At 71.0% G+C, this 56,749-nt stretch carries 50 protein-coding genes, 1 tRNA gene and 1 pseudogene; 29 read left to right on the top strand and 23 right to left on the bottom strand.

What is annotated here, in order from left to right:
* Positions 1-569 precede the first annotated feature (569 nt).
* The gene (locus ACIP82_RS31450; protein ID WP_363603866.1) at positions 570-1,160 is read right to left on the bottom strand and encodes a hypothetical protein; all 591 of its coding nucleotides are present in this window, start codon (positions 1,158-1,160) and stop codon (positions 570-572) included.
* Positions 1,161-1,708: 548 nt separating this feature from the next.
* Here ACIP82_RS31450 and ACIP82_RS31445 point away from each other — a divergent pair.
* Positions 1,709-2,389: a hypothetical protein gene (locus ACIP82_RS31445; RefSeq protein WP_363603864.1), complete on the top strand. Its 681-nt coding sequence runs from the start codon at positions 1,709-1,711 to the stop codon at positions 2,387-2,389.
* Between the two features lie 593 nt (positions 2,390-2,982).
* On the opposite strand, the gene ACIP82_RS31440 is transcribed toward ACIP82_RS31445, so the two are convergent.
* Positions 2,983-3,381: a hypothetical protein gene (locus tag ACIP82_RS31440; RefSeq protein ID WP_400658366.1), complete on the bottom strand. Its 399-nt coding sequence runs from the start codon at positions 3,379-3,381 to the stop codon at positions 2,983-2,985.
* On the bottom strand, positions 3,378-4,604 hold the full coding sequence (locus ACIP82_RS31435; RefSeq protein WP_400658364.1) for a hypothetical protein: 1,227 nt from the start codon (positions 4,602-4,604) through the stop codon (positions 3,378-3,380). Before ACIP82_RS31435 ends, ACIP82_RS31440 begins: the two co-directional genes overlap by 4 nt.
* Before the next feature lie 627 nt (positions 4,605-5,231).
* Here ACIP82_RS31435 and ACIP82_RS31430 point away from each other — a divergent pair.
* The 5 genes from ACIP82_RS31430 (at position 5,232) to ACIP82_RS31410 (ending at position 9,369) form a co-directional block, all read left to right on the top strand.
* Positions 5,232-5,900: a hypothetical protein gene (locus ACIP82_RS31430; RefSeq protein ID WP_400658362.1), complete on the top strand. Its 669-nt coding sequence runs from the start codon at positions 5,232-5,234 to the stop codon at positions 5,898-5,900.
* A 249-nt stretch (positions 5,901-6,149) separates the two neighbouring features.
* The gene (locus ACIP82_RS31425) at positions 6,150-6,785 is read left to right on the top strand and encodes a hypothetical protein (protein ID WP_400658360.1); all 636 of its coding nucleotides are present in this window, start codon (positions 6,150-6,152) and stop codon (positions 6,783-6,785) included.
* A 54-nt stretch (positions 6,786-6,839) separates the two neighbouring features.
* Positions 6,840-7,457 carry a hypothetical protein gene (locus tag ACIP82_RS31420; RefSeq protein WP_400658358.1) on the top strand — a complete coding sequence of 206 codons (618 nt, stop codon included), beginning with the start codon at positions 6,840-6,842 and terminating at the stop codon, positions 7,455-7,457.
* Positions 7,458-7,646: 189 nt separating this feature from the next.
* Complete coding sequence (locus ACIP82_RS31415) at positions 7,647-8,708, top strand: phosphotransferase (protein ID WP_400658356.1); 1,062 nt, start codon at positions 7,647-7,649, stop codon at positions 8,706-8,708.
* Positions 8,709-8,811: 103 nt separating this feature from the next.
* Positions 8,812-9,369: a GNAT family N-acetyltransferase gene (locus ACIP82_RS31410; RefSeq protein WP_400658354.1), complete on the top strand. Its 558-nt coding sequence runs from the start codon at positions 8,812-8,814 to the stop codon at positions 9,367-9,369.
* A 61-nt stretch (positions 9,370-9,430) separates the two neighbouring features.
* On the opposite strand, the gene alaS is transcribed toward ACIP82_RS31410, so the two are convergent.
* From alaS to ACIP82_RS31380, 6 genes are all read right to left on the bottom strand, one after another.
* On the bottom strand, positions 9,431-12,091 hold the full coding sequence (gene alaS / locus ACIP82_RS31405; protein ID WP_400658352.1) for an alanine--tRNA ligase: 2,661 nt from the start codon (positions 12,089-12,091) through the stop codon (positions 9,431-9,433).
* Between the two features lie 225 nt (positions 12,092-12,316).
* On the bottom strand, positions 12,317-12,985 hold the full coding sequence (locus ACIP82_RS31400; RefSeq protein ID WP_400658350.1) for an HAD family hydrolase: 669 nt from the start codon (positions 12,983-12,985) through the stop codon (positions 12,317-12,319).
* Positions 12,982-13,533 carry an orotate phosphoribosyltransferase gene (locus ACIP82_RS31395; protein WP_400658348.1) on the bottom strand — a complete coding sequence of 184 codons (552 nt, stop codon included), beginning with the start codon at positions 13,531-13,533 and terminating at the stop codon, positions 12,982-12,984. Before ACIP82_RS31395 ends, ACIP82_RS31400 begins: the two co-directional genes overlap by 4 nt.
* Complete coding sequence (locus ACIP82_RS31390; protein ID WP_400658346.1) at positions 13,530-14,129, bottom strand: LOG family protein; 600 nt, start codon at positions 14,127-14,129, stop codon at positions 13,530-13,532. The genes ACIP82_RS31395 and ACIP82_RS31390 overlap by 4 nt, the downstream gene beginning before the upstream one ends.
* The gene (locus tag ACIP82_RS31385) at positions 14,126-14,998 is read right to left on the bottom strand and encodes a hypothetical protein (protein ID WP_400658344.1); all 873 of its coding nucleotides are present in this window, start codon (positions 14,996-14,998) and stop codon (positions 14,126-14,128) included. Before ACIP82_RS31385 ends, ACIP82_RS31390 begins: the two co-directional genes overlap by 4 nt.
* Positions 14,999-15,034: 36 nt before the next feature.
* The gene (locus ACIP82_RS31380; protein ID WP_400658342.1) at positions 15,035-15,868 is read right to left on the bottom strand and encodes an aspartyl/asparaginyl beta-hydroxylase domain-containing protein; all 834 of its coding nucleotides are present in this window, start codon (positions 15,866-15,868) and stop codon (positions 15,035-15,037) included.
* Positions 15,869-16,239: 371 nt separating this feature from the next.
* Between ACIP82_RS31380 and ACIP82_RS31375 the strand changes: the two genes are divergently transcribed.
* From ACIP82_RS31375 to ACIP82_RS31365, 3 genes are read left to right on the top strand one after another with little or no spacing between them, the layout of a single operon-like run.
* Positions 16,240-17,643 carry a hypothetical protein gene (locus ACIP82_RS31375; protein WP_400658340.1) on the top strand — a complete coding sequence of 468 codons (1,404 nt, stop codon included), beginning with the start codon at positions 16,240-16,242 and terminating at the stop codon, positions 17,641-17,643.
* Between the two features lie 23 nt (positions 17,644-17,666).
* Entirely contained in the window at positions 17,667-18,266 is a 600-nt protein-coding gene (locus ACIP82_RS31370) for a GNAT family N-acetyltransferase (protein ID WP_400658338.1), read from the top strand.
* Positions 18,267-18,270: 4 nt separating this feature from the next.
* On the top strand, positions 18,271-18,633 hold the full coding sequence (locus ACIP82_RS31365) for a hypothetical protein (RefSeq protein WP_400658336.1): 363 nt from the start codon (positions 18,271-18,273) through the stop codon (positions 18,631-18,633).
* Positions 18,634-18,658: 25 nt separating this feature from the next.
* Here the strand turns inward: ACIP82_RS31365 and ACIP82_RS31360 are convergent, their stop codons facing one another.
* Positions 18,659-19,612 carry a hypothetical protein gene (locus ACIP82_RS31360; RefSeq protein ID WP_400658334.1) on the bottom strand — a complete coding sequence of 318 codons (954 nt, stop codon included), beginning with the start codon at positions 19,610-19,612 and terminating at the stop codon, positions 18,659-18,661.
* Positions 19,613-19,973: 361 nt separating this feature from the next.
* Here ACIP82_RS31360 and ACIP82_RS31355 point away from each other — a divergent pair, with 361 nt between their 5' ends.
* Complete coding sequence (locus ACIP82_RS31355; RefSeq protein WP_400658332.1) at positions 19,974-20,963, top strand: restriction endonuclease; 990 nt, start codon at positions 19,974-19,976, stop codon at positions 20,961-20,963.
* A 206-nt stretch (positions 20,964-21,169) separates the two neighbouring features.
* On the opposite strand, the gene ACIP82_RS31350 is transcribed toward ACIP82_RS31355, so the two are convergent.
* The 4 genes from ACIP82_RS31350 to ACIP82_RS31335 all read right to left on the bottom strand — a co-directional run bounded on the left by ACIP82_RS31350 (position 21,170) and on the right by ACIP82_RS31335 (position 24,139).
* Positions 21,170-22,222 (bottom strand): hypothetical protein, encoded by a 1,053-nt coding sequence (locus ACIP82_RS31350; protein WP_400658330.1) that lies wholly within the window; start codon positions 22,220-22,222, stop codon positions 21,170-21,172.
* Positions 22,219-22,944: a relaxase/mobilization nuclease domain-containing protein gene (locus ACIP82_RS31345; RefSeq protein ID WP_400658328.1), complete on the bottom strand. Its 726-nt coding sequence runs from the start codon at positions 22,942-22,944 to the stop codon at positions 22,219-22,221. Before ACIP82_RS31345 ends, ACIP82_RS31350 begins: the two co-directional genes overlap by 4 nt.
* The gene (locus ACIP82_RS31340; protein WP_400658326.1) at positions 22,941-23,645 is read right to left on the bottom strand and encodes a plasmid mobilization protein; all 705 of its coding nucleotides are present in this window, start codon (positions 23,643-23,645) and stop codon (positions 22,941-22,943) included. The genes ACIP82_RS31345 and ACIP82_RS31340 overlap by 4 nt, the downstream gene beginning before the upstream one ends.
* Positions 23,646-23,950: 305 nt before the next feature.
* Positions 23,951-24,139, bottom strand: a complete 189-nt coding sequence (locus ACIP82_RS31335) for a hypothetical protein (RefSeq protein ID WP_400658324.1) — start codon at positions 24,137-24,139, stop codon at positions 23,951-23,953.
* A gap of 254 nt (positions 24,140-24,393) precedes the next feature.
* Between ACIP82_RS31335 and xerC the strand changes: the two genes are divergently transcribed.
* The 3 genes from xerC (at position 24,394) to ACIP82_RS31320 (ending at position 26,950) form a co-directional block, all read left to right on the top strand.
* Entirely contained in the window at positions 24,394-25,446 is a 1,053-nt protein-coding gene (gene xerC, locus ACIP82_RS31330) for a tyrosine recombinase XerC (protein ID WP_400658409.1), read from the top strand.
* Between the two features lie 173 nt (positions 25,447-25,619).
* Positions 25,620-25,967: a hypothetical protein gene (locus tag ACIP82_RS31325; protein WP_400658322.1), complete on the top strand. Its 348-nt coding sequence runs from the start codon at positions 25,620-25,622 to the stop codon at positions 25,965-25,967.
* Positions 25,968-26,026: 59 nt separating this feature from the next.
* Positions 26,027-26,950 (top strand): DUF3825 domain-containing protein, encoded by a 924-nt coding sequence (locus ACIP82_RS31320; RefSeq protein WP_400658320.1) that lies wholly within the window; start codon positions 26,027-26,029, stop codon positions 26,948-26,950.
* A 319-nt stretch (positions 26,951-27,269) separates the two neighbouring features.
* On the opposite strand, the gene ACIP82_RS31315 is transcribed toward ACIP82_RS31320, so the two are convergent.
* Positions 27,270-27,343 (bottom strand) — tRNA-Gly (locus tag ACIP82_RS31315).
* A gap of 279 nt (positions 27,344-27,622) precedes the next feature.
* On the opposite strand from ACIP82_RS31315, the gene ACIP82_RS31310 reads away from it, so the two are divergent.
* Positions 27,623-27,844 (top strand): hypothetical protein, encoded by a 222-nt coding sequence (locus ACIP82_RS31310; protein WP_363603827.1) that lies wholly within the window; start codon positions 27,623-27,625, stop codon positions 27,842-27,844.
* Positions 27,845-27,915: 71 nt separating this feature from the next.
* Positions 27,916-28,491, top strand: a complete 576-nt coding sequence (dcd, locus tag ACIP82_RS31305; RefSeq protein WP_363603826.1) for a dCTP deaminase — start codon at positions 27,916-27,918, stop codon at positions 28,489-28,491.
* A gap of 76 nt (positions 28,492-28,567) precedes the next feature.
* On the opposite strand, the gene ACIP82_RS31300 is transcribed toward dcd, so the two are convergent.
* The 4 genes and pseudogenes from ACIP82_RS31300 to ACIP82_RS31285 all read right to left on the bottom strand — a co-directional run bounded on the left by ACIP82_RS31300 (position 28,568) and on the right by ACIP82_RS31285 (position 34,399).
* Complete coding sequence (locus tag ACIP82_RS31300; RefSeq protein WP_363603825.1) at positions 28,568-29,458, bottom strand: metal-dependent hydrolase; 891 nt, start codon at positions 29,456-29,458, stop codon at positions 28,568-28,570.
* A gap of 124 nt (positions 29,459-29,582) precedes the next feature.
* On the bottom strand, positions 29,583-30,587 hold the full coding sequence (locus ACIP82_RS31295) for a YIP1 family protein (RefSeq protein ID WP_400658316.1): 1,005 nt from the start codon (positions 30,585-30,587) through the stop codon (positions 29,583-29,585).
* A gap of 192 nt (positions 30,588-30,779) precedes the next feature.
* Positions 30,780-31,853, bottom strand: a pseudogene (locus ACIP82_RS31290) (sugar phosphate nucleotidyltransferase); the annotation flags it as partial.
* A 326-nt stretch (positions 31,854-32,179) separates the two neighbouring features.
* Complete coding sequence (locus ACIP82_RS31285) at positions 32,180-34,399, bottom strand: (Fe-S)-binding protein (RefSeq protein WP_363603822.1); 2,220 nt, start codon at positions 34,397-34,399, stop codon at positions 32,180-32,182.
* 298 nt (positions 34,400-34,697) lie between these two features.
* On the opposite strand from ACIP82_RS31285, the gene dnaK reads away from it, so the two are divergent.
* The 6 genes from dnaK to ACIP82_RS31255 all read left to right on the top strand — a co-directional run bounded on the left by dnaK (position 34,698) and on the right by ACIP82_RS31255 (position 41,307).
* A complete protein-coding gene (dnaK, locus tag ACIP82_RS31280) occupies positions 34,698-36,536 on the top strand; it encodes a molecular chaperone DnaK (RefSeq protein ID WP_363603821.1) in 1,839 nt (612 codons plus the stop codon).
* On the top strand, positions 36,533-37,159 hold the full coding sequence (gene grpE, locus ACIP82_RS31275; RefSeq protein ID WP_363603820.1) for a nucleotide exchange factor GrpE: 627 nt from the start codon (positions 36,533-36,535) through the stop codon (positions 37,157-37,159). Before dnaK ends, grpE begins: the two co-directional genes overlap by 4 nt.
* Before the next feature lie 141 nt (positions 37,160-37,300).
* The gene (gene dnaJ / locus ACIP82_RS31270; RefSeq protein ID WP_400658313.1) at positions 37,301-38,455 is read left to right on the top strand and encodes a molecular chaperone DnaJ; all 1,155 of its coding nucleotides are present in this window, start codon (positions 37,301-37,303) and stop codon (positions 38,453-38,455) included.
* A gap of 7 nt (positions 38,456-38,462) precedes the next feature.
* The gene (locus ACIP82_RS31265; protein WP_363603817.1) at positions 38,463-38,969 is read left to right on the top strand and encodes a heat shock protein transcriptional repressor HspR; all 507 of its coding nucleotides are present in this window, start codon (positions 38,463-38,465) and stop codon (positions 38,967-38,969) included.
* Between the two features lie 205 nt (positions 38,970-39,174).
* A complete protein-coding gene (locus ACIP82_RS31260; RefSeq protein WP_363603815.1) occupies positions 39,175-40,179 on the top strand; it encodes a hypothetical protein in 1,005 nt (334 codons plus the stop codon).
* 501 nt (positions 40,180-40,680) lie between these two features.
* On the top strand, positions 40,681-41,307 hold the full coding sequence (locus ACIP82_RS31255) for a hypothetical protein (RefSeq protein WP_363603814.1): 627 nt from the start codon (positions 40,681-40,683) through the stop codon (positions 41,305-41,307).
* A 13-nt stretch (positions 41,308-41,320) separates the two neighbouring features.
* Here the strand turns inward: ACIP82_RS31255 and ACIP82_RS31250 are convergent, their stop codons facing one another.
* From ACIP82_RS31250 to ACIP82_RS31240, 3 genes are all read right to left on the bottom strand, one after another.
* On the bottom strand, positions 41,321-42,319 hold the full coding sequence (locus ACIP82_RS31250) for a LuxR C-terminal-related transcriptional regulator (protein ID WP_400658310.1): 999 nt from the start codon (positions 42,317-42,319) through the stop codon (positions 41,321-41,323).
* A complete protein-coding gene (locus ACIP82_RS31245) occupies positions 42,312-43,301 on the bottom strand; it encodes a LuxR C-terminal-related transcriptional regulator (protein WP_363603811.1) in 990 nt (329 codons plus the stop codon). The genes ACIP82_RS31250 and ACIP82_RS31245 overlap by 8 nt, the downstream gene beginning before the upstream one ends.
* 686 nt (positions 43,302-43,987) lie before the next feature.
* The gene (locus tag ACIP82_RS31240) at positions 43,988-45,088 is read right to left on the bottom strand and encodes a TDT family transporter (protein WP_363603810.1); all 1,101 of its coding nucleotides are present in this window, start codon (positions 45,086-45,088) and stop codon (positions 43,988-43,990) included.
* A 71-nt stretch (positions 45,089-45,159) separates the two neighbouring features.
* On the opposite strand from ACIP82_RS31240, the gene ACIP82_RS31235 reads away from it, so the two are divergent.
* From ACIP82_RS31235 to ACIP82_RS31220, 4 genes are all read left to right on the top strand, one after another.
* Positions 45,160-46,158, top strand: a complete 999-nt coding sequence (locus ACIP82_RS31235; RefSeq protein WP_400658307.1) for a LysR family transcriptional regulator — start codon at positions 45,160-45,162, stop codon at positions 46,156-46,158.
* A 150-nt stretch (positions 46,159-46,308) separates the two neighbouring features.
* Positions 46,309-48,915: an ATP-dependent chaperone ClpB gene (gene clpB / locus ACIP82_RS31230; RefSeq protein ID WP_400658305.1), complete on the top strand. Its 2,607-nt coding sequence runs from the start codon at positions 46,309-46,311 to the stop codon at positions 48,913-48,915.
* Positions 48,916-49,134: 219 nt separating this feature from the next.
* On the top strand, positions 49,135-49,695 hold the full coding sequence (locus ACIP82_RS31225; protein WP_363603806.1) for a YbjN domain-containing protein: 561 nt from the start codon (positions 49,135-49,137) through the stop codon (positions 49,693-49,695).
* Positions 49,696-49,818: 123 nt separating this feature from the next.
* Entirely contained in the window at positions 49,819-50,979 is a 1,161-nt protein-coding gene (locus tag ACIP82_RS31220) for a pyridoxal phosphate-dependent aminotransferase (protein ID WP_400658302.1), read from the top strand.
* Between the two features lie 354 nt (positions 50,980-51,333).
* Here ACIP82_RS31220 and ACIP82_RS31215 read toward each other — a convergent pair whose 3' ends face one another.
* Entirely contained in the window at positions 51,334-51,765 is a 432-nt protein-coding gene (locus ACIP82_RS31215; protein WP_400658300.1) for an NUDIX domain-containing protein, read from the bottom strand.
* 757 nt (positions 51,766-52,522) lie between these two features.
* On the opposite strand from ACIP82_RS31215, the gene ACIP82_RS31210 reads away from it, so the two are divergent.
* The 4 genes from ACIP82_RS31210 (at position 52,523) to pyrE (ending at position 56,615) form a co-directional block, all read left to right on the top strand.
* Entirely contained in the window at positions 52,523-53,053 is a 531-nt protein-coding gene (locus ACIP82_RS31210) for a DUF2617 family protein (RefSeq protein WP_363603802.1), read from the top strand.
* A 128-nt stretch (positions 53,054-53,181) separates the two neighbouring features.
* Positions 53,182-54,816 (top strand): polyamine aminopropyltransferase, encoded by a 1,635-nt coding sequence (locus ACIP82_RS31205; protein ID WP_363603801.1) that lies wholly within the window; start codon positions 53,182-53,184, stop codon positions 54,814-54,816.
* 105 nt (positions 54,817-54,921) lie between these two features.
* Positions 54,922-56,022: a hypothetical protein gene (locus ACIP82_RS31200; protein ID WP_400658298.1), complete on the top strand. Its 1,101-nt coding sequence runs from the start codon at positions 54,922-54,924 to the stop codon at positions 56,020-56,022.
* Between the two features lie 56 nt (positions 56,023-56,078).
* On the top strand, positions 56,079-56,615 hold the full coding sequence (gene pyrE, locus ACIP82_RS31195; RefSeq protein WP_363603798.1) for an orotate phosphoribosyltransferase: 537 nt from the start codon (positions 56,079-56,081) through the stop codon (positions 56,613-56,615).
* Positions 56,616-56,749 lie beyond the last annotated feature (134 nt).

Raw genomic sequence — 56,749 nt, 5'->3', positions numbered from 1 at the left:
GTTGATGCACCGGCCCCGGGCCGGGCCGATCGATGACGGCCGGCCACCCACTCACACCCCGCCCGCGAACCCACTCCAGGGATGTGGATATTTCGTGGATCCCCGTATTGACAAACCAACCACGCGGTTTGTTAGCGTGGAGATCAACGACACCCCGGGGGAGGGGATCGCCGGGGTCTGTGCGGACCGCCCTCGCCGGAGGGTGCTGCCAGGGGGGGCGGCGAGACCTTGGGAGTCGGGGGGAGCGGTGCGCCAAGGCCGTGCGACGAGGCGGTGGGGGGGGGGGGCGGGGGGGGGCCCGCCGCCCCCCCCCCCCCCCCCCCCCCCCCCCCCCCCCCCCCCCCCCAACCCCCCCCAACCCCCCCCCCCCCCCCCCCCCCCCCCCGCCGGGGGGGGGGGGGCCCCCCCCCCCCCCCCCCAACCTACGGGGGGGGGGGGGGGGGGGGGGGGGGGGGGGGGGGGGGGGGGGGGGGGGCCCCCCGGGGGGGGGGGGGGGGGGGGGGGGGGGGGGGGGGGGGGCCCCCCCCCCCCCACCTCCCCCGCCCCGCGCCGTCTCCCGCCCGCCCGCGCTATCCCGCTCCCATGGCACTCCAGAACGGGCAGCACACGTCGGGCAATGGCGCCCCGCCCGGGGCCACGGGCACGCCGTGCGGGTACGGCACCCACTCCGAACGGGCCACCCCCGGCGAACCGGCCGTCAGCCCGGCCTGGCCCAGATCGCCGAAGACCAACGCGAGTTGGTAGCCGTCCGGGGTGACCGCGGCGACCCCGGGCAGCTCCCGGCCGACGTTCACCGAGGTGACGGTCCAGCCGCAGCGCCGCCAGTGCCGCTCCACCATGCCGACCAGCGCGCCCCGCCGGGCCGCCGAGACGATCGTGACGATGTCCCGGCTGCGGGTGACGTACCAGTGGACGTCCGCGTCGTCCGGGCCGGCCCCGGGCATCGGCAGCCGCGCACCCGCCCGGGCCACCCCGTGCCGCCAGGCCGGCTCCGGCCGGACGCCGTCCAGCGTGTCCCGCAGCAGCGCCTCGCACCGCTCGGCGGCGGCCGCCTGGTCGGCGGTCACGCCGGGCGCGGAGCGGGCGCCGGGCACCGCCGGAACCCGGTCGGGGCGGCCACCCGAGAGCCAGACGTTCAGTTCGGCACCACCTGGCTGCACAGAGCCCTCCGTAGTCCTCCCGGCGTTCGACCCGGGCAGGGATTCCGTCACCTCTTGGACGACGCGCCGGGCACCGCAGTTCCACGCCCCTCCGGCCCGCCCGCCCCGGGCGACCTGCGCCACATTCACCCCCTGTGCCGTCACATTCCCGCCGCCCGATCCGCTCAGGGGACGTCCGACCCACCGCCGCCGACCCGCACTGACCTATCGCCACCCCCGACACCACCGCACGGCAGGCGGAGCCCCACAACGGAAGGCGACGCGCCCCGATGAACGAACACGACTCCCTGGCCCGGCCGTTCGAGCAGCACCGCCCCCATCCGCGGTCCGCGGCCTACCGGATGCTCGGCCCGCCTCGTCACCGCCCCCAACGGCCAGGTCTTCTCCGTCATGGCCCTCGCCATCGCCAACGACCGCATCACCGAGATCAACCTCCTCGCCGCCCCGACCGCCTCCGTACTCTCCCTCTCCCACCCCTCTGGCCACACCGAGCGCGGCACCGAGCAGCGCCGCCGATGCCGTCCCAAGGGGTACGAAAGAATGGGCCCATGGCTACGGAGCTCGGGGATGCATACGCAAGCTGGCACGGGGCGCTCAAGATCCTGACTCGCGGCGCGCCGGAGCTCGAGGAGTGGCAGGACCAGCGCTACAGGTTCGCCCATCGCATCGGCGAGTTGCTCGTCACCGAAACGTCAGGACAGCCGGCCATAACCGGACCTGTCCTCTACGGCGTGTACCTGGCGGGAACGGGGCCAACCTACGTGGGCCAGACCGAGCAGGGCGACCGCCGCCTGCGCGATCTCCCCGTGGGTGAGAGCCACCATCTTGCGAACACCGTCCCTCCCGAGATCTGGGAACGTGTGATCGTCGTGCAGTGGCCGAACCTGCTCGGCCAACTGCCACCCAGAGAACAGGAACAGGCGGAAGAGCTCGGTCCCAGGGTCTGCGGTCTGGTACTCGAACACCAGACACAGCTTCTGATGCGTCCACCTCTCAACAGCCGGCGGCGGCAACGGGACGGCCAGTGGAGACACAGAGAACTGGCAGCAAGCCGCTCCCTCGGCGCGATACACGCCGACCGCCTGCCGACTCTCCACGAACGCACCCGAGCTGCATGGGACGAGCTGGCCGCCATCAACCACTCGGACAGCGCCTCAGGCCTCGCCGTGTCGCCGTTCGGCCGCGTGGTCTTTCCGGCGGCCATGGTGACCCCCGCCGGTGAGCGGTAGAGGCCTGGCAGCGTTCGGCTCCGTCTCCGACAAGAAGGCGGGACAACCGCAACCGCATCCGGTCAAGGGAAGCTCCCGGGGTGCCGCCCCGATCACCCTCCGCCATCCTGCCGCGCTGCGGGCCGGGAACCTTTCCCGAAAGAAATGCCATTCGATTTCACAGGGACCATCACGCGAAGTCATGGGCCGAAGCAGACCTCACTCCCACGACAGTGGGCGCACTTACACGCATCCGCTCGCCGAAACGGTCGGCTCACGCAGGTGGCACGGCAGCCCTGATTGGTCCAGACAACATGAAAGCCCTAGGTCGTTGACCTGGGGCTTTCGGTATGGAGCGGGCGACGAGAATCGAACTCGCGCTATAAGCTTGGGAATCTTTGGTCCTTCGACTCAAAAAATGCCCCTGACCTGCACTGTTGCTCACACACTCAACCCTTCAAACGCCCGGCGCAGACCCCTGCCGACCGCCGTTTACCACCCCTTCTGGCACGGATCTGGCACAGCTCCAAGGCATGCGTCACGCCGGGCCCCCGACTTGGCGGCGCACTCGCAAGCCTTCCGCACTTGGAGCGTCAGCAGCCTCCGGTCTCGGTTCAGCCAAGCGCGGCAACCGTCTGCTGTGCCAACGCCGCGATGGCAACCAGCCCGGGTACGCCACCGCAGTGCTGGTACACCGAGTTCATGAGGACGCGGAGTCCGACAGGGTCTTCTCCGGCTCGGTGAAGGCGTTGCTCCACCGCCGAGATCTCTTCGAGGCAGGCTTGCGGCTGTGCCAGCTGCACGGAGTGCTGTTCCACAGCTTCGCGCAGCTGCTGCAGTTGCCGCCGTGCTTCTTCGAGTGCCTCGTCGGCGGTGCCGGCCACGTGCTGGCTCTGGGTGGTGTTCTGGGCGCCTGGCGCGTTCTGGATGTTGCCCGTGATGTTCCCCCCGGCGCTGACGCCGCCGTGGGCGGGGGGCGGGTTCGAGCGGGGCTCGCGGCGGAAGGGCATCATGCCTCCTGGCTCTGGGAGGTGCCTGAGGCACCAGGTGCGTTTTGGATGTTGCCGGTGATGTCGCCGCCGGCCATGACGCCGAAGTTGTAGATGGCCGTGGCCTGCGCTTGGTAGGACCGGGTATCGATCTGATGGTTTCCGAGGAACGCCTCGACCGTGTCGAAGACCCTGCGCTGCATCATCTGCACGTAGCGGCGAGCGTCCTCGTACATGTGCATCTCGTCGATGTACCGCGTTGAGTATGTCTCGCGAAGGCTCACTGGGCCGCCCTGATCCAGCGCCGGCTTCGGCGGCGCGACACGCGCGGAGATGAGGCGGTTTGCTGCGGTGAACAGGTCGCCCAGGGCTTGGAGCCAGGCGGTCCGCTGCCACCGCCACGACAGCGGAGGGAGCGGGCTCGCCGAGGCCGCGAGTGTGCTGTTGAGCGGGGCCATGAGATGCGGGCGGACGGTGACCCTGAGGAAACCGCTCTCATAGGCGAAGTTGACCAGGATCGAGGCAGCCATCTCACCGCCCCACGAGACAATGCGTGTCCAGAGATAGCGGCGAGCGACATACGGTCCAGGCCCGCCGTCGGGGCGTCCGGCGGCGAGGGACTCCATGCTCTGCCAGGTCGGGTCGTCGAGTGCACCCCACCGGTTGGAGGAGACGGCGGCGACGCCCAGCACCTCGATGTTGGCGAACGGGTGCCCAGGTGCGTGCGACGGAGCAGGGTCGATGAGGCGACCAGCCACGAAATCGTGTAGCTCCTCCACCGTGAAGTTCCTGAAGGCGGTGGCAGTGCCCTGCTGGCCCGATTCGGCCAGCTTCTCCATCTGCACCGGGATGCGAGTCGTCTCGGTTCCCTCGTCTTGCTCAGGCTGCTCCGGTGGACGTTTCGGCGCCGGCTCGACATCGATACCGATCGACGCGGTGGACCAGATCAAGCGGCCAGCCCCGATGAAGTGCTCCTTCGGAACACTCTTGCCCCGCCACTCCCGGTTGTAGGGCAAGGCCCAGGACTGGAGTCGTCTCCCCATGAAGTGAGTCGCTCCGGCGGGCCGTGGGCTGCGGCCGGCCATGAACTCCGAAGGCCGCATCCGGTAGAGCAGTTGTTGGGCAGCGAGTCGGTCGAGGTAGAAGGCCAGCCACATGCCAGCGACGGCAAGCCCAATGGCCCACTCCACTGACACCAAGCGCAGCAGGCCGACGGCGATACCTGGGGTCGCCAGAAGCGCGATCACGGGCCGTCTCAAGTAGCGGAGGCGCTGTGCGCGAAGACAATGGCCGAGCACCAGGGCCTCGTCGCATCCGAAGGACGGCAGGGGACGGCCGCTCACAACACGTCGACGGACCCAGCTGACGTAGTCCTCGCCGACCAGTACTTTCGGCTCTCCCTGCTCCTCGCCGCTGACCGAGGACGCTCCGCCTGAGCCGCCCTTCCCTCGTCCTCCACTGATCTTCGCGACCAGGCGAGCAGCGAGACCGGTCAGGTGGTCAGGTCGCGCATACGCAATCGCCGAGAGCCTACGCGTCACCTCCGAGAGTCCCGGAGCAAACGTGTGCGTGGCTGCCGACCCGACTGGGACACCTGGTCCGTCGCTCAGATCGTCAGCGCCGTCCCCTGCCCCTGCCCCGCGGAATCGCCTGGCGGAAGCGGTTGTTGCCGCCCATCCCCCCGACGCCATCCGGTCACCCCCCGAAGCCAGATGATCACAGAAAATATCGCGGGACGACCGTACCAAGCAGTGGTAGATCGTAGCCGCCGAACGAGTAAACAGTCCGCTCTCGTGCTGTTGCAGCGGCTGATCAATCGGTAGATGTCCCGCGACTCGGCGGTACAGGCCGATAGGCCGTCATACCTTCTGCCCATGGAGGAGCGAAGCAGGGTCAGTAACGAGGTGCGTGGCAACCAGATCGATGGCTCCGTGGTTCAAGTGGGAGTCGTCCAAGGCGGCGTACGGGTGGAATCCCCCGTGCGCGTTGTGACCAAAGTGATCAGAGAGGTGAGATCGCTGAACGCGTTCTCACTGCTCTACCGGACCGTGGCATCGCTTGCTGCGTGCGCCGCCGCGTACGGGATGGAGCATGGCGGAACTCCGCTCGCGGGGCTGACCGCTGCATGCGATGCCCTTGGGATCCCGTCGACGTGGACACTGCCCGTTGAAGGGTGGATTGCTGCACGTTCGACCGTAATCAGCGGTGTTGCCGCAATCATGGTCACCGTCGGATTGCTCACCATGCCTCGGCCACGCAAGACCGATTTCGACGTCGGCGAATGCCTGGAATGGCGCGGAGCACCAACCACAGTGCTGGCTACCTCGATCGTGATGCAGTGCGGTTGGACGTGGGCGGTGACCATCCAGCTCGTCCCGATTGTCGCGTTCTGGGTGTGGGTTGCTGGCAAGGGCCAGCACAATGCCTACGACAGGTGGGACAACGTGATGATTGGAGTGGCCGCTCTCTTCCTGGCCTTCCTGTTTGTCCCGCTCTACCTGTGTGTTTGGCTCTTTGCCTCGGACAAGCGGCGCGCGGCATAGGCCGGTGATGAGGCCAGCTTCCTTGAGACGGGCTGATCGCTGATGCTGTGCCGACCGCGCTCAACTAGTAGATCGCTGACGAACGTCTTGTCCACCATCTCTCAACCTGGTGGGCCTTCGGCCCGCCCAGCGGTGTCCGGGTTCGCTGGTTCCGGCCGACAGTTGCGGGCATCGACTTGTCGGAGGTGGCCGCTAACGTGATCGGTCAGATCGTATGTCTGCGGTCTACTTTCGGGAGAGGAATCAACCATGGCGAACAGCATCGTGCGGGCGGCCTGGGTACCGGACGACGATCCCGAGCGGGACTGGGAACTGGCTGCGGACCTTGCTGTGGCGTGGGTCCGACAGGAGTGCGCCAAGCAGGACGCCTCCGGTGTGCTCGTGGTCAACGCCTTCGGCGTGGAGCAGCAGATCCCGTCGTTGCGCACCTTCGCAGCCGAGCACACCGTCACCACGCCGCGTGCAGCGCGGAACCGTGTGGGTAGCGGCATCGGGCCCGTCCTGGCCTACGTTCCGGACGAGAAGACTCTCAACTTCGCTGCGGGACTTGCTCGCGGATCGTCGCTCGCCGTCGTGGAGAGTATCGGCGGCTTTCCGCTTGGCGGATGGGCCAGTCAGCTGGGTGCGGTTGATCTGACCAGGCCCGATGAGCAGCCAGCAGGGCTCAGCCCCGAGGTGGCGAAGGCCATCGAGCGACTGAACTTCTACAAGAACAACGGCTTCGGCGACCGGTTCGGCAAGGAGCAGGCCCATCGCATCCTGCAGAGCCTGCAGAGCGCAGGGGCGCTGGAACGAGACGTCATCCTGGGTGCGCTGGCAGCCCAGGGTGCCTCCGACCGGGCCTTGCGCAACCTCGGCAAGCTGATCGACGGGCTCACGCACTGAGCACTCGGAGAAGCGCATGGCAGCTCACCCCACACGCGAGTATCGTCCCGCGCCATGGACGAGACGTTCTGGACTGCGGTCAGCGCGATAGTGGCCCTCTTGGCTGTCGGCCTCACAGTGTGGGCGACACGGCAGGCGGCTGCCGCCGCTTCGGCGTCTGCGGCGACGGCTCGGGAGATGGCGCAGATTGAACGGGATCGCTGGCATCGGGACCTCACGCCCGAACTGCGGTTCACCTTGGACGGCTCTACAGGCTCTCCCAGGGCGCTGCGGATCGAGTTGGTGGGGCCGGTCGGTCTTGACCGGCTCGACCGGATCACCTTGTCCGTGCGGGACGAGGCCGGCATTGACCACGCGGCGCTCGCTGCAGATCCTGATCTCCGGCCCCAGGAGCTAGCTCGGATGATCTGGGGGCCCTATCGTTTCCGGCCGGATGTCAACGGCGTCCTGGAGCCGGGCCGGGAAGCCGTGCTCGTTGGTCTGGAGCGCGGTGAGCAGCTGATCCGCCTCATGGAGTACACGCCGGCTCCGAGCTGGTTCGAGAGCGACCCGTTGGGCTGGCAGACCCGCAACGCAACTCAGCCTGTGCGTCTGAGAGCGGAGTGCCACCGCGACGGCCACCGGCCATGGACGGTGGTGACCGAGCTTCCCTCCCAGGCGAGTGTCGGGTGACCACGACGGTCACCGGTTCCTCAGCCGGCAACAACTGATAGTGCCCTTGGTCGAGGCTCTCAGAGGCGCTACCGGACGATGAGGCCCAGCTAGTGACTCAATGGGACTTGTCGTCCCAACCGCGACTGCGTCGTCTGGAACCTCCTGGACCGACCGCTTCGATCCCTCGGCTCGACTAGCCTGCTTGGGGTGACGGACGCGACTTTCAGCGCTCTGAGTGGCACTCGGTGCAACGAGATCGCAGAGGATCTGGCAGTTCTCCGCAAGGCTTTCGGGCTGAGTGAGGTTCGGGGATGCCGCTTCCTGTCGGACGGCCTGATGAACGGGAACTGGCGGCTGGACACGGCCCAGGGCTCGTTCGCGTTGAAGCGGATCATGGATGTGCCGCTGTCGCTGGCTCGCCGGAACCTGGCTGTGCTGGCGGAGCTGGCCGACGACGGCCTGCCGGTGGGCAGGGCGAGAGTCTCCTCGGCCGGGGATGCGGTGGTCGAGGTCGCCGACCGCGGGTACTGCCTGATCCCGTGGATGGAGGGGAGCCACCAGCCGGGTACGGCGCTCTCGATCGGGCAGGCCGGTGACCTCGGCGTTCTCCTCGGTCGGATCCACCGGAGCTTGAACGGTGAGCGGCTGGCCGGCCTACTGCCGCCGGGTCCGGAGCGGGTGACCGTCTCGGTGATCACACCCGCTGCGGCGCGCGGGGAGGCTGATCGGTTCCTGGCGTTGATCGCAGGCTTGGAGAACCGGACGGCGTTCGACGCCGAGGCAGCCTCGGCGTTGGCTGAGCGCAAGGTGCTGCTGGAGAAGTACGGGCACGAACGCCCGGCCGGCGAGGTGACGGTCGGCCCGGTGGGGTGGACGCACGGTGACGTGCAGCACCGGAACGTGCTGTGGCGGGACGGCGAGATCGCTGGAGTGATCGACTGGGACCGGATTCGGGTCCGGCCGTTCGGTGAGGAGGTCGCCCGCACCGCCACGGTGCAGTTCGGCGGTGAGGACGGCTTCCTCGACCTGGAGCGGACCTCCGCGTTCGTGGCCGGCTACCGGTCGGTGGTGTCACTCCCGGTGTCGGCCCTGGCGGACGCGGCCGAGCGGCTGTGGTGGAAGCGCATGTCGGACTACTGGCAGCTGGTCTTCCACTACGACCGCGACGACCACTCCTGCGACCACCTGTTCCTGCCCACCGAGCGCTTCCTGGCCTGGTGGACGGAGCGGCGCGAGGACGTGCAGGAGGCGTTCGAGGCCATGCCCTGAGTGGCACCCGGTCGCTACGCGCTGGCCGGTCACGGGCAGCGCGTAGGCAAGCCCAACGGGTTCCCGGAGGCCCTCCGGCTCTATCGGAGCGAGACTGTTCGTTGTGATCTTGCGCAGCGTTCACGGCCGTTCGGCTGGCTCCGGGGGAGGCATCTCGATACGGCGATTCACCGATGGCGATTCGGCCGAGGAGCTCACTCTGCTCCTGCACCATGCGTATGCCGCCCATGCAGCGGCTGGCAGGGTCTTCTTCGCGTCGTACCAGTCCGTGCAGGACACGGCCACCCGGGTGGGGAGGGGTGAGTGCTGGCTCGCCTTCCGGGGTGCTGAGCTGGTCGGGTCGGTGACGGTGACGGCACCGTACACGGTGCCCGTGGGGTATCCGGCACCAGCCGATGCGGGCTCGTTCTGGCAGCTCGCGGTGGATCCCGTGTGCCAGGGGACAGGCCTCGGGCACCGGCTGCTGACCGTGGCGGAGGACCGCATCGTCGCTCTCGGGGCCGCAGAAGCGGTCATCGACACGTCGGCCGAGGCCACTGAGCTGGTTGCTTGGTACCGCCGGCAGGGGTACGTCCCCGCGGGGACGTGGCGGTGGGATGTGACCAACTACGAAAGCGTGGTCCTGCTGAAAGACCTTGCCGCAGCTGGCCGAGAACGGTGAGAACGTGCGGTCGGCACCTTCCCAGTTGGGAGGCGCCGACCGCACGCACCAACTGCCGGCGCTACTGGCCGAGGACTCGGGCAGCGTCCTGGGCGGCGATGGTGAGGGCCTCGTCGAGGGCCTCGGGGCGGCGTCCGCCGGCGCTGGCGACGGGGCCCTTGCCGCCGGCTCCGCCACCGACCGTGCGGGCAGCCAGGATGAGAATCTGGCTGGCGTGGGTGCCGGTGTCGTGGAGGCTGCGGGTGATCGCGGCGGCGAGGAGGGCCTTGCCGTCGTGTTCGGTGCCGAGGATGACGACGGCGTGGTCGTCGCCTAGGAGGTCGGCGGTCTTGGTGGCCAAGGTGCGGAGTTCGTCGGGGCTGAGGTCGGTGACCTTGCCGGTGACGATCCGGCCGCCGGGGATGGTGCGGGCGGAGGCCGCGAGCTGCTGGGCGCGGGTGCGGAGCTCGGCGTCGCGGAGGCGGGCGAGTTCCTGCTGGGCGTTGTTGAGGGCGTCGAGGCGCTTGCGGAGGGCGTCGGGGGCGTCCTGGGGACGGGTGCCGAGGAGGGTGGCGAGTTCTTCGAGGAGGCGGCGTTCGGTGTCGTAGTAGGTGAGGGCGTCGCGGCCGGTGAGGGCTTCGATGCGGCGCAGGTTGGAGCCGATGGAGGCTTCGCCGAGGATACGGACGGGGCCGGCGTTCGAGCCGTGGGGGACGTGGGTGCCGCCACAGAGTTCGCGGGAGAAGTCGCCGATGTCGACGATGCGGACGTGGTCGCCGTACTTCTCGCCGAACAGGGCGGTGGCTCCGGCGGCCTCGGCTTCGGATCGGGTGGCGTGCCAGATGCGGACTTCGGGGTCGTCGAGGAGGTGGTCGTTGACGAGGGTCTCGATGGCGGCGAGCTGGGTGCGGTCGAGGGCGGAGAAGTGGGCGAAGTCGAAGCGCAGGCGGCCTGCGTCGACGAGGGAGCCGTGCTGGCGGGCGTGGTCGCCGAGGGTGCGGCGGAGCATGGCGTGCAGGACGTGGGTGGCGGAGTGGGAGCGGGCGACGGCGTCACGGCGCGGGCCGTCGACGAGGGCTTCGGCCTGCTCGCCGGTGCGGATCTCGCCTTCGGTCACGCGGACGGTGTGGACGTGGAAGCCCTCCAGGCCGAGTTTGGTGTCCAGGACTTCCAGGAGCGCACCGGAGGACGTGCGGATGGTGCCGGTGTCGCCGACCTGGCCGCCGGACTCGGCGTAGAACGGGCTGCGGTCCAGGACGAGTTCGACGGTGTCACCCTGGTCGGCGCCGGGCACGACGGTGCCGTCGGAGATGAGGCCGAGGACGGTGGCCTCGGTGTCGAGGCAGTCGTAGCCGGTGAAGTCGGTGCGACCGTGGCGCGAGGACAGTTCGCGGTAGGCGTCCTGGCGGCGCAGGGCCTCGGCGGTCTTGGCCTTGCCGCCGGCCTTGGCGCGCTTCTGCTGCTCGGCGAGCAGGGCGGTGAAGCGGTCCTCGTCGACGCTCAACCCGGCGTCGCGGGCGGCCTCGATGGTCAGCTCGACGGGGAAGCCGTAGGTGTCGTGCAGTTCGAAGGCGGTATCGCCGGTGAGGGTGGTGGAGCGGCCCTCGCGGCTGCGGGTGATGGCGGCGTTGAGCAGCCGGGTGCCCTGGGTGAGGGTGTGGGTGAAGGACTCCTCCTCGGCGGTGACGACCTGCTCGATGAGGGAGGCCTGGCCCACCAGTTCGGGCCAGACGTCGCCGAGGTTGGCGATGACGCTGGCGGTGGCCGGGGCCAGGACGGGCTGGTCGATGCCGAGTAGACGGGCGTGGCGGATCGCGCGGCGCATCAGGCGGCGCAGGACGTAGCCGCGGCCGTCCTTGGCGGGCAGGACGCCGTCCGCGATGAGGTAAGCGATGGAGCGGGCGTGCTCGGCGACGACCTGGAAGGAGACCTTCTCCTCGCTGCCCGAACCACTGCCGGGGTAGTCGCGGCCGGCAAGTTCCTGGACGGTGGTGAGGGTGGGCAGGAGCAGGTCGGTGCCGCAGACGTTCTCGACGTCCTGGAGGATCGCGGCGAGGCGGTCGAGGCCGAGGCCCGTGTCGATGCTCTGCCGGGCGAGGTCGCCGAGGATCGGGAAGCCGCCGTTGTCGTCGTCCTCGCCGCGCAGGGACTGCATGAAGACGAGGTTCCAGATCTCGACGTAGCGTTCGCCGTCGACGGCCGGTCCGCCCTCGCGGCCGAACGTCGGCCCCCGGTCGTAGTTGAGCTCGGAGGAGGGGCCGCAGGGCCCGGGGACGCCCATGTCCCAGAAGTTGTCCGCGCCGAGGCGCTGGATGCGGTCGGCGGGGACGCCGATCCTGCGCCAGAGCTGTTCGGCCTCGCCGTCGTCCTGGTGGACGGTGATCCAGAGGCGGTCCTTCTCCAAGTTGTAGCTCTGGGTGAGGAGTTCCCAGGCGTAGGCGATGGCGTCGGCCTTGAAGTAGTCGCCGAAGGAGAAGTTGCCCATCATCTCGAAGAACGTGGCGTGCCGGTTGGTGCGGCCGACGTTGTCGATGTCGGAGGTACGGGCGCACTTCTGGATGGTGGTGGCGCGGGGGTACTCCGGGGTGACCTCGCCCAGGAAGTAGGGCTTGAACTGGTTCATGCCTGCATTGGCCAGCAGCAGGGTCGGGTCGGACGGGATGAGCGGGCTGGACGGGACGTGGCGGTGGCCGCGTGAGGTGAAGAAGTCCAGGAAGGTGGAGCGGATCTGCGTCGAGCGCATGGCGGTATGGCCCTCACGGAAGAGTCGCGGAGAGGTGGGGTGATCACACGCCGAGCCGGGCCGAGAACGAGGACTGAGTGGTTCTCAGTTCTCCAGCTCGGCGCAGATAGCTCGCGCCCCCACGGTATAGACCATGACTCCGGTATCCGTCGCTCTTAGGTGACGCAGCCGACAGCGACGCAACGGTGCGCTGTGACTGCGCCACCAACAGTAGCGGGTCCGGGGTCAAGATCGCTTGGAGTTGTCCTCCTGTCGGCCGATGCCGACCAGGAGGGGCAGGACGAAGGCGGCGTGGTCGGCTCGGGGCATCACGAGGTGGGCTCCGGCCCGGGTGAGCGCTTCGGGGCCGGCGAAGCCCCAGCCGGCACCGACGGCGGTGACGCCCGCGGCGTGGGCGGCATGGATGTCGGTCTCGGTGTCGCCGACGAAGATGCCCGCTCGCGGGGTGACGTCGAGCCGGTCGAGGGCGAGCAGTACGCCGTCGGGGGCGGGCTTGGGCTGGGCGTCCTCGTAGCAGACGACCGTGTCCAGCTGGTCGAGGATGTCCTGTGGCAGAAGCCAGTTGACCCGTTCGCGGCTTCGCAGGGTGACGACCCCGGTGCCGACTCCGGCCTCGCGGAGCGCGGCGAGGGTCTCGGCGACGTAGGGGAACACCTCGGCGGTGAGGGTGGCGGTGGCGCTCGCCGCCGCCCAGCCGTCCTCGTTGATCGGCCCGTCCAGCCCGAGTTCGGAGAGGACGTACTCGCGCGGGGTGGTCGCGGCGGCGGGCGGGAGGTCCGCGACGGTGACGCGCCTGCCGAGAGCCGAGGTCGCGTAGCCCGCCAGGGTGGCGAGTTGGGCGGCCTGGCTGTCGACGAGAACGCCGTCGAGGTCGAAGAGCACGGCCCGCTTCACGCGGCACCACCCGTCCGGGGTGCTGACAGGTCAGCCTCGGTGAGCAGGGAGTGCAGGGTGACGCGGTGGTCGGCCAGCAGAGCCCGGCCGCCGAGCGGCCGTTCCAGGATGCAAAGAGCGTGGGTGACCGGGCCGCCCACCATCCGCAGGATGCGTGCCATGTGGAGCAGTTGGCTCCCGGAGCGGACCACGTCGTCGACGAGCACGGTGCGGCGGCCGTCGATGGCGATCCCCTCGACCTGGTGGTGCGAGCCGTAGCTCTTCGGCTTGCGGCGCACGAAGACGGCGGGCAGGCCGGTGGCGGCGGACAGCGCCACGACGAGGGGGACACCGCCGAGTTCGATACCGGCGAGCACCTGGGCGTCGTCGGGGACGAGGCCGGCCAGGGCGGCGGCGGTGTCGCGCAGGAGCGCGGGGTCGGAGGCCATCCGGTACTCGTCGAAGTAGGCGTCGAGCTGGGCGCCGTTGGCGAGCGTGAACGGGGCGTCGACGCAGGCGGTTCCGGCGAGCCGGGCAGCGAGTTCAGCCGGCGGGGTGCGGGTGGTCATGCTCCTCCGATCGGGGCGGTATCGAGCGTGGCGAGGTGGGCGCGGAAGGCGTCGGCGGACTCCGCGGTGGCGAGGAAGCCGAGCGGCCGGGTCGGGGTCTCGTACAGCCAGCGCTCCTCGCGCAGGAAGGCGAGCAGACGAAGAGCTGTCGGTCCGGCGACACAGATCGGGACGGGCCGGATGACAGTCGCGTAGTAGAGGGCGGCGGTCAGCTCGTGGAGGGTGCCGACTCCGCCGCCCATGGCGACGATCAGGTCGGCGTGCTCCAGGTAGTGGTTGAGGCGGGCACCGGGGTCGGGCAGGTGGACGGACAGGGTGGTGTGCGGGTTGAACGCGCCCCACTCGTCGTGCTTGCCGATCAGCGTGACGGCGGTGACCGTGACTCCCTGGCCTCCGGCTCCGCGGGCGGCGGCCTCCATCAGCCCGTTGTAGCCGCCGTGCAGGAGCTGGTACCCGGACTGGGCCAAGCTCCGGCCGATCTCCTCGGCCAGCGTCTCCTCCTCGGCGGAGGTGGGGACAACGCCGCCGAAGAAGGCGGCGCTCAGGCCCTCGCGGGCCCGGCCGGCGGCCGGGCCCGCGAGGTGGAGTGCGTTCACACCAGCTCCTGGTAGGTGCGGTAGGCGGCGACAGCGTCGTGCAGGCCGTCGAGCGCCTGCGGGCAGGCCCGCTCTGTCAGGGCGAGCACCCGCTCGATCGCCTCGGTGACGTCGGCCGCCTCCGGGATGGCCGGGCCGCCGATCGCCGCGTCCAGGTCGCCCAGGCAGGCCCGGCCGATCGGGGTGACGGCGATCTCCTCGCGCAGCTGGTACCAGCCCCAGTACCGCGAGGCGGGGGCCAGAGCCGTCTTGATCAGGTCCTTCGTCGCGGTGTGCAGCCGGTGCCACTCGGAGTACGCGACGAACCGCTGGCCGCGCCGGATCCGCTTGTGCAGGAGCACGGCCAGCACCAGGTGCTCGATCAGCAGCTCGGCGCAGGAGCGCGGCCGGGCGGCGAAGGCGGCGACGAAGCTCTCGGCCGCCGCGATGTCCGCCACGTCGACCGGTCCGGGCCGGCGGTCGAGGAGGACTGCGGTGCTGACCATCGCCTGCAGCCGCGGGATCCGGGAGGCCGGTGCGACGTAGAGGTCGATCTGGTGGAGCTTCCCCTCGTCCGGGACGAGGAAGACCATCCCGACGCCACCGAGGTCGGCGACGATCGTGTCGCGCCAGCCGGGCAGCAGGGCGCCGGCCTCGACGGGCATCAGGGTGTCCAGCGCCTCGACGAAGGCCGGGAGTTGGGCGTCGTGGACGCCGACGACGAAGTCGACGTCGGAGAGGCGGTCGGCGGTGCCGTGGGCCAACGACCCGCGGACCATCAGGTGGGTCACCGACGGGGAGGTGGCCAGGATGTCGGCGAGCTTCGACAGCAGCGGCAGCTGTGCGGGCCGGTTGGCCTGGGTGATCGCCGCCAGTTGCAGGGTGGGCATGCGCTTCTTCCTTCCGGGCGTAGGTGCGGGCTGGGATCAGGCGGGGAGGGCGAGCAGCCGGCGCTTGGCGGTCTCCCAGCGCGTCGCGGCCTCCATGTCGCCGAGGGAGGTGTGCAGTTCGGCGATCAGGTCGTACGCCGTGCCCTCCGGCAGGGCGTAGGTGTAGAAGAGCCGCAGCAGCATCCGCTCGGCCGCCTCCGTGTAGCCGAGGGCGGCCATGTTGCGGGCGGCCTCCAGCCGTTCCGCGAGGACCGTCTGGTCGGCCACGGGCAACGGCTCCGCGACGGTCGGGCTCAGCACGGGGCGGCGGGCCAGGCGCTGGTAGGCGTCGTCGGCGTACACGTCGGCGATCAGGTGGATCCGGTCCGGGCCGAGCAGGTTGCACACCCCGTGGGCGTACGTCGGCGTCAGCCGCCAGATCCGCCCGCCGGCCATGTGCACCTTGGTGCCACCGGTGACCAGGAACGCCGAGGTGTTGGTGTGCAGCGGGACGTGCAGCCGGTGCCGCTCGACCTGGTGGAGCTCGTCGTAGTCGCGGTGCTCCCAGAGGAAGGCGTTGCCCTCCAGCCGGGCCAGCCGCACCCACATGAAGTCCAGGCCGAGGTCGGCCAGGAACGCAGCGGTGGCCGGCATCCGCCCCAGCAGATCGGTCGGCCGGGCGGCGCAGTCGCCGATCGTCACGTCGGCGGCGTCGCCGGAGGCGTTCATCAGCGAAGTGGTCCACCAGCCGCCGGACTGGTAGGCGCCGTACTCCGCCTTCCACGGCGCCTGGGCGGTCAGGGCCTCGTGGCGCATCCGCTCCAGATGGGCGGAGTCCACGGCGTCCAGCTGAGCGATCTGCCCGGCCAGAGCGGTCAGGGTGCTGTCCATCGGTTCCCTCCGTTTGCCGGCTCGCGGCATGGCGAGCCGGAATGCACGTGGCGCTGGATGGAGTCGATCGGGCGCCGATCCCAGCGCCCTTGATCTCACGCTTCGCTGTCAGAAATACACGGACAGCGATGTGGCGTTCAGAATGGCGGCGCCAAGTGCGGCACCGATACGACGCGGCCGCCGCCACCGTCCCGCCGTCCTGAGGGGCGGGCCATGTCGGTGCGCGTCATGACTGCCGTCACGGCCACCGTCATCTGGGCAGGGACGGCCTCGAACGGGTTTCCTACCGAGCGACCATGGCTATCGTCAGAGCAGACGAACGGGGACGGAGATGATCCGCAGTGGCTGAAACTCCAACACTCCTACGGGTTTTGACACTTCAGCGGCACTGGCAGGTCTACGAGACCTTCCGCCTCCGGTTCGAGGCGACGGCGAACTCGGCCGCCGAGCAGGAGCGCGACCCCCGACTCCGGGGCCTGTCGGTTTCTAAGCGGCAGTTCGAGCGCTGGTACGGCGGAGCGGTGAAGACCCGCCCCTACCCGGACCAATGCCGGGTGCTGGAGGCCATGTTCGGCGTCGGAGTCGACCAACTCCTCGCACCCGCACCGGTCGGCCCCGCGCACGCCGACACCCCCTCGTACGTCGTCCCGCCACCACGGCCGGTCCCTGCCCTTCTCCCACCCGAGCGGGCAACGGCACTGCCTGTCGGCGGCCCGTCCAACAGCGAACCCCGCTTCGACGCGGGCACAACGGAATTGGAAAGGCAGGTCACGATGGCGGCTCGTCGTGCACTTCGATTCACCGCGATGGCGGAGGGCAGCAGCATCGGCGCGGAGACTCTGGGCCAGATCCACGACGAGGTACGACGGCTGACCGTCGCCTACCCGAAGCTGGCGCTGCCGACCCTGCTCGGCGACCTGGTCGAGGTCCAGGACCTCACCTTCCGACTGCTGGAGCACGGCCGCGTCAAGCCGCTGCAGGCCCGGGAGCTGTACCTGCTCGCCGGGATCACCTCCGGCATGCTCGCCAAGGCCAGCCACGACCTCGGCAACCCGAGCGCCGCGATGATGCAGGCCCGCACGGCCTTCGTCTGCGCCGACAACGCCGACCACCACGCCATGCGCGCCTGGGTCCGGTCGCTTCAGTCGCTCATCTCCTACTGGGCCGGGCGCCCCGGCGAGGCCGCCGAGTACGCGGCACTCGGGCAGAGCGTGGCCGGCGACGTCCACGGGACCACCAGCGTCTGGCTGGCCTGCCTCTCCGCCCGCGCCCACTCCCTCCTCGGCGACGGCGAGGCCACCCGCACGGCCATCCAGCGAGCCGAGGACGCTCGCGCGGCCGTCGAACCCGACGGCCTCGACGCCTTCGGCGGCATCATGACCTTCCCGGTGCCCCGCCAGCTGTACTACGTCGCCGAGGCCACCGTGCAGCTCGGCCAGGATGCCCCACTCGGCGAGAGCCAGTCCGAAGCGGCCGTCGCCGCCTACCGCAGCGCCACCGAGGACGAGTGGGCCTTCGGCGACCAGGCCGGCGCCCAGACCGACCTCGCCCTCGCCCGCATCGCCCGCGGCGAGATCGAAGGCGCCGCCGAGGCCGTCCGTCCGGTTCTCGACCTCCCCGTCGAGCAGCGGAACTTCGGCATCGTGAGCAGCGCCCAACGCGTCCACGCCGCCCTGCGCGGCGACGGCCGCCGCAGCGGCAGCGGCGCGGCGGCCGGTCTGCGCGAGGAGATCGAGGCCTTCACCGCCACCCCGACCTCGGTCCTCCTCCGGTGACCCCGCGGATAGGCTCCGCAGCCATGACCCCAGTTCACCTGACCGGCCCCAACCTGGCACTGCGCGAGGTCGAACCCGAGGACACCGACGACCTCCTGGCCATCTACGGCGACCCCGAGGCCACCCGGCACCTCAGCTTCGAACCCCGCACCCGCGAGCAGGTCCAGGCGATCACCGCCCGCTCCATCGCCTCCGCGCACGTCACCCCACGTGACGAATACTGCCTCGCCGTCACCCGGCGCGGCAAACACCGGCTGATCGGCTACGCCCGTCTGGCCACCGAGCCGCAACAAGCCGCCACCATCGGCTTCGCCCTCCACTCGGCCGCGTGGGGCAAGGGCCACGGCACCGAGACCGTTCACCTGCTCTGCGCACTCGGCTTCAACGTCCTCGGCCTGCACCGCATCTGGGCCGCGCGATCACCGCTCAACGAGGCCTCCGCCCGGACCCTGCTCCGGGCCGGGATGACCGAGGACGGCCGGATCCGCGACCACGTCTTCGTCCACGGGGCGTGGCGCGACTCGATCACCTACTCGATCCTGGAACACGAGTGGGCGCCGATCGACGGGCTGGAAGCGGACGGAGCCGCTGAATCCGATGGCGAGCACAGCCCGGGAAGGTGATCCCATGCTGCCCGAGCCGCACATCGTGATCCCCGGTATCGCCGGGTTCGCCTGCGGCGATGTGCCCGACCCGCCCACGACCGACGACGGCAACACCTGGGTCGACGGCTTCTGCTGGCTGTACTGCGGCCAGCAGTGGACCCGTGTCCTGTGGATCGGCCCCGCTCACGTCGCCGGCGCCCAGGCGCCCATGTACGCCTGCGGACCCTACATCCGCGAACTCCAGGAGCGAGTCTGGCGCTCGATCCTGCTCAACGACGAGCCGTCCTGTCCGGCACAGCCCACCCCGCAGGGCCAAGAACCCCGGCCGGCTGCCAGGCGCCCGGGCCGCCATCGTCGTTCGAGCTGGTCGATGATCCCCCGGTAGTCCTGCTGTCGGGCGGACGTGTTGGTCAGCCGGTCGGGACCAGGCTGCCGAAACCCAGCCCCACTGATCGGGCCGCGCGCAGAGCTTCCCTGGCGCGGGCCACCCCACTGCGAGTGACCGCTTCGCCTCCCCCGACGGCGGGCATGCGCTCGCCGAGGCCCGTGCAGGGGCGGCAGATGCCCGGCTGCGGTACGGGGTCGTGGCACTGGGCGCACTCGGCGTACCGGGCCGCTGCAGGACGTGCAGAAGCGTGCGCGGGCGGCAGCTTGTGCTCCAGGCGGTAGCGGATCACCGCTGCCGCCGAGTGCAGGGGAGCGGGGAGCCCGGGCAGCAGTGCCTGCGCGAGGTCCGCGTGGGTCGCGCCGCGCTCCAGCCACTGGGCGACCAGCGGGGCGAGCTTCCGCGCCTCGGCCTCGCCGAGGCGCAGGCTCGGCTCGGGTCGGATCGCCCGGAAGAGCGTGGCGACCGCCTCGCGGACCTGCTCGTCCGGCAGCGGGGCAGCTCCATCGGCGTCCTGCTGCTCTTCCTCCCGCCCACCCGGTTCCCGGACCTCGTCGTTGGCCGTCTGGCCATCGACGAGGTCAGCGGGGAGGGAGGGTTCTTTGACCAGGTCCTTTACTACAAGGGCGCCAGCAGAACCGGTGGTCGCTTCACCGGACGCCGGACGGGTGGCACCCGGTACCGCGAGCTGTGGGGTGTCGTAAACGTGGTTCTCGGTGCGGAGGGTGCCGTCGGGCATCCGGATCGTCTCGACCCGGTAGAAACCGGCCTCAGCCAGCTCCTTCAGGGCCTTGCGTACGGCGCCACGCCCCTGGGGGCTGGTGTCGGCCATGTGCCGACCGTCCTCGTGCCAGCCGTCGGGGCGGGAGAGGAGGTCCGCGAGCAAGCCGCGGGCGGTGTAGGAGAGCCGTCGGTACTGCAGGACGGCGTTGGGCAGCACGGTGAAGTTGCGCACGTGGGCGCTACGATGGACGCGCATCGGGAGGTACCACTCCTGGTGCCGGACCCCGGAGCGTTGGCGCGCTGCCGGGGTCGCCTATTTTCGGTTGGACCACGGAACGTAGCACACAGGCCGTTCGAAGATCGACACGGTCGGCGAGCGATCACCATCACGCTCGATCCGGTCTCATCTGATCTACAAACGGCGGGTGAGGGTGCCTAGTTGGCGTTCCCACGGCCCGCCATCACCCGTTCATCGAGTGAACAACATTCCCGTTCACTCGACGAACAGCAACGCCGGGCGGGATCGGTAGACACTGCCCCAGCGATCATGGGTGCCACCTTGATACCGCCAACCCTATTGCTGATGATGTGTCAGACCATCCCGATAGCCTTCGCCCGTGGAAGATGTGACAACTGAACTTCTCGACGAGCTGATGATCCTCAGTGGCTGCGGTGTCCGCGACCTCTACCAACGCGAAGCTGAGCTCCCCAGCCGTCACCACGAACTACTTCCCCTGGTGATTGCCTGTCTCCGCCGCATCGCCAAGGGGGGCGCATGGAAGCGCTCACCCATGCAGTACCAGGACAAGCTTCTCGACACGGCAGCCCTGGCCGAGACGCTTCTGAAGATCTCGAAGGACGTCCGGGACCGCATGAACTCGGTCGCGAGGAAGGCCACACCCGTGATGGCTGCCTGCAAGAGTTATCTGGGAGAACAGCGAGAGGTGGTCTCCTACTGGCTCCGCGAGGAGGAGAAGAAGATCCGTAGGGCACGGACTTCGCTGGCCGAGCTCACCCATCTGTGCTGGAAATCGCTGGAAGACTGGCACCAGGAGGCTGGCCCGAAGGCGCAGCGTTCCAGGAGCACCTCCCCGATCGAGCATCCAGACAAACTGATTGAGCTCGACTCCGTGGTCACTCAGTCCGCAACACAGATGATCACGTTGCTCGAGAAACAGCCAGCCGTCTTGTTCGAGCCTGGCGGGAGGGTCCCAGTCGCCGCGATCAAGAGCCTCGCCCCCGCCGCCTTCGAACAGCTAGTGTCCGCCCTACTGGAGCGCGACGGCTTCACCGTGCACCAGGCTGTCTGCCGCTCCGGCGACAACGCCGCAGACTCCATCGCTACCGGCCCCATGGGGCTGCGCTACGCGGTGCAGGTGAAGCACACCAAGGGCAGCCGCAACATCGACCCCACTCCCGTGCGCGAGTTGGCCGGAACCCTTCGCAAGGTCCACGGATCCGACATCGCCGTGATCGTCACCAATGGCGGCTTCACCCGGCACGCGGTGACCAATGCCGAACAGACCCGCGTCCTCCTGGTCGACCTGTTCCGGCTCGAACGCTGGGCGGAGCACGGCGAATCGCTGGTCGCCGTCCTGAGTAGTTGAGACGCCGCTCCGCAAGTTCGCTGTGGGTTTTCCGGGGCAGGCCCATCTTGATGGCCTTCCGTTGCTTGTGGCGCCAGTTCTGGCCTGCTCCCTTGGTGGCGGCTTCGAGGGCGATCAACCGATCGGCGAGGGTACGTGTTTCAGGTTCGAGGCGGCCGAGGAGGCGGGTGCGGGAGGGTCTCCCGCACCCGCCGTCGCTGGGCTGGTTACCGCTTGGGTTGGTGCGGCTCCGGCACTGACGGCACCGGGGGTGTGGGCGGCTGGGCGGCCATGCCCGTCGTGGCGGTGGCGGTGGTGGTGCGGCGGGTGGTGGTCCTGGACAGGGCTGCGCGGGTGCGCAGTTCGTCCTGGGTGGCGGCCGGCACCGGGGCGGGTAGGCCCGCGTCGCGGCGGATGCGCCAGGTGAGGACAGCTGCGGGCGAGTCGGCGGTGGCCAGTTCACGCCGTCCGGCGGCGTGGGTGAGCAGGGTGGTCGGGTCGTGGCCGGCTGCTTCGGCCTGGGTGAGGGTGGCTGCGAGGGCCGCCCAGTTGTCCTCAGCAAGCAGGCGGGTGGCCTGGTCCGCAGGCAGGGCCCGGCGGACGGCATCGGCCTGCCGATCGTGGTCGGGCTTCGGGAGGAGGCGGCCTTCGAGGGTCAGGTGGGCGATCGGCTTGGCCGCGTGCCGGGAGTAGGCGGCGCGCAGGTGTTCCGCTGCGGCGTGGGCGGCTTCGGCCTGGTGGCGGTAGCCCTGGGCGGCATGCCACTTGGCGATCACGATCGCGAGCAGGACGAGGCTGGTCAGGACCGTGGCGGCGGCCGTGCCGTCCTCACCGCGACCGGTGGCGGGGCCGGCGTAGAGGACTTCGCGGGCGGCGGAGCGCATCGCGCGCAGGTCGGCGCCGGCGGCGCGGGTGTGGGCGATGCGGGTGTACTCCAGTGCCCGTGCGGCCTGGTGGAGGTCCTTCCTGCTGAGGGTCGGGCTGGTGGCGGCGAGCGTGTCGAGCAGCTCGATGCCGCCCCGGATCACCGCCTCCGCACGGGCGGCATCCTGCTCATCGTCGAAGGCCGGGTAGGCGCGTTCGACGGTGGTGCTGGCCTTGTGGCAGCCGACGGCCGGGCGGGTGCTCCGGTCGGGCGTGGGGCAGGCGGGCTGGTCAATGCCGGCGGTGAAGCGGGCGCGGATCTTGGGTTGGGTGAGGTCGGAGGCGAGCTTGCTCCCTGAGAACCAGACCAGCTCGGTCTCGTCATCGGCGGTGAGCGCGAACTTGTAGCCGGTCACGTCGCCGGACGGTGCCCGGCGCACGCCGAGGAGCACGCCCTTCGCGCAAGCCTGGTGGTGAACTCCTCCTCGTCCGCGGCACCGGCAAGCGCCTGTCGGACGGCGGTGCGCAGGAGGTCGCGGTCGGTGCCTTCCCGACCGAGGCGCTGGGCCTTCCGCAGTTCGGAGCCCTTGGCTCGCTTGGGGATCGCGTCCCGGTACTCGCGGGTGCGGGTGTCGGAGAGGTCCTTGAGGCCGTACTGACGCTCGATCTTGGTGAGTTCGTCCTCGACGCGGAACTGGTCTCCCCAGATTTCGGCCTGGGTGAGGTCGGCGCGAATCATCGTGGCCAGGATGTGGATGTGATCATCGGCGTGCCGGACGGCCACCCAGCGACAGCCGTCCTCGTCGCCGTCCGGGGCAATGCCAGCGGCGGCCATGACCCGGCGGGCGATGTCGCCCCACTCCTCGTCGGTCAGGATCCGGTCGGTGGAGGCCGCGCGGACCGGGCGGTGGTAGACGTGCTGCTTGAACTCCCTCTTCGCCCGGTAGCGGACGACGTGGAGGTCGAGGGCGTCCCGCAGCTGCTCAAGGGTCGCCGACGGGTCGCGCCCCGGGTCCAGCACGAAGCCGTCCCAGGACGCGACGATGTGCGGGTCGGTGTGCTCGTTCGCCTCGCCCGGTCCGTACAGGTAGATCAGAGCGCCCAGGGTGTTGCTGCCGCGGATCGGCTTGCTGATCACCTGCGGCTGGCCTTCGCCAGGCGCGCACCGGCACGGTCGATGTCCGCCACCGCTTCGCGGACCGCGTTGGCCAGCACGGTCCCGGCGATGAAAGCGTCGCGGACGGGACCCGGCTCCTGGGCAACGCCCATGTTGCCCAAGCGCGCGATCTGGTTGATGTTCCGGCCGATGCCCGCGAGCTGCGGACGGGCCGCGACCAGTTCCTCGATCGCCGTGTCCAGTTGCTCGTCACGGGACTCGGCGACGCCGCCATCTTCGGCCAGGGCCTTGCGGGCGATGTAGGCGGAGACCGAGATGCCACGCTCGCCTGCGCGCCGACGGAGCACTGCGGCTTCGTCCGGGTTGAAGCGGACGGTGATCTTGTCGTTTTTCAGGTTCGCGGCGTCGCGGGTACGGCGCTTGGGCTTTCGGCGCTTCGCGGCGATCTCGGTGGCGCGCAGAGGGCGCGGGGCAGCAGCGGTCTGCGCGCTGGTAGCGGCGGGCGAGGCTGAGGTGTCGGGCTTCTCCTCCCCCAGTGCCGCGCCCTCGCGGTGCTGAGCCGGTGATGCCGCGTGCGCCCTCGCGCGCGGCATCACCGGCTGGTCCTCGCCCCCTTGGGCGAGGGCCTCCGGCTGCGACCGTCCGTAGGACGGGCGTAGCCACTTGCTTGCTCCGCTGTTGGCATGGGGGTGGTCGACCCCGTTGCGGGCGACGGAGTTCATGGCACCAGCCGGGTGCGGGCACGCTGTGGGTCGGATGTCGGTCAGGAGATGTTCCTCGGGTACGGGTGTGCGGGGCGCGGAGGCAGTGTCCGCGCAGGGTCCGGCTTGGCGGCGCCGGACATCGCTGGTACGGGATGGCGGTCCCTCGGCATCGGGGACCACGAGGTCGACGGGACGAGAGCGGCCGGTCCCGTCCGGTCAGGAATCGACCGCAGGCGGAACCGGCGGGCGGAGGACTTCCGCGCATCGGCAGAAGTCGTGGTGACCGACCGGACCGGGCCGGTCGGTCGGTCACCACGGTCCGGTCAGTCGACCAGCGGGTGCTGGCTGACCGGATCGTCGGGAAACTCCTTGCGGAGTTCGTCCATGAGGGCCGTGAAGCGCGTACTGCCGAGCGGCAGGTTGGCCTCGCGGACCGCGCGCTCGACGACCGGACGGCTGGGGCGACCGTGCGCCCGGACCGCCGGACGGCTGACCTCCAGCAGCCGGTCCATCGACGCGCCCGGAGGCCGCCCGGTCCGCCGTGTCCGGGCCACCTCGCTGCTGTTTGAGGAGTGACCGTCCGTCGGCTTCTCGGGACCAGGCAGTTCCGCCGACCCCTCTACCTGGAGACCGCCCATCCCGGCAGACGGCTTGCGGTCGGCGTCACGCAGCGCCGGAACCGGTCCGGTGGCGGCCGGGCCGTCCGGCTCGTCGACCGCCGACGGCAGGAGGTCGGCAGACCCGCTACCCCGGTCCCGACGGCGCCCTGCGCAACGTGCCCGAGACCTTCGAGACCAAGGGCGACGCCGAGGCCTGGCTCGTCGAGACCGAGGCGGACATGCGCCGCGGCGAGTGGCGCGACCCCAACGCCGGGGCCGTCAACTTCCTCGTCTACGCCACCGCGTGGATCGATGAGCGCGACCTCGCGCCGCTCACCGAGGAGCTGTACCGCCGGCTCCTCCGTCTCCACATCGCGCCGACCTTCGGCGAGTCCGAGGTGAAGGGCATCACCGCTCCCCAGGTCCGCGCCTGGCGTGCCGAGCTCCGCAAGCGCGGTATCAAAACCACCGCCGCCAAGTCCTACCGGCTGCTCAAGTCGATCATGGAGACCGCCGTCGACGACGAGCTGATCCGCCGCAACCCCTGCCGCGTCAAGGGTGGCGGCAAGGAGGTGGCCGCCGAGCGCACTCACGCGACCATCGAGCAGGTGCTCCAGCTCGCCGAGCTGATGGGCCCGCGCTGGCAGCTGATGGTCTTCATCGCCGCCTTCATGGCCTTGCGCCCAGAGGAGCAGGCCGAACTCCGTTGCCGCGACGTCGACCTGGAGAAGGGAGTCGTGTGGATCCGCCGAGCGACCCCCGAACTCTGCACCGGCGAACGGGCCGTGGGCGACCCCAAGTCCGAGGCCAGCAAGCGGGCGCTCCGGATCCCGCCCGAGCTCCTCCCCGAGTTCGAGCGGCACCTGCGCTGGTACGCCCAGGAAGGAGAGGACGGCCTGCTCTTCGTCGGCGAGCGCGGCGCCCCGTTCCGCCGCTCGACCTTCGGTCGCAAGTGGCGCAAGGCCCGCAAGAAGCTTGGACTCGACCACCTCCGCTTCTACGACCTCCGCCACACCGGCAACGTCCTCGCCGCCAGCACCGGCGCCAGCCTCCGGGACCTCATGGCCTTCATGGGCCACAACTCCCCGCGTGCCGCGCTGATCTACCAGCACTCCACCGAGGAGCAGCAGACCAAGATCTCCGACGGCATCAGCGCCGCCGTGGTTGACATCCGGACCCGCCGACGTACCCAATCCGGCCCGACCGCCAACCGCGCTTAGCCCGGCCAACCATGATGGGCCTGGCCGACTCCACCCGAACCAGGCCCATCACGGCCACCCGACGCCCAGCACATGGTTCACGTGACATCACGTCAAACTCTCTTGCACGCAAGAGATTCAAGGATTTATTCTTACCTTCAGAAAAGATCCCAAGGGAATCATGGAGGGGTGGGATGGCCGACAGCTACGACGATCTCCGCGAGGCGGTCCTGGCAGACGACGGACTCCACACCGTCGACATGGGCACATTGCGCGATATTCAAGGAGCCGGCCGCCTCGGCGTCCACGTACGCGACGCCATCACGCGGAGCCTGCAGTCGCATGGCATGGGACACATCCCTGGCGAGTTGCCCAGCAACCAGTACGACGAGGTCCGCCTCTACCTGCTCGGCAGTCCGATCGGGGACATCATCAAGGCCGTACTGAGCCCTAGCGCAAAGGGAGATGACGCGCTCCGCGCAGTCAATGCGTCTGAGGCCCAGGACCAGCTTCGCCGGATCCGCGAGATCGTCAACGGCTGACCAGAGTTACCTGCTCCGCAGAAGCCAGCACCCGCACACCAAGCCCAGGGGACTAATCAGTGACCGACAGCCAGCCGGCAACGCCAGCGGATCTTGCACGACTCCAGCAGCACTTCAAGGGCGGTACACCTTCAGCCCACCGCTCACCGCAGTCCGGCAACGCCCTCTTCGACTATGCCCACATGGGGTACGTGCGATCCACGGCGAGCCCCCGCGGCACCGGCGATCCGGATGTCTTCGACCGCCTCGCAGGCATCGCAGAGCGCGAGAACTGGGACGGGCTGAACCCCGAGGTCCCCGGCAGCAACCGCATCCTCCGCAACTACATCCGGTGGACGTTCGAGCGCGCGATCCAGCAGGACAAGGTCTCAACGAGCACCGATGGAACGTGCACGGCTTTCAACACCGGGCTCGCCACCGACCGGCAGGAAACGATCTACGGGTTCTTTCGTCGCAACAACCGGCCGAACAGCCAGCCGTGGGCCTTCGCAGGATGGCGGCCAGGAAGCGACCGCGAGTTCATGGACAAGTTCCCTCCCTCCCTGCGCCCGGACTTCGTGACCTACACCGAGGATCCAGCCGACTACATCTACAACTGGCGCAGGGAACTCGTCGTGAACGTGGACCACATCCTCGACGATGAGGGAAATCTCGAGCACTTCCCAGCCGCCCTCCAGTCCAACCCCCACCTCGCACAACTGGCTCTCAATGGGGCCGTCGACAGGGCTGTTGACCGAGTCCGACGGAACTACAAAGCAGCCGTTCCAAGCTGGTATCCCGCCCAGAACGCCGTCCAGCTTCTGCTGCCCTTGTCCCTCTTGGACGTAAGCGCAGTAGACCTCGCCCTCGTCGTATCACCGCAGGGCGAGTGCTACCGAGGCCACACGGTGCTCACGACCGCCATGGCCTACAACAACGCGAGGCTTCTCGCCCGCCCAGACAGTGACTGGCTGCAGCCAGCGGCCGAGGCTGACCCTTCCTAGCTACACCTACCCATGGCCCCGCGCGGATGTGTCACCGCGCGAGGCCATATCCGCTGGAGGCCGACAGTCCGCGGCAACGTCCATTTTCTGGACGGGCCACGACGGCAGATGCCCGCGCACATGACGCCGATCACTAGGAATTTGATCTCGCGATTCGGGGCACCAGACAAGGCGCCTGTGCCGCAGGCTGTGAGCAGGACCGCAGTGGCTACCCGGTCAACGCTTGGCCCGGCAGCATCTGGCACGAATCTGGCACGGCAGGTCCGAATTGGTCCAGACAATGCGAAAGGCCCAGGTCGTTGACCTGGGCCTTTACTGCTGGAGCGGGCGACGAGAATCGAACTCGCGCTATAAGCTTGGGAAGCTCATGTTCTACCATTAAACTACGCCCGCCTGATGAGCTGTCAGAGACCGCTCGATCCAGCATCACTGTACCCCATCCGTGACGCCCGTTGCACAGGTGGCGGGGGGACGTGGCGGAGCCGCGGGAGGTGCGGTGGGGGGCGTACTGTGTGGGCCGCGTGAGAGTGCTCCGGTGGGTGGACTTCGGGGCGGCGAGCCGCGGTGTGGAATGTCCGGAACATCCCCTAATGTGACGTCGTCCCGGGGGCTCCGCCGTTCGGGGCACGATGAGTACGGGTGAGTACTGGGGTAAGGATGGGAAGGGGACCGATGGAGCAGCGCGCCGTCGTTCGTTGTGCCGAGGGGCACCTGTTCAGCACCACCACGTTCCCGATGCAGAACCTCGGGCCCGGCCGGCTGGGGCCCGGCAGGCTGATCCGCTGTCCGCAGTGTGGACGGCTGAGGAGTTCGGTGCTGGCCGATGTACGGGAGCTGTCGGCGCCGCAACTGGCCCGGGCGATGCGGCTGGAGGCCGCGGAGTTCCTGGCCTGACGGGCGGCACGAGGACGGAACGGGCCCCGGGCGATTCGTCCGGGGCCGCGTCGTGCACGTAACCTCGAAGCGTGCTGCTCTCTGACAAGGACATTCGGGCCGAGATCGACAAGGGCCGGGTCATGATCGACCCGTTCGACCCCGCGATGGTCCAGCCCTCCAGTATCGATGTGCGACTGGACCGCTTCTTTCGCGTGTTCGAGAACCACCGCTACCCGCACATCGACCCCTCCGAGGAGCAGCCGGACCTGACCCGGCTGGTCGAGCCGGAGGGCGACGACGCGTTCATCCTGCACCCGGGCGAGTTCGTGCTGGCGTCGACGTACGAGGTCATCACGCTGCCGGAGGACGTCGCCTCCCGGCTGGAGGGCAAGTCCAGCCTCGGCCGGCTCGGCCTGCTGACGCACTCCACGGCCGGCTTCATCGACCCCGGCTTCAGCGGGCACGTCACGCTGGAGCTGTCGAACGTCGCGACGCTGCCGATCAAGCTGTACCCGGGGATGAAGATCGGGCAGCTCTGCCTGTTCCGGCTCTCCTCGCCGTCCGAGCACCCGTACGGCTCCGAGCGGTACGGCTCGCGCTACCAGGGGCAGCGCGGCCCGACGCCGTCCCGCTCGTACCTGAACTTCCACCGTACGCAGGTCTGAGGACGCCGGAACACGGAGCGCACGCACAGCGGGCGGTCACCCCTCTCGGTGAGGGGTGACCGCCCGCGGCGTCGTTTCAGGCGCGCTTGGGGCGGGTGACGGCGACCAGTTCGCTGCCGTCCTCGGACAGGCGCAGCTCGGTGCGGAGTTCGGCCAGCTCGCCGAGGTGGTGCAGGTGGGTGCCGCCGCAGAAGATCCGCGCCGGGCCCTCGGGCAGCTCGCAGTGCCACTGGCGGCGGGCGGTCAGCTCGGGGCCGGGGACCTCGATGCGGACCGGGGCGTCGGCGGCGACCCAGGCGGCGAGCTGCTGGTTGACGGCCTCGGTGAGGGCGGGCAGGGCGTCGGCGAGGGCGGGGAGGTCGTCGGTCGCCTCGGTGGTGAAGCCCTTCTTCCGCAGCGACTTGCCGAGCCGGTAGGTGTCGGTGCTCGCCTCGGTGTCCATCACGGAGGTGGCCATCGCGAGGCTGTCGAAGTCCGGGTGGCCGAAGGCGTCGGAGCGGCCCGGGTCCTTGCGCCAGCGCGGGGCGAGCGCGGCGTTCAGGGCGAGGGCGAGCAGGTGGCAGCCGCTGTGCGAGGCACAGAGGGCGGCCCGGCGCTCGGGGTCGACGGCGAGGGCGGCCGGCCGGCCGACGAGGTCGCCCGGGTCGCCCTCGACCACGTGCAGCACCAGCCAGGACCACTCCTCGTCGCCGCGGCGGACCGGGATGTCGCCGCCGACCAGCGGCGCGCCGCCGTCCGGGCCGACGGCGCCGGTCAGGCAGTCGACGACGGGCAGCTCGGTGCCGTCCACGGTGAGGGTGCCGAGGTCGGCGGGCTGGTCGGGCCAGGTGTGGTCGAGCGGGTGGAACGGGGTCGCCGCGGTGACGACCGCGTAGCGGCCGTCGGCGAGCGGATGCACCGCGAGCACCGGTGACTCGCCGGTCACCGCCCCGGCCGGGAAGCTGACGTGGGTGGTGGGGAGGGTCATGCCTGGCTCCGAGCGGTGAAGGTGAGGGTGGGGGAAGGAAGGGGCAGGGGGAGGGAAAGCGGAACGGGCCCCGAGGCGGGGCCCGTCGACCATTCTCCCCCGGCCGGTCGGGGACCGGCCCTGGTCAGCCCAGGGTCGGCAGCTTGATCAGCACCAGCAGCGCCGCCAGCTGCAGCGCGGCCGCGCCGGCCGCCTTGCCCCAGGGCAGGTCGTGCACCCGGCGCACCATGGTGGTCAGCAGCACGGCGCAGAGCAGCCAGGTGGCCCAGCCGACGACCTGGACCACCAGGTTGTCGGACGGCAGAAAAAGGGCCAGCAGCAGCCGGGGTGCGTCCGTCGTCCAGCCGATCAGGACCGCGAGGCCGACCGTCGACTTCCACGGGCCGTCGCCGCCGAACTGGCGGGCCAGCGCGTACGTCACGGCGCCGAGCGTCGCGCCGGCCAGGGTGAAGGCGATCGCGGCGGCGACCATGGCGGTGATCGCGACGGTGAAGGTCGAGTCGACCACGTCGTCGTGGGTCATGCCGATGCCGAGCACGGCGAGCACGCCGTACAGCAGTGAGACGGTGAGCGCGGGCAGCCAGACCTGGTGGTCGCGGGTTCGGTCGAAGGTCGCGGTCGGGGTGCGGAGGATACCGACCAGCAGCTCGCGCCAGTGCGGGCGCGGGCCTGCCGCGTGCGGGGCGGACTGACCGCCGGCCCGGTAGACGCCGACGTTGCCCTGGCCCTGTTCCTGGTAGCCCGTCTGGTAGGGGGCCTGGGGGTACTCCGGGCTGTATTCCTGGCCGTACTCCGGCGGGTAGCCCTGGTACGGCGCGCCCGCGTGCGGGTCCCCGGCGTACGGCGTACCCGCGTACGGCTCGCCCGCGTACGGGTCGGTGCCGACCGGGAACGCCCGGGTGTTGCCGGGCCGGTCGGCGGCGTAGCGGTCGTGACCGCCGGCCGCGCCCCCCGGTATGCCACCCGGTACGTCACCCGGCGCGCCGTTCACCGCCGCGTGCGGGGCCGTGAAGTACTCCGGCCCGTCCGTCTGCCCGTACCCCCCGGGCACCCCCGCCGAAGGCGGAGGAGCCGACCACCCGCCGGGGGCGTCGGCGCCCTGACCGCTGTCGTATCGATTACCAGCCACGTTCCGACGGTACCCGCCCGGCCGCGCCCGTGGAGGCCGCGCACAGAGCCGGTGCCGGTTTGCAGCGAGCCTGTGACGACGGACGCACCCGGCACCCGGCACCCGCCCGCCGGAGCCCTACCGCTGGGCGGTCACCGCCGGCGCGTGCACCGCCGCCGCAGCCGAGGCGCCCGCCGGGCAGCCGCCGGGGCCGGCCGAGGTCCGGACGGCGCCGACCGGCAGCAGCGTGCCGCAGGCGATCCGGACGCCGTTCGGCAGCTCGTTGTCCGACTCGACGATCGCGCCGTCGCCGATCACCGCGCCGTCCAGCGCCGAGCGGTCGCCGACGGTGGCGTACGCGCCGACGATGGAGTCCTTGACCAGGGTGTCCGGGCCGATGACCGCGCCGGGCAGGATCACGCTGCCCTCGACGATCGCGCCGGCCTCGACCACGGAGCCCTCGGAGACCACCGTGCCGCCGCTCAGCACCGCGCCCGGGTGGACGGTCGCGCCGGGCAGCAGCAGGGCGTCGCCGGTCGGGCCGGGCACCGCCGGGGAGTCGACCTTGCCGAGCACCAGGTCCGCCGAGCCGCGGACGAACGCCGCCGGGGTGCCGAGGTCCAGCCAGTACGAGGTGTCCACGACGCCGCGCAGCAGCGCGCCGGTGGCCAGCAGTTCGGGGAAGGTCTCGCGCTCGACGGACACCTCCCGGCCGGCCGGGATGCGGTCGATGACCGACCGGGTGAAGACGTAGCAGCCGGCGTTGATCTGGTCGGTGACGATCTGCTCGGGCGTCTCCGGCTTCTCCAGGAACTCCAGCACCCGCCCGTTCCCGTCGGTCGGGACGAGCCCGAAGGCGCGGGGGTCCTCGACCCTGGTGAGGTGCAGGGTGACATCGGCCCCGGCGGCCAGGTGGCCGTCGCGCAGGGCGGCGATGTCGACGCCGGAGAGGATGTCGCCGTTGAAGACCAGGACCGGGTCGTCGGGGCCGCAGGTGAGTCCGGAGGCGGCGTTGCGGATGGCGCCGCCGGTGCCGAGGGGCTCGCGCTCGGTCAGGTAGACCAGCTCGATTCCGTACGGGGTGCCGTCCTGGAAGTGGTCCTCGAAGACCTCGGCCAGGTAGGACGTCGCGAGCACCACCCGGGTGACGCCGGCGGCGGCCGCGCGGGCCAGCTGGTGCGCGATGAACGGGACGCCTGCCACGGGCAGCATGGGCTTGGGGGTGTGGGTGGTCAGCGGACGCAGTCGCGTGCCCTTACCACCGACCAGCATGATCGCCTCGGTCATGGTCTGCGCTGTTCCCCTTGTGGTCTCTTCGGCCCGGCCCGGCGGGCCGATACCTCCGTCGGTGGTCTGGACCCCTCCGGAGGGCCGGAACGGGTCGACCGGCGCGGGACCGGTCTGGCGCCTACTGTATTTGCTTCCGACACGGGGCCCGTCCGGCGGTCGGGTGGTTGGCGCTCGGGCCCCGTGGATCCCGCGCCGCCCGCGCCCGAAAAACCCGGCCCGGCGGGTGCGTTGCGGCACCTGCCGGGCCGGGCGGTTGTAGCAGAACTGTCGAACAGGGGTCCGTCAGGTGTCCGGCGGCCGACGGGCGCCCCGCCCGCCGGCTGTCAGGCGTCGACCGGCTGGGCCCCGTTCTCGGCCGACGGCGCGGCCTTCACCGAGTCGAGCAGCAGCTGGGCGACGTCCACGACCTTCAGGTGCTCCTTCGCCGCGCCCTCGTTCTTCTTCCCGTTGACCGAGTCGGAGAGCATCACCAGGCAGAACGGGCAGGCGGTGGAGACGATGTCCGGGTCGAGCGACAGCGCCTCGTCCACGCGCTCGGTGTTGATCCGCTTGCCGATGCGCTCCTCCATCCACATCCGCGCGCCACCGGCACCGCAGCAGAAACCGCGTTCCTTGTGACGGTGCATCTCCTGCTGGCGCAGACCGGGGACCTTGTCCATGATCTCGCGCGGCGGGCTGTAGACCTTGTTGTGGCGGCCCAGGTAGCAGGGGTCGTGGTAGGTGATCAGGCCCTCGACCGGGTTCACCGGGACGAGCTTGCCCTCGTCGATCAGGTGCTGCAGCAGCTGGGTGTGGTGGATGACCTCGAAGTGGCCGCCCAGCTGAGGGTATTCGTTGGCGATGGTGTTGAAGCAGTGCGGGCAGGTGGCGACGATCCGCTTCTTCGGAGCGTCCTCCAGCGCGGCGTTGAGGGTCTCGACGTTCTGCGCGCCGAGCATCTGGAACAGGAACTCGTTGCCCAGCCGGCGGGCGGAGTCGCCGGTGCAGGACTCCTCCTTGCCGAGGATCGCGAACCGCACGCCCGCGGTGTGCAGCAGTTCGGCGAAGGCCTTGGTGGTCTTCTTGGCGCGGTCCTCCAGGGCCCCGGCGCAGCCGACCCAGTAGAGGTACTCGACCTCGGCGGGGTCGATGTCCTCGCCGATCACCGGCACCTCGATGCCGGTCTCCTTCTTGAGCTCCTTGACCCAGTCCAGGCGGGCCTTGGTGGCCATGCCCCACGGGTTGCCCTTGTTCTCCAGGTTCTTGAGCATCGTCCCGGCCTCGGTCGGGAACGAGGACTCGATCATCACCTGGTAGCGGCGCATGTCGACGATGTGGTCGACGTGCTCGATGTCCACCGGACACTGCTCGACGCAGGCGCCGCAGGTGGTGCAGGACCAGAGGACGTCCGGGTCGATGACGCCGTTCTCCTCGGCGGTGCCGATCAGCGGGCGCTCGGCCTCGGCCAGGGCGGCGGCCGGGACGCCGGCCAGTTGCTCGGCGGTGCCGGTCTCATTGCCCTCGGTGTCCTTGCCGCCGCCGGCCAGCAGGTAGGGCGCCTTGGCGAAGGCGTGCTCCCGCAGGCTCATGATCAGCAGCTTGGGCGAGAGCGGCTTGCCGGTGTTCCAGGCCGGGCACTGCGACTGGCAGCGGCCGCACTCGGTGCAGGTGGAGAAGTCGAGGATGCCCTTCCAGGAGAAGTGCTCGACCTGGGAGACGCCGAAGACGGCGTCGTCGGCCGGGTCCTCGAAGTCGATCGGGACGCCGCCGCTGGTCATCGGACGCAGCGCGCCGAGCGCGACGTCACCGTCCTCCTCGCGCTTGAAGAAGATGTTGAAGAACGCCAGGAAGCGGTGCCAGGCCACGCCCATCGAGGGGTTGATGCCGATGGTGATCGCCCAGGCGAAGGAGATGCAGATCTTCAGCATCGCGAAGAGGTAGACCAGGTTGACCAGGGTGCCGTGCGCCAGGCCGTTGAAGGCGGCGGTCAGCGGGTACGAGACGAGGTACGCCGGGTCGTAGGAGTCGACGCCCGCCAGGGCGCCCTCCAGGCCGCGCAGGATCATGATGCAGAGGCCGATGCCGAGGATCGTGTACTCGACGTAGAAGGCCTGCCAGGCGATCGATCCGGCGAAGCGGGACTTGCGGCCCGCCCGGCCCGGCAGGCTGAGCAGCCGGATCACGATCAGGGTCGCGATACCCAGCGTGGTGAGGGTGCCGATCAGTTCGGTGAAGACCTCGAACGGCAGCCAGTGGCCGATGACCGGCAGCACCCACTCGGCGTCGAAGAGCTGTCCGAAGGCGTTGACCAGGGTCAGCACCAGGCTGAAGAAGCCGACCGCGACGAACCAGTGGGCGACGCCGACGACGCCCCAGCGGTTCATCCGGGTGTGGCCGAGGAACTCGACGGCGACCGTCTTCGTCCTCTGTACGGGCTGTCCGGTCCGGGTGGCGTCCGGCTGGCCGGTCATCACCACCCGGTAGATGTGCGCGGCCGCCCGGGCGGCGAGCGCGGTGCCGATCACAGTGGTGACCAGCGAGATGACGATCGCTGCAAGCTGCATCGGCTCTCCGTCTCCTGCGGCTTTCCTAGTGCGGTCCTGACGAGCGAGTGTACTGGTCGGTAACTTCCCATGCCGACGGCCCGGACATTACCGCTCGTCAACACTTCCCCAGAAGACGCTCAAGGTATGGCGGCAGTCACGTAAGTCCGCACCCGGCGCGCACGGGACGCGAAACCCGTTCAACGCGGGATGCCACTCAGCAAAGTTGAGTGAACTGGACTCATGGCTGTTGACGCTACCCCTCGGGTCGTGCATCCTTGAGCCTGTAAAGCTCAACTCTTCCGTGGAGGTATTTACGATGGCACGCGCGGTCGGCATCGACCTCGGCACGACGAACTCGGTCGTCAGCGTTCTGGAGGGTGGCGAGCCCACCGTCATCACGAACGCCGAGGGCGCTCGGACCACGCCGTCCGTCGTCGCCTTCGCAAAGAACGGCGAGGTTCTGGTCGGCGAGGTGGCCAAGCGCCAGGCGGTCACCAACGTCGACCGCACCATCCGCTCGGTCAAGCGCCACATGGGCACCGGGTGGAAGATCAACCTGGACGGCAAGGACTTCAACCCGCAGCAGATCAGCGCCTTCGTGCTGCAGAAGCTGAAGCGCGACGCCGAGGCGTACCTGGGCGAGACCGTCACCGACGCGGTCATCACCGTCCCGGCGTACTTCTCCGACTCGGAGCGCCAGGCCACCAAGGAGGCCGGTGAGATCGCGGGCCTCAACGTCCTGCGCATCGTCAACGAGCCGACCGCGGCCGCCCTGGCCTACGGCCTGGACAAGGACGACCAGACCATTCTGGTCTTCGACCTCGGCGGTGGCACCTTCGACGTCTCCCTGCTGGAGATCGGCGACGGGGTCGTCGAGGTGAAGGCCACCAACGGTGACAACCACCTCGGTGGTGACGACTGGGACCAGAAGGTCGTCGACCACCTGGTGAAGGTCTTCCAGGCCGGCCACGGTGTCGACCTGTCCAAGGACAAGATGGCCCTCCAGCGTCTGCGCGAGGCCGCCGAGAAGGCCAAGATCGAGCTGTCCTCGTCCTCCGAGACCTCGATCAACCTGCCCTACATCACGGCCTCCGCCGAGGGCCCGCTGCACCTGGACGAGAAGCTCACCCGCGCCCAGTTCCAGCAGCTCACCTCCGACCTGCTGGAGCGCTGCAAGGTCCCGTTCCACAACGTGATCAAGGACGCCGGCATCGCGCTGTCCGAGATCGACCACGTGGTCCTGGTCGGCGGCTCCACCCGGATGCCGGCCGTCGCCGAGCTCGTCCGCGAGCTGACCGGCGGCAAGGACGCCAACAAGGGCGTCAACCCGGACGAGGTCGTCGCCATCGGCGCCGCGCTCCAGGCCGGTGTCCTGAAGGGCGAGGTCAAGGACGTCCTGCTGCTCGACGTCACCCCGCTGTCCCTCGGCATCGAGACCAAGGGCGGCATCATGACCAAGCTGATCGAGCGCAACACCACGATCCCGACCAAGCGCTCGGAGATCTTCACCACGGCCGAGGACAACCAGCCGTCCGTGCAGATCCAGGTCTACCAGGGCGAGCGCGAGATCGCCGCGTACAACAAGAAGCTCGGCATGTTCGAGCTGACCGGTCTGCCGCCGGCCCCCCGCGGCCTGCCCCAGATCGAGGTCACCTTCGACATCGACGCCAACGGCATCATGCACGTCGGCGCGAAGGACCTCGGCACCGGCAAGGAGCAGAAGATGACCGTCACCGGTGGCTCCGCGCTGCCGAAGGACGACATCGAGCGCATGATGCGCGAGGCCGAGCAGTACGCGGAGGAGGACCACAAGCGCCGCGAGTCGGTCGAGACCCGCAACCAGGCCGAGCAGCTCGTCTACTCGACCGAGAAGTTCATCGCGGACAACACCGACAAGCTCCCGGCCGACGTCAAGACCGAGGTCGAGACCGCCATCGGCGAGCTCAAGGAGGCCCTGAAGGGCGAGGACATCGCGGCCATCCGCGAGGCCTCCGAGAAGGTCTCCACCACCGCCCAGAAGCTCGGCCAGGCGCTGTACGCCAACGCCGACGCCGCCTCCTCCGGCCCGGCCGGTGACGCCGCCGGCGCCAAGGACGACGACGTCGTCGACGCCGAGATCGTGGACGACGAGAAGCCCAAGGGCGGTGCGGCATGACGGAGAAGCCGCAGGGTGCTGAGCCCGGCGACGACTCCGCCGCCGAGGAGGCCGTGATCAAGGCGGCCGAGGAGGCCGCCGCGGCCGGGGACACCTCCGGTGGCGCGGACGAGCTGGCCAAGGCCAAGCGGGAGCTGGCCGAGCGGACCGGCGACCTCCAGCGTCTCCAGGCCGAGTACCAGAACTACCGCAAGCGGGTCGAGCGGGACCGTCTGACGGTCCGTGAGATCGCGGTCTCCAACATCCTGGAGTCCCTGATCCCGGTCCTGGACGACATCGGCCGGGGCCGCGAGCACGGCGAGGTGACGGGCGGCTTCAAGTCCGTCGCCGAGTCGCTGGAGACGGTCGTGGCCAAGCTGGGCCTCCAGCAGTTCGGCAAGGAGGGCGAGCCCTTCGACCCGACCATGCACGAGGCGCTGATGCACAGTTACTCCTCGGACGTCACCGAGGACACCTGTGTCCAGATCCTCCAGCCCGGCTACCGGATCGGCGAGCGGATCATCCGCCCGGCGATGGTGGCGGTCGCGGAGCCCCAGCCGGGCACCCAGACCACCCCCGCGCCGGACGCCGAATCGGCGAAGTCCGCGGAGTCGGACAAGGCCGACGGTGGCGCGGACAGCTGACAACCTGTGCGCTGCGGAGTCGTACGCCGGCCAGTACGGCGGCCGGCTCCGCAGCGCCTTGTCGATGGGCGCTCCGTCGACGGACGACAGACCCGCCATTGACAGCACAGTGACTATGGACTTCGGGAGGTGGCGGCAGCCATGAGCGGCAAGGACTACGTGGAGAAGGACTACTACAAGGTCCTCGGCGTGCCCAAGGACGCCTCCGCCACCGAGATCAAGAAGACGTACCGCAAGCTGGCGCGCGAGTTCCACCCCGACGCCAACAAGGGTGACACCAAGGCCGAGGACCGGTTCAAGGACATCTCCGAGGCCTATGACGTCCTGTCGGACGAGAAGCGCCGCAAGGAGTACGACGAGGCTCGCACCCTCTTCGCCAACGGCGGCTTCCGCTCCGGCGGCCCCGGCGGCGGCAACTACAGCTTCGACTTCGGCGACCTGTTCAGCGGCAACCAGGGCGGCCCCGGCGGCAGCGGCGGGCTCGGCGACGTCTTCGGCGGCCTGTTCAACCGCGGCGGCCGGCAGGCCCAGCCGCGGCGCGGCGCCGACGTCGAGACCGAGGTGACGCTCTCCTTCGAGGAGGCGGTGGACGGCGCGACCGTCCCGCTGCGGATGACCAGTCAGGCCCCCTGTCACGGCTGCAACGGCACCGGGGCCAAGTCCGGCACCACTCCGCGGGTCTGCCCGACCTGCGTGGGCGCCGGCACCGTGAGCCGGGGTCAGGGCGCCTTCGCCCTCTCCGAGCCCTGTCGCGACTGCCGCGGCCGGGGCATGATCGTCGACGACCCGTGCCCCGACTGCCACGGCAGCGGCCGGGCCAGCTCCGCCCGCACCATGCAGGTCCGGATCCCGGCCGGGGTCCAGGACGCCCAGCGCATCCGGCTCAAGGGCAAGGGCGCGCAGGGCGAGCGCGGCGGCCAGCCCGGCGACCTCTACGTCACCGTCCACGTCGACTCGCACCCCGTCTTCGGGCGCAAGGCCGACAACCTCACCGTGACGGTGCCGGTCACCTTCCCCGAGGCCGCGCTCGGCGGCACCATCGAGGTGCCGACGCTGGGTGGTCCCTCGGTGAAGCTCAAGCTGCCCCCGGGCAGCGCCAACGGCCTCACCCTGCGGGCCCGCGGCAAGGGCGCCACCCGCAAGGACGGCACCCGCGGCGACCTCCTGGTCACCGTGGAGGTCGTGGTGCCGCAGCACGTCACCGGCGACGCGCTGACGGCTCTGGAGCAGTACCGCGAGGCCACCGCCTCCGACGACCCACGAGCCGCCCTGTTCCGGGCGGCGAAGGGAGCGTGACGACCAGATGATGACCCCCGACAGCCCGATCGGCCCCGGTATCGGCGAAGGCCTCCCCGGCGGCGGCCCCCGCCCCCGCCGTACCGCCGCGGCCCCGCACTACGTCCTCACCGAGGACACTCCGGTGTACGTGATCTCGGTCGCCGCCGAGCTCTCCGGCCTGCACCCGCAGACCCTGCGTCAGTACGACCGCCTCGGCCTGGTCTGCCCCGACCGCACCGCGGGCCGCGGCCGGCGCTACTCCGCCCGGGACATCCAGCAGTTGCGCGACGTCCAGCGGCTCTCCCAGGACGAGGGCATCAACCTGGCCGGGATCAAGCGGATCATCGAGCTGGAGAACCAGGTCACCGCCCTCCAGTCCCGTATCGCCGAACTCGCCGACTCGCTCGAAGGGGCCGCCAGCGCACTCCAGCAACGCGAGGCCGCCGTCCACGCGTCCTACCGCCGTGATCTCGTGCCGTACCAGCCGCCGACCCAGTCGAGCGCCCTGGTGGTCTGGCGTCCCAAGCGCTGACCGGCCAGAACGGCCACCGCCGCCGGTTTCCCTCCTGATCGGGGGGTGGCCGGCGGCTCGCGTTACTGCGAGAGTGCAAAGCGAGCAGGATGGGCCCCCGCAACGGACACCGACCTGATCTGTGCGTCGAGTTGCATATCATCCGTACGAATTCAGGCGGCGTGCGCGCACGGCCCAGGGGTCTGACGCCGGAAAGGAGCTGAAAGTGAACCCAGTCGACGACCGGGACGACTTCCAACCCGGGGGGCAGATCCTGTCCGACGCGGCCCGAGCGCTGTACCTGGCCGCCGTGCGTTCGGAAGGGCGCCTGACCGCCTCGAAGCAGGAGGCCGCGAAGTCGGAGGTCCAGGAACTGCTCGACCTCGGGCTCCTGGTGCCGGATCTGGACGACCCGGAATCCCTCGTGGTCGCCGACCCCAACCGGCTGTCGACCACGCTCAGCGCGACCTGGCAGCGCCGGGCGCTCCAGTTGCTCTCCCGCTCGACCAACCTCGTCAGCGAGCTGCAGGACCTCGGGGACGTCTACAACGAGCACGGCAAACAGGTCGAGACCGGCGGCCGGATCGAGTACATCAGCGGCAAGGTCTCCATCAACCAGCGCCTCGGCGCCCTGGTGGAGCGCTGCTCCAAGGAACTGTTGACCGCTCAGCCCGGCGGCGGGCGGCGGCCGGAGACGGTCCGCACCGCGATGAACCGGGACCTCGGGGTGCTCCAGCGCGGTGGCACGATCCGGACGATCTACCAGCCGAGCGCGCGGTACTCCAGCCCGACGCTGGAGTACGTCGAGACGATGACCCACGAAGGCAGCCAGGTCCGCACGCTGGACGAGCCGTTCAACGTGATGATCGTGATCGACAGAAAAGTCGCGATCATACCCGCGAGCGACGACATGACCGTCGCGGCATTCGTCCGGGACGACGCGGTGGTGAGCTATCTGGTCCACACCTTCGAGGCACTCTGGGAACGGGCCATTCCGTTCCCGGGAAGCCGGGAAGTCCCGCCCCAGGTGCTTTCCAGCCTGCGCCGTCAGATCGTCAGGCTGATGGTTCAGGGCATCGGCCACCGCGTCATCGCCAGGAACCTCGGACTCAGCGAACGGACGCTGGCGCGCCACATCGCGGAGATGCGCGAGGACCACGGCGTGGACACGCTATTTCAGTTGGGCTGGAAGCTCGCCCAAAAAGAAGGCGATTCCGAATCCACGGACTGACCGGACCAGGATTGGCGGTCCTTCTACTGCCAGCCACTGTCCATGGTGGACAGCGCCGACGTCGTGGGGTTCGTGCTCTGCCAGCCACTGTCCGCATCCGTGGAAGCGCCCAGGAAGAACGCGAAACCCAAAAGAACCGCGGAGACAACGAGGCGACGCGCATAGCGCACGACAGCACCCCTTTCAGAAGGACGCAGCAGACTCTCGGCAGGACGGCTGATACAGAATAGATCCTGACCTACTGCACGTCAGTACGGATAGTCGGAGAGTGTGTCATCTCGCTGCCATGCAGGGAGATGACATCTGGTGATGCTGGACCGAAGTACAGCGCCAGATGGACGATCAGTTCGCTGTCGACGGGTCTGGGCAATTTTTGCCCGTGTTCATTCAATTGCAGGTCAGCGACTGCGAGGCCCGGCCTTCCGCGACACGGCACCACACATATCCACAGGCCAGTCAGGCACCGACCCTCTCTCGCCGACTACTCCCCCGGAGTCGACAATGACCGAGCCCTACCTGCGCCACCACGACAGCCAGGCCCCCGAGGGCCGGCGTGCACGAGTCTTCCTGGCCGCGCCGTTGATGCGACTGACCGGGCCGGCCGACAGTGTCGTGACGCTTGCCAGCCGGACGCGGCTGACGACGCTCCGCACCACCCTGCTGCGCAGCGGTGCCGCCGTGTACAGCGCGCACCACAGCGACGCCTGGACGGTGGCCGGCCGGGCGCCGGAGCCGCGGGTGCCCTCCGACTTCCGGGCGCTGCAGTCGGCGGACCTGGTCTTCGCCTACGTCGGGGCGCCGCTCTCCGCCGGAGTGAGCCTGGAGCTGGGCTGGGCCTCGGCGCTGCGCAAGCCGATCGTCCTGCTGGTCGACGAGGCCATCACGCACAACCCGCTGATCGCCACCATCGAGCAGGTCGCCCCCGTCCTGCCGCTGGTCTTCGACGACACCTGGTCCCAGGAGGCCCTCCACCACACCGTGGAGACCGCCCTCGACTGGGCCGGTATGGCGCTCTCCCTGCGCGAGGGCTTCTGGACCGCCCCCGGCGAGCAGTTCAGCGTCCCCCGGCAGCAGCCCCCGGCCGTCGGCCCGACCGGCTACTGGCCGACCGGCGCGGCGACCGGCTGACCACCGCGGCGGCTCAGCCATCGGACTCCCCGGTCCTGGCTCCCCGCATCTGCCAGCCGAGCTGGAACAGCGTCTGAGCGTCGTACAGCTCGCGCAGCCGCGAGATGTGACCGGCCACCGTCCGCTCGCTCAGCCCCAGCCGGCTCGCGATCGCCCGCTGGGTCAGCCCCTGGGACAGCAGCCGGCCGACCTGCTCGTGCACCAGCGGCTCGGTGCCCCCGTCGGCCAGCGCCGCCCAGTTCACCCCCTCGGCCTGCTGCCACTGCTGCTCGAAAACGCCCACCAGGAAGGCGACCGTCGCCGGGTCCTCCACGAAGGCCGCACTGGTGTTGTCCGCGGCGGCCGGGATCACCGCCACCGTGCGATCGAAGATCAGCAACCGGGAGAACGGCGCGGCCAGCACGCGGATCGTGCACCCGAGCCGGGTGACCTCGACCGCGAACTCCACCGTGGGTCCGTCCACCCGGGCGGCCGGCTCGTAGACCGCCCGCATGGTTCCGCCGTGTTCGAGGTAGCGGAGGGCGTGGTTCAGCCGGTCGGGCAGCGCCGCCACCGGGCAGGCGCCACCGGGCGTCGCGGTCAGGTACTCGTCCCGGAACTCCAGGGCCAGCTGGTCGACCTGATGCCGGATCTGTTCCATGCCCGACACGTACCGGACCCCGGTGGGGCGGTTGCCGCGATGCGAGGCGGCGTCATACGCCTGGGTCAGATCGCCCAGCAGGTCCGGCAGTTGCTCCGCCTCCGCCAGCAGCCGGGCGCTCATCAGCCGGATGTCCGCGCCGATCCGGTCGGTGACCGACCGCGGGTCCACCGCGCTGTACGAGGCGTCCATCAGCTGCGGCACGACCAGACCGATCTCGACCAGCCGCCGCAGTGGCCCGGCCTCGCCGGTGCCGACCTCGGCGGCGCGCAGCCGGCCGCCGTTGCGGAGGATCGCGCGGTAGAGCGCGCGGGCGTCGTCGTCGGGGAGCGCCGCGGTCAGCAGGTCCGAGGGCGTACGGGTGTCAGCCATCGTGCTCTCCCCTCATCAGCCAGCCGAGCTGGTACAGCGTCTGGGCGCCGTGCCGGTCGCGCAGCCGGGAGATGTGGGCGGCGACGGTGCGTTCGCTGAGGCCGAGGCGGGAGGCGACGGCGCGCTGGGTGAGGCCCTTGGCGAGCAGCCGGCCGACCCGGTCGGGGGCGGCGCGGGTGGGGCCGTGGGTGAGGGGCGCGGCCCAGTCGGTGGTGTCGGCCCGGGCCCAGTCGCGTTCGAAGCCGCCGACCAGGAAGGCGATCGCGGCCGGGTCGGAGATGAAGGCGGCGGTGCTGTGGTCGTCGTTGGCGGAGATCACCGCGACCGTGCGGTCGAAGACGATCAGGCGCTGGAACGGCTCGTCCAGGGTCCGGATCAGCGATCCGTGCCGGGAGACCTCGTCGGCGTAGGCCCGGGCGGCCGGCTCGGAGAACGCGATCGGCTGGTAGACGGTGCGCAGCGAACAGCCCCGCTGGAGCAGTTGGACGTCCTGGCGGACGGCGATCTGCAGGGCGTCGGCCGGACGGTGGCCGGGCTGGGCGGTGAGCACCTCGGTACGGCAGTCGGAGACCAGCTGGGAGATGCGCTGGCGGATGTGGACGTGGCCCTCGATGTAGACGGCGCCGCCGGACCGCTCGGGCCGGCGGGGCATCGCGTCGTAGGCGCGGGTGAGGGTGTCGAGGGTGCCGGGGAGGTTCTCGGCGCGGACCAGCAGGCGGGTCGCCTCGCTGCGCAGCTCGGCGCCGAGGCGGTCGCTGACCGAGCGCGGGCTGACGGCGGTGTGGCAGGCGTCGACCGGGTTGGGGATCAGCAGGCCGATGGCCACCAGCCGGCGCAGGGCGGGCTGGTCGCTCTCCGGGACCTCGGCGAAGGGGATGCGTCCGCCGCGGCCGACCACGGCCAGGTAGAGCCGACGGGCCGCCTCGTCGGGCTCGCCGACCGCCGCCGTGGTGCCAGGAGCGGCCGTCGGATCCGCCGTCACCTCGAACACTCCCTGCCGGATGGATCTCGGATGTGTCTTCGTCTCCCGCGCGGCCGATGCTTTCCGGTCATGGGCTCGGCACCGTGCAGCGCACCCGATCACGGTACTGCGAGCCGGCGGGCCCCCGGGCCCCGGGTGCCGTCGCACACGGGTTCCCCGGGGGCCGCCGGTGCACGTCGAGGCCACGGCGCTTCCGGCGAGGCGGAGCAGCAACGCCTCGCCGACTCCGGTCCCGGGCGCCATCACCACACATGGCACCCGGCCGACGCTCTTCCCCCCGATATGCAGGTACTGACGTACCTCACGCATCCAGTACTGAAGAGCAAGTCGCCACCATCGGGCTGCGGTTGCCCGGACGGCCTGACGTGACTCCACCCTCACAGCGTGACGGCCGGTGAACAAGGCCAGCCCGAGTGCATGTTCTCGCAATTGCAGGAACCTGCAGCGGCCGGCCGGCGCGGGGCGCCGGGTCCCGACGTGGCTCCACGCGAAACCGCTGGTCACAGCGGTGCGGTGGCGGAGTCCTCCCGTCCGTTCATTCGTCTCCGGACGACCGCGCTCCGCCTGTGCGCACCGTGCGCGGAGCTTGTACGCCGTCTCCGCGCGCGGAGCTCGTAAGCCGTCCCCGAGCGCCGTCCGGGCCGTTCGCGAAACCGCAGCAGGCGCGCGTCCTGCGGCCGGAGCACTCAGCGCGCCAGCAGGCGGCCGCCCGCCAGTCCTGCCGCGGTGCCGCAGGCGGCGACGGCCCAGGCCGCGATCAGCAGCACATAGAGCCCGGCGGCCAGGCCGGTGAAGCCGGCGAACCCGGTGTGGCGGGCGAGGCCGGCGGCGCCGGTGACGCAGGTGCCGACCGGGAAGGTGTACGCCCACCAGGTCATCGCGAACGGCATCCCGGCCCGGCGGGCGCGCAGGTTGGCGGTGACGGCGATGACCAGCCAGAGCATCGCGACGCCGAGCACCGCGACCCCGTACAGCTCCGCGAAGGCGAGCGCGGCGGGGGCGAGTTGCGGCAGGACCGGCCGGGCGGCGTCGGCGAGCTGGTGGACGGCGGTGGTGGACTGGCCGAGCGGCCCGAGCACCAGGAACAGCGAGGGGGTGAGCACCAGCGCGGGCAGCTTGCTGTGGACGAGCCCGGTGAGCACCACCGGCAGCAGGGCGAGGGTGGCCAGCAGGCCGACGCCGAGCAGCGCGTAGCAGCCGTACAGCATGGCCTGCTGCGCGGTCCCGGCCGGCAGGTGCGGGACGAGCGCGGGGCCGGTCGCGGCGGCGACCAGCGGGGCGACCACCGGCAGCAGCCAGGTCGGGTTGGCCTCCAGCGCGGAGAGCGAGTGCCTGGTGATCATCAGATACGGGATGCCGGCCGCGACGGCCAGGGCGTACAGCGTGCCGGCGCTCCAGAGCACGGCGTCCAGGGCGACGGCGGGGCCGGTGCCGATCACCCGGGAGCCGAGCAGCAGGGTGCCGAGGCCGACCGCCAGCAGGGCCATCGGCGGACAGCCGTAGAAGACCGCGGTGGCCGGGTTGTCCAGCAGCTGGGTGCGGGCGGCCGCGCGGTGCCGGGTCAGGTGGACCGCCCGGGCGCCGCCGAGCAGCAGCAGGCCGGCCAGCCCGAGCGCCCACATCAGCTCGCCGAACCCGATCAGCCCGGGCAGCCGGACCGGAAGCACGGCCGCTCCGTTGCCGACGATCGCGGTGCCCATGATCGCGGCGTACCAGTTGGGGCCGAGCTGGGCGAGGTCGAGGCGGGGGGTGCGGGTGAGCGGTCGGACGCTGAGAAGGGTGGCCATGAGACCCACCGTGCCCTCGGCCGACCGGCTCCGGTAGCGCCGGGCGATCTATGAGGACATAGCCTGGATCTATGGCCCTCTCCCCGCGTGTCCCCGAACTCGGAGCGCTGGAGCTGCTGCTCGCAGTGGCCCGGCTGGGCAGCGTCGGGCGGGCCGCGGCGGAACTGGGGGTGAGCCAGCCGACCGCCAGCGCCCGGATCAAGGGCATGGAGCGGCAGATCGGCGTCCCGCTGCTGGACCGCTCCCCGCGCGGCTCGCGGCCGACCGAGGCGGGCCGGCTGGTGGTCGAGTGGGCGCGGCATGTGGTGGAGGCCGCACAGGCGCTGGACGCCGGGATCGACGCGCTGCGGGAGCGGCGGGACGCCCGCCTGGTGGTGGTGGCCAGCCTGACCGTCGCCGAGTACCTGATGCCCGGCTGGCTGCTGGCGCTGCACACGGCCAGCCCCGGCACGGCGGTGACGCTGCGGACGGCGAACTCGGCGGACGTCGCCGGACACGTGCTGGCCGGGGAGGCGGACCTCGGCTTCGTCGAGGGCCCGTCCACCCCGCCGGGGCTGGCCGGCGCGGTGGTGGCCGCCGACCGGCTGGTGGTGGTGGTCGCGCCCGGACACGCCTGGGCCCGCCGCCGGGCACCGCTCACCGGGGCCGAGCTGGCCGCGACGCCGCTGGTGCTGCGCGAGCCCGGTTCCGGCACCCGGGAGGTGCTGGAGATGGCGCTGGCGCCGTACGGGGGCGCCGCGAAGCCGCGGCTGGAGCTGGCCTCCTCCACGGCGCTGAAGGCGGCGGCGATGACCGGGGCCGGGCCGGTCTGCCTGAGCGAGCTGGCGGTGGTGGAGGAGCTGGCGACCCGGCGGCTGGTGGCGGTGCCGCTGGCGGACGGGCTGGACCTGCGGCGCCCGCTGCGCGCGGTCTGGCCGGCCGGGCAACGGCCGAGCGGGCCGGCCAGGGAGTTGCTGGGGCTCACCCGGCAGAGCGCACCGTACCCGCGGGTGCGGGTAGGGGCAGAGGCCGCGGGCGCGGGCGCCGCAGGGGCCGGTCCGCGTCCACGGAAACGTTCATCTGAAAGTTGAGCGGAATAGACTCAACTTAGTGCATGCTGTAGTCAGCAGCACCGAAAGCCCGAAGACCGGAACGCGGAGACCGGCGCCCGAGACCGGCGCCCGGAACCCCGGACCGGAACCCGGAGTACCGACAGCGAGTCCGAGGAGGACACCCCAGCAGTGGACGCCAGCAAGTTCACCACCAAGACGCAGGACGCCCTGTCCGCCGCGATCCGGCAGGCCGGCGGCGCCGGGAACCCGGACGTCAAGCCGGTGCACATCCTGATCGCCCTGCTGGAACAGCCCGAGGGCATCGCTAGGCCGCTCCTGGAAGCGGTCGGCGCGGACGCCGCGCAGACCGACGCCGAGGCCCGCCGCCTGCTGACCGCGCTGCCCAGTGCCAGCGGCTCCACCGTCGCCGCGCCGCAGCTGTCCCGCGACACCCTGGCCGTGCTCACCGAGGCCGGCCGGCGCGCCGACGACCTGGACGACCAGTACGTCTCCACCGAACACCTGATGGTCGGCCTGGCCGCCGAGGGCGGGGCGGTCGCCGAGCTGCTGGCCCGGCAGGGCGCCACGGCGAAGGCGCTGCTCACCGCGTTCAAGGACGTGCGCGGCAGCGGCCGGGTCACCTCGCCCGACCCGGAGGGCACCTACAAGGCGCTGGAGAAGTACGGCACCGACCTCACCCAGGCCGCCCGGGACGGCAAGCTCGACCCGGTGATCGGGCGAGACCAGGAGATCCGCCGGGTCGTCCAGGTGCTCTCCCGCCGGACCAAGAACAACCCGGTGCTGATCGGCGAGCCCGGCGTCGGCAAGACGGCCGTGGTCGAGGGCCTGGCCCAGCGGATCGTCGCCGGCGACGTGCCGGAGTCGCTGCGCGGCAAGCGGCTGGTCGCCCTGGACCTCAGCGCGATGGTCGCCGGCGCGAAGTACCGCGGCGAGTTCGAGGAGCGGCTGAAGGCCGTTCTGAACGACATCAAGCAGAGCGACGGCCAGGTCGTCACCTTCATCGACGAGCTGCACACCATGGTCGGCGCGGGCGCCGGCGGCGACTCCGCGATGGACGCCGGCAACATGCTCAAGCCGATGCTGGCCCGCGGCGAGCTGCGGATGGTCGGCGCCACCACCCTGGACGAGTACCGCGAGCGGATCGAGAAGGACCCGGCCCTGGAGCGGCGCTTCCAGCAGGTGCTGGTCGGCGAGCCCAGCGTGGAGGACTCGATCGCCATCCTGCGCGGCCTCAAGGGCCGGTACGAGGCGCACCACAAGGTGCAGATCGCGGACGCCGCCCTGGTCGCCGCCGCCACCCTCTCCAACCGCTACATCACCTCCCGCTTCCTCCCAGACAAGGCGATCGACCTGGTCGACGAGGCGGCCTCCCGGCTCCGGATGGAGATCGACTCCTCCCCGGTGGAGATCGACGAACTCCAGCGCGCCGTCGACCGGTTGCGGATGGAGGAGCTGGCCCTGGAGAAGGAGTCCGACCCCGCCTCGGTGGACCGGCTGGCCCGGCTTCGACGCGACCTGGCCGACAAGAACGAGCAGTTGAGCGTGCTCACGGCACGCTGGGAGCAGGAGAAGAAGAGCCTCAACCGGGTCGGCGAGCTCAAGGAACGCCTGGACGACCTGCGCGGCGCCCTCGAACGCGCCCAGCGCGACGGCGACTTCGAGCGCGCCTCCAAGCTGATGTACGCCGAGATCCCGTCCGCCGAGCACGAGCTGACCGAGGCTCAGGAACGCGCGGCGGACCAGGACGCCTCCGCGTCCATGGTCAAGGAGGAGGTCGGCCCGGACGACGTGGCCGATGTGGTCGCGTCCTGGACGGGCATCCCGGCCGGCCGGCTGCTGGAGGGTGAGAGCGCCAAACTCCTGCGCATGGAGGATGAGTTGGGCCGGCGCCTGATCGGCCAGCGGGAGGCCGTCCAGGCCGTCTCGGACGCGGTGCGCCGCACCCGCTCGGGCATCGCCGACCCGGACCGCCCGACCGGCTCCTTCCTCTTCCTCGGCCCGACCGGCGTCGGCAAGACCGAACTCGCCAAGGCCCTGGCCGACTTCCTCTTCGACGACGAGCGGGCGATGGTCCGCATCGACATGAGCGAGTACGGCGAGAAGCACTCCGTCTCCCGCCTGGTCGGCGCCCCGCCCGGGTACGTCGGCTACGAGGAGGGCGGCCAGCTCACCGAGGCGGTCCGCCGCCGCCCGTACAGCGTGGTGCTGCTGGACGAGGTGGAGAAGGCCCATCCCGAGGTCTTCGACGTGCTGCTCCAGGTCCTGGACGACGGCCGGCTCACCGACGGCCAGGGCCGCACGGTGGACTTCCGCAACGCGATCCTGATCCTCACCTCCAACCTGGGCTCGCAGTTCCTGGTGGACCCGGCCATCCCCGAGGAGCGGAAGAAGGACCTGGTGCTGGAGTCGGTGCGGGCCGCCTTCAAGCCGGAGTTCCTCAACCGGCTGGACGACATCGTGGTCTTCGAACCGCTGGGCACCGCGGAGCTCACCCGGATCGTCGACCTCCAGGTGGCCCGGCTGGGCGAGCGGCTGCGCGAGCGCCGGCTCACCCTCCAGGTCTCCGAGGCCGCCCGGGACTGGCTGGCCCTCACCGGCTACGACCCCGCGTACGGCGCCCGTCCGCTGCGGCGTCTGGTGCAGTCCGCGATCGGCGACCAGCTGGCCAGGTCCATCCTCTCCGGCCAGGTGCACGACGGAGACACCGTTCTGGTCGAACGGGACGAGGAGGGCGACCGCCTCACCGTCCGTGCCCGCGGACCGCTGGAGAAGTAGCGCCCGGAGCACGGTGGGCCGCCCTCGCACGGCAGGGCGGCCCACCACCGTGTTCACCCTCGGTGGCCGCCGCCGGCGCCCGGGCTCCGGCATGATCCAACAGGCCCCGGCCCGCCGCCGGGTGCCCCTGTAAGGCGCCGCCCGGATGAGGCAGGATGGAAGGTGGAAAGGGCGGCCTCTCATTGCCGGCCACCACGTGCACTGAGGAAGAGGACCCCCATGAGCATCGACCCGTCGTCCATCCCGTCGTTCGGCGCACCGCAGGGCGGTCAGCCCGGCGGTCAGGGGCGGCCGGCCGGCCCGCCGCCCATCATCGTTCCGGACCAGGCCCTGGTGACCCAGCTCCTGGACCAGATGCAGCTCAAGCACGTCGTGGACGAGGAGGGCGACCTCACCGCCCCCTGGGAGGGCTTCCGCGTCTACTACATGTTCCGCGGCGAGCAGAAGGAGCTCTTCGCGGTCCGCGCGTTCTACGACCGCGCCTACCCGCTTGAGGACAAGGGCGAGATCCTCGACCTGATCGACGAGTGGAACCGCGAGACCCTCTGGCCCAAGGTCTACACGCACACCCACGAGGACGGCGTGGTCCGCCTCATCGGCGAGGCCCAGATGATCGTCGGCACCGGTGTCAACCTGGACTACTTCGTCACCACCACCGCCAACTGGACCCAGGCCGCCGTCGGTTTCGAGCAGTGGATCGTCGAGCGCCTCGGCCTGCAGAAGGACATCGAGGGCGAGGACGGCGAGGGCGGCGCCCCCGAGGGCACCGACGAGGCCTGAGCCCCTCACCGCGTCCGGCCTTACGAACGCCCCGCCACCGGCAACCCCCGGTGGCGGGCCGTCCTTGTCCCCGGCCGCCGGCTGCCCCCAGGATGGGGCGACGCCAAGGTGTGAGGAGCTGTAATGGGTACGAGGCCGCTGCTGAACCGCCGGCTGGACGGGATGGGCACGACGATCTTCGCCGAGATGTCCGCCCTCGCCACCGCCACCGGTTCGATCAACCTCGGTCAGGGCTTCCCGGACACCGACGGACCGCGCGAGATCGCCGAGGCGGCGGCCCGGGCCGTGCTGAGCGGCCAGGGCAACCAGTACCCGCCCGGCCCGGGCATCCCCGAGCTCCGGCACGCCATCGCCGAGCACCAGCAGCGCTTCCGCGGCCTCACCTACGACCCGGACACCGAGGTCCTGGTCACCGCCGGCGCCACCGAGGCGATCGCCGCCGCGCTGCTGGCCCTGCTGGAGCCCGGCGACGAAGTGATCGCCCTGGAGCCGTTCTACGACTCCTACGCCGCCTGCATCGCGATGGCCGGAGCGGTCCGTGTGCCGCTCACCCTGCGGGCCCCGGACTTCCGGCCCGACCTGGAGCGGCTGCGCGCCCTGGTCACCCCGCGCACCCGGCTGCTGCTGCTCAACTCGCCGCACAACCCGACCGGCCTGGTGCTCAACCCCGAGGAACTGGCCGCGATCGCCGCCCTCGCCGTCGAGCGCGACCTGCTGGTGATCACCGACGAGGTGTACGAGCACCTGGTGTTCAGCGGCGCCCACCACCCGATCGCCGCCCTCCCCGGCATGCGGGAGCGCACCGTCTCCATCTCCTCGGCCGGCAAGACCTTCTCCTTCACCGGGTGGAAGGTCGGCTGGGTGACGGCGAGCGCGCCGCTGGTGGCCGCCGTCCGTACGGCGAAGCAGTACCTGACGTACGTCAGCGCCGGGCCGTTCCAGTACGCCGTCGCCGAGGCGCTGCGGCTGCCCGGGAGCTACTTCGACGACTTCCGCGCCGACCTGCGTCGCAAGCGCGACCTGCTCGCGGACGGGCTGAGCGCGGCCGGCTTCCGGGTCTTCAACCCCGAGGGCACGTACTTCATCACCACCGACATCACCCCGCTCGGCGAGAAGGACGGCATCGAGTTCTGCCGGTCCCTGCCCGAGCGCTGCGGCGTCGTCGCCATCCCCAACGCCGTCTTCTACGACAACACCGAGGCCGGGCGCTCGCTCGTCCGGTTCACGTTCTGCAAAAGGGTGCACGTCCTGGAAGAGGCGGTGGCCCGGCTCCAGCAGCTCTGACCGATGCCGGTGAGGCCGCCGCCAGGGCGGTCCCACCAGCGCCTACCCTGCCGCGCCGGCCACCTGCCGACCGACGTCCAGCCCGGCCCTGGCGGCACGGAGTGCGGTGCGGGCCCGATCGCCCCGGTCCCGCCCAGCCGCAGGCGCGGCTCCGGCCGGATCACCCGAAACAGCGTCGCGACCGCCTCGCGGACCTGATCGTCCGGTACCGCCAAGGGCGTTGGGCCCTCCTCCCGCTCTCCGGGCGGGTCGAGTGCCTGGTCGGCGACGGCCGACGGCCGGTCGGCCCGCTCGGTGGGGAGGGTGGGTTCTGGTAGCCGGGCCGGTCCACTGGCCCGGCCATCCCTTTTGCGGTTACCGGGCGGCGAGGAGTTCCCCGCGCTCGACAGCCTCGCGCAGGACCGCGGCGAACTCCTGGGGCAGGAGGCTGACCGCGTCAAGAGCGTCGGCGGTCAGGGGGATCTCCTCCAGGAGGTACTCGCCTCGGCCTTCCTGGCTGAACTCCGGGCCGGTGCGGTCGTCGAAGCTCCACTTCTCGATGGTGGCGAGGTAGAAGTCCTGGCGCTCGTCGTCGGTCTCGATGGTGTGGAGGAGGCTGCCGATCCGGGCTTCGCCGGAGATCTCCTCGCGGACCTCGCGCCGCAGGGCGTCCTCGGGGCCGGCGTCGGTGGGTTCGATCTTGCCGCCGACGATCACCCAGTACGGGTCGACGCCGGGGCGGATGCGCTTGATCAGCAGCATGGTGTCGTTCGGGGTGAGGAGGACGGCTCGGACGCGGTGCCGCATGGTGGTCTGCTTCCTGTTCGGTGGGACGTGCCGGTCAGTGGAGGAGCCGGCCTCCGTCGACGTGCAACGACTGACCGGTGATGAAGGACGCGCTGGGGCCGGCGGGGAAGGCAACCGCGGCGGCGGGCACCTGCTTCGCCACCCGCCGGCATCACCCCGCTGGGCGAGAAGGACGGCGGTGAGTTCTGCCGGTCCCGGCCCGGGCGGTGCGGGGTGGTGGCGATCCGGTTCACGTTCCGCACAAGGGCGCACGTCCTGGGGAAGGCCGTCGCCCGGCTCGTTCGGCTCCGGCCTTCCGACCGGCCTCCGGTTCATCACTGACGATCAGTCAACTCTCATGCCTCGGCGGACCGGTCGCCGCCAGCCGGGCGATCGGCGCCGCCCCGACGGCGCGGCGCCGGGTCGGTGCGCCGGGCGCGTGAGGGCCGGAGGCGCGCGAGTCGTGCGGCAGGCTCGTAGCCAGCGCGCACGGCGCGCGACCCGGGGTAAAGGGCGCGCGCTGAGCAGAGTCGCACACCGGGTCGATCAGAGCAGGGAAGCAGGTGTGCTCGAAACAGTGAATGCTTGACAAAGTTGGGTAAATCACCGACGGACCCGGCGTATTCATGCTTCTCTGCTGCTGAATCTCCAGCCGGAATCCTTCCTTCCACGGCCGGCCGCGCCCTGGGCCGTACAGCCACGAACAGCCTCGCCCCATGCCTAGGCCTACTCGCTGCTGCCCGGCGGGCGCGCACGGAGCTGAAACGCGGAGCCGAGCATGCTCACCACACTGCAGACCTCCTACACGGACACCCGCGCCGGTGACCTGGCCTGGTGTCTCGGCGGCGACCCGCTGCCCGCTCTCGCGGTCCGCGACCTGAGACTCGAAGGTGCCGGCCACCCGGGCCCGCCCGGCACGCTCCAGCTGCGGCTGCTGGGCGCCTCGCACCAGGTGGTGATCGCCGCCGGCCCCGGCGAGTGCCTGGAGACGGTCGCCTGCCTGCCCGGCCGCCGCACCCCGCTGCCCGCCCGGGTGGCCAAGCAGGTGGGCGGCTGGGAGTACGAGTTCGCGGCCCGGATCGAGGCGCTGCCACCGCACGACTTCGCCGCCCGCGCGCAGGAGTTGCTGGCCCTGGTCGAGGGCCATCCACGCGGTCTGGCCGGCGTCTTCCCCGGCGATCCGAGCGCCTTCACCGCACTGGTCACCCAGGGCGGCGCGGACCGGCTGCTCTGGCGCACCTGGCACGCCTACCCCCAGGAGGGCCGGCTGGTCTGTACCCGCTCCTCGCTCGTGGTCCCCAGGCCATGACGGCCCCCGCTCCCCCGCCCACCCGCACGCCCCGATTCGCACACAGCGACGATCTGTCAACCTGCCGCACCGTTCTGTCCGCCGAATGGACGCAGCTATCCGCACCGAACGTCGCCTAGCGTTTGTTCGTGATCAACCATCCGGCCGGTCCTCCCGTACAACCGGGACTCGACCTCGACGACGGCAGCCCACCCCGGCCCGGGCGGAGCCTGAACCCTCTGCCCGCCCGCCGTCGGTCCCGGCTGCGCGCCCACCCCCGGCTCGCCCGGCTGACCGTCCTGCTGGCCGCCTTCATCTGCGCCGCCTGCGGACTCGTCTACGAACTCGAACTCGTCGCGCTCGGCGACTATCTGCTCGGCGACTCGGTCACCCAAACCTCCGTGGTGCTCTCCGTCATGGTGTTCGCGATGGGCCTGGGCTCCCTGTTCGCCAAACGCTTCACCCGCCGCCCCGCCACCTCCTTCGCACTGATCGAGTGCGCGCTCGCGCTCACCGGCGGGCTCTCCGTCCTCGCGCTGTACTCCTGCTGGGCCTGGATCGGCCGCTACCAGGCCGCGATGGTCGCCCTGACCTGCCTGATCGGCATCCTGATCGGCGCCGAGATCCCGCTGCTGATGACGCTCATCCAACGGATCCGCCGGGAGGACGCGGGGCGGGCCGCCGCCGACCTGTTCGCCGCCGACTACGTGGGCGCGCTGATCGGCGGCCTCGCCTTCCCGTTCCTGATCCTGCCCGGCTTCGGGCCGGGCACCGGCGCGCTGGTCACCGGGGCGGTCAACGCCGTCGCCGGGGGCGCCGTGGTGCTCTGGCTGTTCCGCGAGGAGCCCGCGCCGCGGATACGGCTGCTGCTCTGGGGCGGCTGCGCCCTCGTCCTCGCCGCCCTCGGCGCGGCCGCCGCCTGGTCCGACGCGATCGAACGGGCCGCCCGGCACGCGCTGTACGGCCCGCAGGTCCGCTTCGCCACCCACAGCCGGTACCAGGAGATCGTGCTCACCGGCCCCGCCGAGGGCCCGCTGCGGCTCTACCTGGACGGGCGGCTCGCGGTCTGCGGACCGGACGAGTACCGGGGCAGCGAGGCGCTCGTCCACCCCGCGATGGCCGCCGGTCCTGACACCCGGGTCCTGCTGCTCGGCGGCGGCGACGGGCTCGCCCTGCGGGAGGTGCTGCGCCACCGCGGGGTCCGCTCGGTGCTGGTGGTCGACACCGACCCGGCGCTCACCCGGCTCGCCCGGACCGACCCTGGCCTGACCGCGCTCTCCGGCGGCTCGCTGGACGACCCCCGGGTCAGGACGGCCACGGCCGACCCGCTGGCCTGGCTGCGCGACCGCGGCCGAACGGACCGGGCCTTCGACGTCGTCCTCGCCGACCTGCCCGCGCCGGCCGACGGCGGCCCGGTGAAGTTCCACTCGCAGGAGTTCTACGGCCTCACCACCCGGCTGCTCTCGCCCGGCGGGCGGCTCGCCGTCCGGGCCGGCGGCGACCAGAACGGCCTCTGGCAGGTCGAGTCCGGCCTCCGCGCGGCCGGCCTGCGCACCGTCCCGTACGCCGTCCAGGGCAGCGCCACCGCGAGCTGCCGCCCCGGCCCGGAGAGCGGCCAGGACTTCCTGCTCGCGGCCGCGGCCGAGCCCCCGCTCACGCTCGCCCCGGACGCGCCGCCACCGCGCGCGCTCACCCCGGACGGGCTCCGCTCCTCCGCCGCCCTCCTCGCCGCCCAGCGCCCGGCCCGGCCGCCGGCCGCCCTCACGCTGCTCGGACCGCGCTGACCCCCCCTGCGGCGGGTGGGGCGGGGCGGGCTCCGCGGGACGTCCGGGCAGCCGACCGGGGCCACCACGGGGACCACACGGGCTTCGGTCGGTAGGCTCCGTGACATGGAGCATGAGGTTGTCGTCCCGATGCCGGCCGGGCTGGTCCGGCAGGCCCTGCAGGATCCGGCGCTGCTGGCCCGTTCCGTGCCCGGACTGAGCACCGAACCGGCCGCCGTCGGCAGCGGCCCCGCCGAGGAGATCGGCGGGCGGCTGCGGCTGCGGATCGGCGCTTCCACCATCACGTACAAGGGCGTGCTGTCGCTGATCGAGGGGCGCGAGGGCGTGCTGACCGCGTTCGCCGAGGGCCAGGAGGCACGCGGCAGCGGTGAGGCCACCGCCACCGTACGGATCAGCGTCGCCGACGGCGCCGGGGCCGGCACCGCGGTCGTCCGCTTCACCGGCGACCTGAGCGCCACCGGGCGGCTCACCGAGTTCGACGAGGAGACCCTCGCCGCGACCGGCCGGAGGCTGCTGGACCGTTTCGCCGCCGCCCTCGTCTCCCCGGACGGGGAGACCGACGCCGACACGGACACCGAAGCCGAAGCCGACACGGATGCCGACGCGGACTCCGGCACCGGCACCGACGCGGCTCCGAGCGCCGCCGACGGCGAGAGCACCGACGAGAGCACCGGGGACGGCACCGAGGAGGCCGACGAGGCCGAGGAGACCACCGCCACCGTGCACTTCCTCGAGGACCGCCAGGACGAACCCGGCGACGACCTGGAGGACGACCTCTCCGACCTGATCGCCTTCTCCGACGCCGACGCCGAGCGGTTCGGCCTCCCCACCGGCGACCGCGACGGCCAGGACGAGCAGGCCGACACCGAGCAGCCGGCCGCCGAGTCCGAGGACCTGCCCACCGATCTCCCCGCCGACCTGCCCTTCGCGTACGAGGAGGAGCCGGTGCTCAGCGGCCCGGTCCGCCGCAGCATCGTCGGCCGCTCCGCCGAGGAGGTCGACCACGCCCCGCCGCGCGGCCGCTACGCCCCCGCCCTGCCGGCCCGCAGCGCGCGGGCCCGGGCGGCGTCCCGCTGGGGCGGCGAGGCCGGCGGCATCGTGGTCCCGGGCCCGGGCGGCCGCAGCCCGGTCCCGTGGATGATCGGCGGCGGTGTGGCCCTGCTCGGCGGCGCCGTGGTGCTGGTCAGGGCCCTGCGCCGACGCTAGCCGCCCCATCACGCCGGGCACCCGTCCGGTGTGGGCAGGGCCTAGACTGAACGCTCATGAGCAACGACCGCGACGCCCTGCTGGCACAGATCAAGGACAAGGCCGTCGTGCACGGCAAGGTCACCCTTTCCTCCGGCAAGGAGGCCGACTACTACGTCGACCTGCGCCGGATCACGCTGGACGCCCAGGCGGCCCCGCTGGTCGGCCGGGTGATGCTGGACGCGACCGCCCACCTGGAGTACGACGCCGTCGGCGGTCTGACCCTCGGTGCCGACCCGGTCGCCGCCGCGATGCTGCACGCCGCCGCCGCCCGCGGCCGTGAGCTGGACGCCTTCGTGGTCCGCAAGGCGGGCAAGGCGCACGGCCTGCAGCGCCGGATCGAGGGCCCGGACGTCAAGGGCCGCCGGGTGCTGGCGGTCGAGGACACCTCCACCACCGGCGGCTCGGTGCTGACCGCCGTCGAGGCCCTGCGCGAGGCCGGTGCCGAGGTGGTCGGCGTCGCGGTGATCGTGGAGCGCGGCGCCGCCCCCGCGATCGAGGCGGCGGACCTGCCGTACGTCACCGCCTACACCCTGGACGACCTGGGCCTCTGAGCCCGGTGGAAACGGCCGGGGGCCGGGGGGGGGGGGGGGGGGACAACCACCCCCGCCCCCCCGGGGTGGGCCGCGGCCGGGCGGAGCCCCGGCCGGGGGGCCCCCCCCCCCCCGGCCCCCGGTGCGTCGCCGGC

Source organism: Kitasatospora sp. NPDC088548 (genome assembly GCF_044753005.1).
Lineage (GTDB): Bacteria > Actinomycetota > Actinomycetes > Streptomycetales > Streptomycetaceae > Kitasatospora.
Note: the sequence above shows the minus strand (reverse complement) of the source record. Positions and strands in the feature narration are given on the sequence as shown.

Coding starts and splice junctions, on each gene's coding strand:
- ACIP82_RS31445 (WP_363603864.1), top strand. CDS start 1,709: ATGGCTACGGAGCTCGGGGATGCATACGCAAGCTGGCACGGGGCGCTC.
- ACIP82_RS31440 (WP_400658366.1), bottom strand. CDS start 3,381: ATGATGCCCTTCCGCCGCGAGCCCCGCTCGAACCCGCCCCCCGCCCAC.
- ACIP82_RS31430 (WP_400658362.1), top strand. CDS start 5,232: ATGGAGGAGCGAAGCAGGGTCAGTAACGAGGTGCGTGGCAACCAGATC.
- ACIP82_RS31425 (WP_400658360.1), top strand. CDS start 6,150: ATGGCGAACAGCATCGTGCGGGCGGCCTGGGTACCGGACGACGATCCC.
- ACIP82_RS31420 (WP_400658358.1), top strand. CDS start 6,840: ATGGACGAGACGTTCTGGACTGCGGTCAGCGCGATAGTGGCCCTCTTG.
- alaS (WP_400658352.1), bottom strand. CDS start 12,091: ATGCGCTCGACGCAGATCCGCTCCACCTTCCTGGACTTCTTCACCTCA.
- ACIP82_RS31395 (WP_400658348.1), bottom strand. CDS start 13,533: ATGACCACCCGCACCCCGCCGGCTGAACTCGCTGCCCGGCTCGCCGGA.
- ACIP82_RS31385 (WP_400658344.1), bottom strand. CDS start 14,998: ATGCCCACCCTGCAACTGGCGGCGATCACCCAGGCCAACCGGCCCGCA.
- ACIP82_RS31380 (WP_400658342.1), bottom strand. CDS start 15,868: ATGGACAGCACCCTGACCGCTCTGGCCGGGCAGATCGCTCAGCTGGAC.
- ACIP82_RS31370 (WP_400658338.1), top strand. CDS start 17,667: ATGACCCCAGTTCACCTGACCGGCCCCAACCTGGCACTGCGCGAGGTC.
- ACIP82_RS31365 (WP_400658336.1), top strand. CDS start 18,271: ATGCTGCCCGAGCCGCACATCGTGATCCCCGGTATCGCCGGGTTCGCC.
- ACIP82_RS31360 (WP_400658334.1), bottom strand. CDS start 19,612: ATGCGCGTCCATCGTAGCGCCCACGTGCGCAACTTCACCGTGCTGCCC.
- ACIP82_RS31340 (WP_400658326.1), bottom strand. CDS start 23,645: ATGAACTCCGTCGCCCGCAACGGGGTCGACCACCCCCATGCCAACAGC.
- ACIP82_RS31335 (WP_400658324.1), bottom strand. CDS start 24,139: ATGGACCGGCTGCTGGAGGTCAGCCGTCCGGCGGTCCGGGCGCACGGT.
- ACIP82_RS31325 (WP_400658322.1), top strand. CDS start 25,620: ATGGCCGACAGCTACGACGATCTCCGCGAGGCGGTCCTGGCAGACGAC.
- ACIP82_RS31310 (WP_363603827.1), top strand. CDS start 27,623: ATGGAGCAGCGCGCCGTCGTTCGTTGTGCCGAGGGGCACCTGTTCAGC.
- ACIP82_RS31300 (WP_363603825.1), bottom strand. CDS start 29,458: ATGACCCTCCCCACCACCCACGTCAGCTTCCCGGCCGGGGCGGTGACC.
- ACIP82_RS31285 (WP_363603822.1), bottom strand. CDS start 34,399: ATGCAGCTTGCAGCGATCGTCATCTCGCTGGTCACCACTGTGATCGGC.
- dnaK (WP_363603821.1), top strand. CDS start 34,698: ATGGCACGCGCGGTCGGCATCGACCTCGGCACGACGAACTCGGTCGTC.
- grpE (WP_363603820.1), top strand. CDS start 36,533: ATGACGGAGAAGCCGCAGGGTGCTGAGCCCGGCGACGACTCCGCCGCC.
- dnaJ (WP_400658313.1), top strand. CDS start 37,301: ATGAGCGGCAAGGACTACGTGGAGAAGGACTACTACAAGGTCCTCGGC.
- ACIP82_RS31265 (WP_363603817.1), top strand. CDS start 38,463: ATGATGACCCCCGACAGCCCGATCGGCCCCGGTATCGGCGAAGGCCTC.
- ACIP82_RS31255 (WP_363603814.1), top strand. CDS start 40,681: ATGACCGAGCCCTACCTGCGCCACCACGACAGCCAGGCCCCCGAGGGC.
- ACIP82_RS31250 (WP_400658310.1), bottom strand. CDS start 42,319: ATGGCTGACACCCGTACGCCCTCGGACCTGCTGACCGCGGCGCTCCCC.
- ACIP82_RS31240 (WP_363603810.1), bottom strand. CDS start 45,088: ATGGCCACCCTTCTCAGCGTCCGACCGCTCACCCGCACCCCCCGCCTC.
- ACIP82_RS31235 (WP_400658307.1), top strand. CDS start 45,160: ATGGCCCTCTCCCCGCGTGTCCCCGAACTCGGAGCGCTGGAGCTGCTG.
- ACIP82_RS31225 (WP_363603806.1), top strand. CDS start 49,135: ATGAGCATCGACCCGTCGTCCATCCCGTCGTTCGGCGCACCGCAGGGC.
- ACIP82_RS31220 (WP_400658302.1), top strand. CDS start 49,819: ATGGGTACGAGGCCGCTGCTGAACCGCCGGCTGGACGGGATGGGCACG.
- ACIP82_RS31215 (WP_400658300.1), bottom strand. CDS start 51,765: ATGCGGCACCGCGTCCGAGCCGTCCTCCTCACCCCGAACGACACCATG.
- ACIP82_RS31210 (WP_363603802.1), top strand. CDS start 52,523: ATGCTCACCACACTGCAGACCTCCTACACGGACACCCGCGCCGGTGAC.
- ACIP82_RS31200 (WP_400658298.1), top strand. CDS start 54,922: ATGGAGCATGAGGTTGTCGTCCCGATGCCGGCCGGGCTGGTCCGGCAG.
- pyrE (WP_363603798.1), top strand. CDS start 56,079: ATGAGCAACGACCGCGACGCCCTGCTGGCACAGATCAAGGACAAGGCC.